Origin of the sequence: Ligilactobacillus sp. UO.C109 (genome assembly GCF_026847815.1) — a bacterium.
GTDB classification, from domain to species: domain Bacteria; phylum Bacillota; class Bacilli; order Lactobacillales; family Lactobacillaceae; genus Ligilactobacillus; species Ligilactobacillus salivarius.
The window spans coordinates 288357-346027 of sequence record NZ_JAPSFH010000006.1; the positions used below are offsets into that span (position 1 = coordinate 288357).

Genomic DNA, 57671 nt, shown 5'->3' on the forward strand with positions numbered 1-57671 from the left:
CTTCATAAATTGAACGATCCAAAATGTTGTTATCATCTTGCATAGCTTTCTTTATCATCGCAAAACGACGATTTAAAAAAAATGTTTGTAGCAAGTAAGCATATGGATTAGTTGCTTCCTTATCCCCTTCAGCACGCTTTTTAGCAGCAATTTCATTTCCCTTATAAAAAATTGGTAATACAGGGTTATCCTTTACTGGTTCGTAATATGCTTTAGTCCCTAATTCTTTCGCTAAAATTTCTGTTAAACTTGACTTGCCAGAGCCAATAATACCCGATAATGTAATCAAAATGATTGAAGCATCCTTTCTTTTCTAAATATCCGTAATTGTAAGCAAAAAAATATGCTACACGCAGCAGCATTTCAATAAAGTTCTGGTATAAACCAGACTATCCTATATAATAATACACATCTTGATCTAAAAAATAAAGAATTATTTTTCGGTATCTTGTATTTAAAATAATATTAAGGTACCATATGTTGTATCATCATTAATTAATATACATATTTGAGGAGAATTGTAATGGCAAAAATTTATCTTGCGGCTCCATTTTTCAGTGACGGCCAACACGAACGTATCAATCAAGTAAAAGAAGCTCTTGAAACTAATAAGACTGTATCTAGTATTTTTGTACCTGAAGAACATTCATATGAACATGCTGAATTTGGATCACTAGAATGGCAAAAAGCTACTTTTACTCTTGATATCAATAATATTTACACGGCTGATGCTGTAGTTGCAATTATTGATTATAAGAAAGAAGAAAGTGATAATGAGGCTGATTCTGGTACAGCTTTTGAAATTGGACTTGCGTTTGGTACCAATACTCCTGTCATTATAGTTCAGTTTGATGCTGAAAAAGAGTTAAATCTTATGATTTCTCAAGCTCTTACAGCCTATTTTGATGCAAGCAAAGGTGAACTATCTAATTTAGCAAACTATGATTTCAATGAATTAATGCCTAAATTAGCCAATCGCCCAGTTATCTAAACTCTTTTCACTACCAGTATTATCATGTTACTGGTAGTTTTTTATATATTTTTTTAAGAAGGTGTTACTTATGAATGCTGAACTTAATCGTAAAACAGCAATTAAAGAAGTTCTTCCTACTGCATTCGGCTATATTGGTATTGGAATTGCTTTTGGGATTGTTAGTAAAGCTGCTGGTTTGTCGGCTTTGCAAGCTGGTCTTATGAGCTTGATTGCCTACGGAGGATCTGCACAATTTATTATCGTAAGTATGCTGTTAGTACATAGTCCTATTATTTCCATCATTACAGCTGCTTTTCTCGTTAATTCACGTATGATTTTAATGAGTTTAGTAACTGCTAAATACTTCAAAAACGATAGTATGTTACATAATATCCTAATTGGATCCTTGTTAACAGATGAAAGCTTTGCTTTGGCAATGAATAAACTTAACTATACAAATAATAAACTCAATTTTGCTTGGTTTGACACAGCCAATTGGTTCGCATACTTCGTCTGGTTTTTCTCTTCAGTTTTAGGTGCTTTAGTGGGAATTTTTATCGAAAATCCCACTAATCTAGGAATCGATTTTGCTTTGGTAGCTATGTTTATAGGTTTGTTGTACCTACAAATGATTTCTGATAAGTCATTAAAATTGAGTCTACAGCTTTTAGTAGTAGTTGCTACCTTTATCCTTGTTTATTTAGGACTTATTTTTATACCTAGCAATCTTTTAATTATTATTGTCACATTATTAGGGTGTGCAGTAGGGATGGTGTTGAAACATGGCTTCTTTTAATTATGTCTTATTCACAATCATTGGTTGTGGATTTGCAATGTGGCTTTCAAAAGTACTGCCATTTATTTTACTTAAGAAATTCTCTTTACCAGCAATTGTTATTGAATATCTGAGCTTCGTTCCAATTGTTATTATGTCTGCCTTGTGGTTTAGTCATCTTTTCACTCAACACTTGGGACATTTTCCTAACATTAACTGGGAAAATCTTCTGGCATCTTTGCCAACCTTAATCAGTGCTATTATTTCTAAAAATCTTTTGGTCACAGTTATTGTGGGGATTATCTCATTAGCTCTCATTCGTATGGTAATTTAAAAGGCTATGCAGCTTAACATTGGTAAGCTACATAGCCTTTTAACATCTTCAATTATGAACGTAATCTTCTTCTTTGGCGTTCTTCTAATTCACGGTTATTATCGTAAATCTTGTCCCCAATTTCTTTAACAAGCTCAACATTCTTCTTATATTCTGCTTGTGTCATATCAATATTTTCAAAACAATCTTGTACGTGTGATTTAATTTCTGCTTCCATTTTAACTGAGTAGTCTGTTAAGGAAACAAATACCTTACGTCCATCTTCACCTGTACGTTCACGAGTTACCCAACCATTTTTTTCCATACGTTTCAATAATGGTGTCAAAGTACCTGTATCTAGGCCTAAACGTTCACCTAATTCTTTGATCATCATTGGGCGTTGTTCTTCCCATAATACCAATAATGTAATGTATTGTGGGTAAGTTAACTTAAATTCTTTCAATGATTCTGTATAAAAACGATTATAGAATTTTTGAGCTGTGTAAACAGCAAAACATAATTCATTTTCTAATTTATTTGGCTTATGTTCTAACATATTACCGTCACTTCTTTCTTTTTAATTATCATATTAATATTTAGCTTTCGCTGGTGCAATAATTACATAACGATAAGGCTCTGAACCTCGCGAAAAAGTTTTAACATGCTCATCTTTAGCTAAGGATGAATGAATAATCTTTCTTTCAAACGCTGGCATTGGCTCTAAACTAATTTGACTTCTAGAAATTATAGCTTCATGTGCTTTTTTCTGAGCTAAATTGTTCAAGGTTTCTTCTCTTCGCTCACGATAATCAGCTACATTTAACATAATACGAATTCTTCGATTATTATTTTTATGCTTATCGAAGTAATCTTGCGCTAGTAGTTGTAAGGAATTTAACGTTCTACCATGTTTTCCTATTAATAAACCTTCTAGTTCAGTATCAAAATTATAGTAAACTACCCTTTTCCCTTGGCTAACATCTATAACAGCCTCTATTCCCAGCTGCTTAGTTATATCAGCTAGATAGTAACCTAAATTTTGAATAACCACATCTAAATTATTTTGATTTTCTTCTTCTACTTTCTCACTATTTATTTCAATGTTTTTACTATCCTCGTTATCTAAAGTTTCTGATTCTCTATCTACTTGATCCTCAGATACAATCTCTAATTGAGGTTTAGTATCACTTTCAGTTTGCACACTTGAGTTTACAGTCAATTCTATAACTGCTGGCTTTTTTCCTAACCCCAGGAATCCTTTGCGACCATGAGAGATGACTTCAATCTCTACATTTTCTCTATCTACACTCAAATCTTGCAATCCTTTACTTATGGCAGAATCAATAGTTTCTCCCGTGTATTGCATCAAAGTCTTCCCCCTTTCACAATTTTTATCAAACTACTATTATATTTTTTTGCCATAAATTGCACAAATAATTATATCATGAAAACTTATTTTAAACTATATAATTTTGCACAAATAGTATACTATTCCTTTATTGGTCTAAATAAATGATATGGAGAAATAATTTGGATTTTCCCTAAAATATCAAGGAATTCATCGATACTTTCCATTGATTCTTTATTATGGTTTGATACCCAAATTCTAATCGTACTTATGATTTCACCTGCAAATATCTCCTCTGCATATCTGGTAGGTATCATTGTCCCATACGTTATTTTATGAAAAGAATTACGAATAGTTATTTCTTCTTTTAATAAATCTATAAAATCATGATAAAAATCTATTGTTGCATTTCTTGAAAATAAAGTACGCACCATATCACTATTTTCATTAATAAAAACGGCTAATTTATAAAATTCATCATGTGTTGATAAATACTTTTCTTCATCTGTCTGCAATCTGCGGACTTCAAACTGTTCAATGACTTTTCTATCGGCTTCCATCGCCTGTTTAATACCTTTTAAAATCCTACTTCTAACATCATACAAAAATTCATACTTATCTTTATAGTATATATAAAACGATCTACGACTAATACCGGCGGCAGCTACCAATTCCGCAACTGTCAACTGGTTAAATGATTCATTTTCCAAAGCCTTAACCAGTCCACTCTCCAACTTGAGTTCTGTCTTTTTCAAAATTCATCCAATCCTCTCTGTTTTATACACTCATTAAAACAGTTCTTTTTCAGTATACAGGAAAAAAACGAACTTTCATATCTTTTATTTCACAAATGATTTCAGTAAGCGTCACCCTTGAAATTGAATACCTTTTCATTTATAATGTACCTTGTACAATATTATGTGAAGATAGATTGACTAGCACAAGGGGAGCCTTTTTGGCTGAGAGTGAAGTTATTCAGACCCTTTGAACCTGTTCGTTAATGCGAGCGTAGGAATGTGTAGTAAATCAGATATAACTACAAATAAATCTGATATTCATACCGTCTTTGTGTTGGCTCTAATCGAGTTCACACAAGGAGGGGCTTTTTTATGTACAAAGAAAAACTATTAATTTTATTAGAAGGCGCTTTGATGGCTGCGATTGCCACTGTACTAAGTGCTGTTGTACCAACGGTTGAATGGTTCGATATTTCTTTGGGAATTATTCCAATCGTAATTTTTAGTATTCGCCGTGGTCTAAAAGCTGGTCTTTTGTCTGGATTACTTTGGGGATTACTTCCAATTTTAATTGGTCGTGCTTCTATTCTTACAGTTACTCAAGGAATTTTGGAATACCCTGTAGCTAACATGGTTGTTGGTTTAGCTGGAATTTATTCCAATCAAATTAAGCAAGCACTAAGCAACAATAATTGGCATGTAATTTTCAGTCGCAGTTTGTTAGCTGTTTTCATCTCCGTATTTGCTAAATATTTCTGCCACTTTATTGCTGGTATTATTTTCTGGGGATCCTATGCACCAAAAGGTATGAGTCCTGTACTCTACTCCTTATTTGTTAATGGTGGTAGTTTCCTATTCAATCTAGTCTTAGCCGGCATCGTTGTTGTTGCTTTAGAAAGAAAAGCAGATCGAATATTTGCATTATCTTAATTCGATATTTTTATAGTTTGGAAATTCTATTGTAATTTTCAGGCTATTTTTTTAACCAACATTGCCTTATGCTTTAAAAAAATTACAGATTACATTAAAATAAGATTAAATATTCTAAGGAGATGGATTCATGGTTAATAACGAATTAATAAAAGATGACTTATATATGGCTGTCAACGGCGACTGGTTAAAGACTGCTAAAATTCCAGCTGATAAGGCTGCTACAGGTGGCTTTTATGATTTAGCCGATGATATTGAAAAAACTTTAATGGAAGATTTCGCCAATTTTATGACAGGTGAAGCAACATCTGACGATAGATACTTAAATGAATTCATTAAATATTATCGTCTCGTTTCCAATTTTGAAAAGCGTAACGCTGATGGATTTAAACCTGCAAAACAATACTTTGATAAGATTACTTCACTAAAAGACATCAATGATTGGCAAGAAAAACTCTATGATTTAACTATGATGGGACTACCTAATCCTTTCCCATTATATGTTGAACCTGATATGAAAGATACTCAACACTATGCCCTATATGCATCTGTACCTAGCTTAATTTTGCCAGATAAAACCTACTATGAAGAAAATCACCCTCAAGCTGAAGCATTACTCAGTGTTTATCGTCAAATGGTACTTGCCTTGTTTGAGCGTGCTGGCTATGACAATGACTTTGCACAAGCAACTTTAGAAAAGGCGCTTACTTTTGATAAGTCACTTGCTCCTGTTCAAAAAGATAGTACCGAACGTGCTGATTATGCTAAATCCTATAATAAGTACAGTTTTGAAGATTATACAGCATTCAGTAAGAGTGTAGATTTAGGAGCTTTTGCTAAGAAATTGATCGGTCAAACTCCTGATCAAGTCATTGTGGATGAACCTAAATATTATGAAGCATTAGAAACTTTGATTAATCCTGATACTTTCGAAAACTTCAAGAGTTGGCTTTTAGTAAAAACTCTCATCAGTGTAAGTACCTTATTGGATGATGATACTCGTGTTCTAGCTGGCACATATTCTCGTGCTTTGTCTGGTTCTAAAGAAGCTATGAAAGCCCAAAAAGCTGCCTTTTACCTTGCTACTGGTCAATTTAGTCAAGTAGTTGGATTATATTATGCACATAAATATTTTGGTGCTAAAGCTAAGGCTGATGTTCATCATATGGTAGAAAAGATGATTGATGTTTATAAAAATCGCCTTGCTTCCAATGATTGGTTGAGTGATGATACTCGCCAAAAAGCTATTGTTAAGCTTAATACTTTGGGAATAAATGTAGGTTATCCTGATAAGTTAGATCCACTTTACACTAAGTTTGTTGTCGATGAAGATACAGATTTAGTTACTAATGACTTAAACTTTACTCAAATTAGCCTTAAGGAGCACTATGGTCGTTGGGGTAAAGATGTTGATAGAAGTCGTTGGGAAATGCCAGCTCACATGGTAAATGCTTATTATAATCCTTCATTTAATATCATTGTTTTCCCAGCAGCTATTCTTCAAGCTCCATTTTATAGCTTAGATCAATCTTCAAGTGAAAACTTTGGTGGAATTGGTGCGGTAATTGCTCATGAGATTTCACACGCATTTGACAATAATGGTGCTCAGTTTGATGAGTTTGGTAATTTACACAATTGGTGGACTGATGAAGATTTGAAACATTTCCAAGGACTTGCTCAAGATATGATTGCTGAATTTGATGGTCTAGAAACTGAAGCAGGTAAAGTTAACGGAAAGCTTGTAGTTTCAGAAAACATCGCTGATGCTGGTGGTCTAAGTTGTGCATTAGAAGCTGCTAAGAGTGAACCAGATGTTGATCTAAAAGCCTTCTTCATTAACTGGGCTCGCATTTGGAGAATGAAGTCTTCAATTGAACGTCAAAAATTATTATTATCAATTGATGTTCATGCTCCTCACGTATTACGTGCTAATGTTCAACCTAAGAATCTAGCTGATTTTTATACAACATTTGAGATCACATCAGATGATAAGATGTATCTCGCTCCTGAAAAACGTGTAAATATTTGGTAGAATTTAAGAAATCAGAAGTTAAGCTTCTGGTTTTTTATTAATATAAATTGACAACGTTGCTATTTAGATCTTAAAATTGTCGTAACGATGTTGCTACTAGATCATATTTAGAATTGGAGTGATTTTTATGAAGCAAGTTGGATACTACAATGGTACTATCGCTGATTTAAATGAACTTAAGGTGCCTGCTACTGATCGTGCACTTTATTTTGGTGATGGTTGCTACGATGCAACTACATTTAAGAACAATGTTGCATTTGCCTTAGAAGATCATCTTGATCGTTTTTATAATAGTTGTCGCCTACTAGAGATCGATTTCCCTTTAAATCGCGATGAACTTAAAGAAAAGCTTTACGCTGTTATTGATGCTAACGAAGTTGATACTGGTCTCCTTTATTGGCAAACTTCACGTGGTTCTGGTTTACGTAACCATATTTTCCCAGAAGATAGCCAACCTAATTTATTAATTTTTACTGCTCCTTATGGTTTAGTTCCATTTGATACTGAATATAAACTTATATCTCGCGAAGACACTCGCTTCTTACATTGCAATATTAAGACTTTGAATTTACTTCCAAACGTTATTGCAAGTCAAAAGGCTAATGAGAGTCATTGCCAAGAAGTAGTCTTCCATCGCGGTGACAGAGTTACAGAATGCGCACACTCTAACATCTTAATTCTAAAAGATGGCGTTCTCTGTTCCCCACCTAGAGATAATTTAATCTTGCCAGGAATTACTTTGAAACATCTCTTGCAATTAGCAAAAGAAAATAATATTCCTACTTCTGAAGCACCATTCACTATGGATGATCTTAGAAATGCTGATGAAGTTATTGTTAGCTCTTCAGCTTGCCTAGGTATTCGTGCAGTCGAGCTTGATGGTCAGCCTGTTGGTGGAAAAGATGGAAAGACTTTAAAGATTTTGCAAGATGCTTATGCTAAGAAATATAATGCTGAAACTGTAAGTCGTTAAACGAAAAAAATCGAGAACTTTGCTTCTCGATTTTTTTATTTTACATAGTAAGAATATACTATTGACCCTACCACGGCCATTAATAGTAATACAATTATTATTACAACTGACATGTTACTTAGAAATACAGCTAAAATAAGTCCCATACCACCTACTGCCAATAACAAGTTACTTGCAAAAGCATTGGTCTTTTTCCAAATTTTATCGCTACTCATAATTCTAGTGGTTCTAATGCCAATATAGCGATTAATTTTGTTATTTCTTGTCATTAAAGCTATGATGATGATCATACATGACAAAGCAACTGCATTAATCATGTTAATATTTGCTGTAGGTTTCAAAGCTACACCTATTATTTCTAACTGTACTAAAAATAGTACTATTCCTATGCCATCTATTATCTTTTTCAGATTAATATCTTTAATTCCAAAACTGCTTATCAACCACAAGATTAGTTCCACAACCGGCATAAAACTGATACCCACCAATTTAGGTACCGTACCGTCAACAGTTCCATTTAATGTAAAATGTACGGGAAGACGTGTCGGCAAAATTCCATATACAGTAATTGATATTAACACTATCAAAATCATAATTATGAACAACATATTATTTTTTATAACTTTCATAATTTTCCTCCTTCTTGACTAATAATCATTATCCATATTCAACATATCATATTCCCCTCTAAATTTTTCTTTTTTTATTGCTTAAAAGTTAATTTGAACTTTTCGCAGACTTTTTACAACTTGAAATTAAATTAAAATTAAAATATAATTAAACACAATACATAATATTATATTGGGGGATCGATAATGGAAAACAAACAGCTTCTCGTAGCAGAAGATCTGTCTGCTGTAGGGGATCTTTCTCTAACAGTTGCCACCCCTATACTTCAATGTCAGAACATTCCCGTAGCGGTGCTACCTACAAGTGTTTTATCAACTCAATCTGAAGGATTTGGTACTCCCGCTATTTTACCAACAGAGAACTGGATTAAATCTACTTTCAATCACTGGTCAAAAGAACAACTTGATTTTTCTGGAATATTAATTGGTTATTTTAATAATCAAGTTGTTGGACAAGAATTACTTCATTTTATTGAAAGTCATTCACTTGATTTAGTAGTTATCGATCCTGCATTTGCTGATGATGGTGCTTTTTATCCCCGTTTAGATGATAATCATCTTGCTACAATAAAGGAATTATTGCAACATGCGACTGTTACCACACCTAATCTAACCGAAGCTAAATTCTTAACAGGATTAACCGAACTTGACAACTCCTATGAGAGTTTATCTAAGTTACTGTTAGCAATGAAAAAACTAATTCATCCTAACGGAAATGTGGTAATCACTGATATTGTTTTCGAAGATAAGCACGGCTGTGTTTATGAGCAAGATGGAGAAGTAACGTTTTGTTCATATCCTCAATTGCCTGGTCACTTTTATGGAAGTGGCGATGTTTTTTCAGCCTTACTAACAAGCTTTCTATGGCATGGAAAAGATTTCCATCAGGCTGTCAAAAAGACTACTAAATTAACCTTTAATGCTTTAATGGAAACAGCTACATCGCATCGCGAACGTCGCTATGGAATCAATCTATCTCGTTTATTACAACTATTAATTCTTGAAAACGAAGGTGAAAATTATGAAAACTAATAATTTAGTTAATACACACCAACTTACCTTACTTGCTGTTATTGTGGCTGCTAACGTCGCTATTGCTCGTGTTTTTTTGATACCTATTCCTATGACACATGGAAATGTCAATCTCTGTGATACTGGTATTTTTCTAGCAGCTTGGCTTTTTGGTTCTAAAAAAGGCGGTGTTGTTGGTGGCCTTAGTGGATTTTTGTTAGATTTAATTTCTGGTTATCCTCAATATATGGTATTTTCTTTGATTGTTCATGGATTAGAAGGCTTTATCGTTGGTAAATTAACCGAAGATAAGAAAATTTCTGCTAAATCACTTATTGTTTCTTTAATTGCCGGTGTATTATTTATGGTTTTAGGATATTTAGTTTCTGATTCTCTTCTTTATAAGTTCTCCACTGGTATCATAGCTGTTCCTATGAATGTCATCCAAGGATTAGTTGGTGCCCTTGTAGCAATCCCTCTATTCTGGAGATTAAGAAAATTAGTAAAGTAGGTTTTGGATATAGGACCAATTTTCTAATTTGTGCAAGTAAACGTTTGATTTGCATAAATTAGAAAATTGGTCCTATATTTATATCGTCATTTTTACTTTTTGCAAGATATTTTCAATGAAATGTTGAAAAAAATATTATTTTCAAAAGCAAACATGCTATAATACAGATGGGCTTTAACTAGCTTTAAAGTTGATAATATTAGTTCCATTTTCCAATCCAAGATTCTATATCCCTTGAGTTAGATTCTTGGAACACATTCTCCTTGGAATATGTCATGACTCTGATTTAACTGGGAATTTTCAGAGTTAGTAACTAATGTTCACTCACTCTTAGTTAGCTAAGTCGGGCTCTTAACAACTAGACGCAATAAGGTTGAAAAGTCGCTAAACTTTTCAACCTTATTTTTCACTCTATAAATTTAATTCATAAGCATATCTGATTGGTTCAATTTTTTCATCAACATAAATTATGCCACGTTTTTCAAAACCAAACTTTTCTGATAATCCTTTCATTCGTTCATTTCCCGGATGAGTATCTATTCTAAAATCTTTATATCCTTTTTGAACGCCGATTGTAATTAATCCACTAAATAAGTAATTACTTAGATGCATTCCTCTGAATTTACTTGAAATTGCGGCGCGATGAATAGCTGCATAATCGTCATCACGTTTCCAACTACCTTCTTCTATGGCATCATAATTTTCTTGTCGTTCAGTAGTTAATACTCCTATGCCTGCTACTTCATCATCTACTATTAGTACGTAAGCTTCTTCATTATTTATATCTTCTTTAAATCGTTTTTCATCCGGATAACTTCCTTGCCATTGAGGAATTTTATCATTTTTAAACAATTCTCTTGCATCTTCAACAATCGACATAATTTTATTTAAATCATCAATCGTAGCTTTCCTAGTATAGATAACAGCCATATATTTTCCTGCCTCTCATTAGAATTTTGCTTTATATTATACATGTTTTCAGTGGAAATACTCTAGAAATAACTTATTTTTTAAAAAAATTCTTGCGTAACGTTATAAATTCTGGTAATATATTTCTTGTTGATACGCTATGGGTGGTTAGCTCAGCTGGCAGAGCAACGGACTCTTAATCCGTGGGTCCAGGGTTCGATCCCCTGACCACCCATCAGAGATCTATTAAGCAGGTAGGACGATTCGTTCTATCTGTTTTTTTGTATATAAAATTGGCATTATATCATTTTATAAGAATCTGATATAATGCCATTATTCATTACTATATTAAAATTTATTATATAAATTAAATAAACTTCCTACTTCTTTACCAATCTTTACGGTTAAAAAATATATCGAAAAACCTATCATTAAGGTTTGATAGTACTGTGCATCTGCTTTAGTTTCTGAAATTAACTTATTAAAAAACATATATAAATACCATATAAAACAATTCAATAAAAAAGTAGATGGAAAAATTACCAGTATATAAGAGATAACTGACGGTACCTTCTTTTTTTTAACAAGAAAATATTTTAAAATGCACAATACTTAATAACAAATACCTAAAAATATTCCAAATATAAACATTAAATGACTAAAATTTAGATACAACAACTCGTCAAAAAAATCTATAATTGGTAAATATCCCCAAATTGATATAGTTACCAATCCAAATATTAACCCGACTTGTATGATAAGCTTTACTTTCTAGATAACTTGTTTTTGCTATTATTCATCTTCTAATCCCTTTTCATATGGTTGTTGTTGAGTTACACAACGAATCATTCCACCATTTTTATACAATGGCGTAACATTTATAGGTACTACTTTTCTATCAGGATAAAGTGTCTGAATCTTCTTAATAGCAATATCATCATTTTTATCTCCATAAACAGGTAACAATACTACTTTATTTCCCAAATAAAAATTCAAATATGATCCTTTATAGTCCAATCCTTTTACATTTTTAGAGGTTAATGGTATTTCTTCAATTGTATATTTTTCGCCTTCAGCATTTCTTGCATCTAATAACGTCTCATAGTCGCTTTTTTTCATACTTTTGTCGAATTTCACTTTTTTAAATAGTTATAATTTTATGTACAAATCAATATTATATCTATAAAATATTATATTTCGAACGCTTGACTATCCTTTAATTAATCTATTAAACTTATAGTAGGTTATGGACACTCTAGCATTAAAAGGAAAGGAGTAAGTGATTTCAGTTAATCACTTTTGATAAATATGGAAAAACTATATAAAGCACTAACTGAACAAAAATATAGAGTTAAACTTATTAAAAAGGGTAACCATTGGGTCGCAAGAGGCATAACTACCTTATTTTTTGGTTTAAGTGTGGTAGCACTTTCTAACGTTAAAGTACAAGCTTCAAGCTGGCATGCTAATTCTCCTGCTGAAATCGCCAAAAGAATTTCAAGTAACGATAGAACTTTTACTTTTGAACGAGGAGATACTTTCTGGGGAATTTCACAAGTATTAAATATTAATTATCAAACTTTAATGGAATGGAATGGATATAAACCTGGTGATGAATATACCATTCCAGTAGGTACCGTTATTTCTATTAGAGGCAATCGTTTAACATTTACCACCCCTAACGGTAATGTTATATTAGATAAAATTATTCAACCTCAAGATAGAATAGCTCAAACACCTCTACCTACTCCTGCAATTATTACAAATAAACAAAAAGCAGATAACAGTTCTGACAACTCTAATAATTCTGGTAGTGATAGTAATCGAGAATTTCCTACCGATAAGGGCAATGTTGATACTGGAAACAGTGATAATAATGCCAATAACTCGGGTAGTGACAATAATCAAGAACTTCCTACAGATAATGGTAATGTAGACACTGGCAACAATGGCAATAACAATGCCAATAACTCAGGTAGTGATAACAGTAGTATCCCTACTGACAATGGTAATGTTGACAATGGAAACAGCGATAATAACAATGCCAATAACTCGGGTAGTGACAATAATCAAGAACTTCCTACAGATAATGGTAATGTAGACACTGGCAACAATGGCAATAACAATGCCAATAACTCAGGTAGTGATAACAGTAGTATCCCTACTGACAATGGTAATGTTGACAATGGAAACAGCGATAATAACAATGCCAATAACTCGGGTAGTGATAACAGTAATATCCCTACTGATAATGGTAATGTAGACACTGGCAACAATGGCAATAACAATACTAACAATTCTGGCAGTGATAACAGTAATATCCCTACTGACAACGGCAATGTTGACAATGGAAACAGCGATAATAACAACGCCAATAACTCAGGTAGTGATAATAATCAAGAACTTCCTACAGATAATGGTAATGTTGATGCTGGCAACAATGGCAATAACAACAACAACTCGGGCAGTGATAACAGCAATATCCCTACTGACAACGGCAATGTTGATACTGGAAACAGTGGCAATAACAACACCAATAACTCGGGTAGTGACAACAGTAATATCCCTACTGACAACGGCAATGTTGATACTGGAAATAGTGGTAATAACAATAACAACAACTCGGGCAGTGACAACAGTCAAGAACTCCCTACTGACAATGGCAATGTTGATACTGGAAACAATGGCAATAACAACACCAATAACTTAGGTAGTGACAACAGTAATATCCCTACTGACAACGGCAATGTTGACAATGGAAACAGTGGTAATAACAATACCAACAACTCGGGTAGTGATAGCAGTAATATCCCTACTGACAATGGTAATGTTGATACTGGAAACAATGGCAATAACAACACCAATAACTCAGGTAGTGACAACAGTAATATCCCTACTGATAATGGTAATGTAGATACTGGAAACAGTGATAATAATGCCAACAACTCAGGTAGTGACAATAACCAAGAACTTCCTACAGATAATGGTAATGTTGATGCTGGCAACAATGGTAATAACAATACTAACAATTCTGGCAGTGATAACAATAATATCCCTACTGATAATGGTAATGTTGATACGGGCAACAATGGCAATAACAACACCAACAACTCGGGCAGTGATAACAGCAATATTCCTACTGACAACGGCAATGTTGACAATGGAAACAGTGGTAATAACAATGCCAATAACTCGGGTAGTGACAACAGTCAAGAACTCCCTACTGACAATGGTAATGTAGATACAGGCAACAATGGCAATAACAACACCAATAACTCGGGTAGTGACAATAATCAAGAACTTCCTACAGATAATGGTAATGTTGATGCTGGAAACAATGGTAATAACAACACCAACAACTCGGGTAGTGACAACAGTAAGCTGGAAACAATGGTAATAACAATACTAACAATTCTGACAGTGATAACAGTAATATCCCTACAGATAATGGTAATGTAGATACTGGAAACAGTGATAATAATGCCAACAACTCAGGTAGTGACAATAACCAAGAACTTCCTACAGATAATGGTAATGTTGATGCTGGAAACAATGGTAATAACAACACCAACAACTCGGGTAGTGACAACAGTAATATCCCTACTGACAACGGCAATGTTGACAATGGAAACAGTGGTAATAACAATGCCAATAACTCGGGTAGTGACAACAGTCAAGAACTTCCTACAGATAATGGTAATGTTGATACGGGCAACAATGGCAATAACGACATCAACAACTCGGGTAGTGATAACAGCAATATTCCTACTGACAACGGCAATGTTGATACTGGAAAGACATCAACAACTCGGGTAGTGATAACAGCAATATTCCTACTGACAACGGCAATGTTGATACTGGAAATAGTGGTAATAATAATGCCAATAACTCGGGTAGTGACAACAGTCAAGAACTCCCTACTGACAATGGTAATGTAGATACAGGCAACAATGGCAATAACAACACCAACAACTCGGGCAGTGATAACAGTAATATTCCTACTGACAACGGCAATGTTGACAATGGAAACAGTGGTAATAACAATGCCAATAACTCGGGTAGTGACAACAATCAAGAACTTCCTACAGATAATGGTAATGTTGATACGGGCAACAATGGCAATAACGACACCAACAACTCGGGTAGTGATAACAGCAATATTCCTACTGACAACGGCAATGTTGATACTGGAAATAGTGGTAATAATAATGCCAATAACTCGGGTAGTGACAACAGTCAAGAACTTTCTACTGACAATGGCAATGTTGATACTGGAAATAATGGCAATAACAACACCAATAACTCAGGTAGTGACAACAGTAATATCCCTACTGACAATGGCAATGTTAACAATGGGAACAGTGGTAATAACAATGCCAATAACTCGGGTAGTGACAACAGTCAAGAACTTCCTATAGATAATGGTAATGTTGATGCTGGCAACAATGGTAATAACAATACTAACAATTCTGACAGTGATAACAGTAATATCCCTACTGATAATGGTAATGTAGATACTGGAAACAATGGCAATAACAACACCAACAACTCGGGTAGTGATAACAGTAATATCCCTACTGACAATGGTAATGTTGACAATGAAAACAGTGGTAATAACAATGCCAATAACTCGGGTAGTGACAACAGTCAAGAACTTCCTACTGACAATGGCAATGTTGATACTGGAAACAGTGGTAATAACAATACTAACAACTCGGGTAGTGATAGCAGTAATATCCCTACTGATAATGGTAATGTAGATACTGGAAATAGTGATAATAATGCCAACAACTCAGGTAGTGACAATAACCAAGAACTTCCTACAGATAATGGTACTGTTGATGCTGGCAACAATGGTAATAACAATACTAACAATTCTGGCAGTGATAACAGTAATATCCCTACTGATAATGGTAATGTAGATACTGGAAACAGTGATAATAATAATACTAACAACTCGGGTAGTGATAATAATGGAGGACCTAGTTCTATAGATGAAGTATCACCATCTAAACCTGAACAACCTAAAATTGATATCTCACCATTACAAAATCTATTAATGGCAAATTCCAACATAGTATCACTTCCTATTTATTATAATGCCTCTGAAAATAACCGTTTAGCTTTTGATGCACTTATGTCAGAAGCAAAATCTTTGCAATATAAATTATCATTGACTAATGAAGAAATGGTTGCAATGATTGATAAATTAACTGCTGCTAAAAATAATCTAAATGGAAAAGCCACAGATTTTTCTAAAGCAGATGAACTTCTCGAAGAATATAATAATAGAGATAATAACCAACGTTACCATAATGCAACTGCTTCTTCCCAATTGGCTTATGATAATGCAATAAATGAACTGAAAAAATTACAAAATACTACTCAAGTAACTCAGGCTACTGTTGACAATGCCATTGCCAACGTTGTTGAAGCAAAAAATCAATTAGATGGAAAAGTTCTATCAACTGAAGAACAAAATAAATTTGATGCTATTAAATCATTTAAAGAAGATATTGCATATTATCAAGAAGCTATCAAGTATTTGCCTGATGCATACAGAACAGCAGCTGAAGGTTTGTTACAAGCACAAGGATTAAATGTCTTGCCAAATATCAATGCTTTTAGTACTGAAAGTATAGTGTCTATGCAAAACAATTTGAAAACATGGTTAGATTTTTATATTAAATCTGCTGATAAACAGTTACAAGGTAAACGCGATTTAGAAGCAAAAATTCAAGAATTACAAAATTTAGTAGATACTAAGCTTTCCTTATACACTGAATTAAATAGAGCAACAGACTTTATTAATGCAAGTAAAGAAATGTTACAAGATCCTTCTAAAGCATATTTATATGAAGAACAAGCTACTAAATTAACAACTGTTATTAACGAAGCAATAGATGCACAGAATAAAGCAGATAAATTGATCGCTGACAAAGAAAAAGAGCGTGCGGCAGCATTAGAAGAACTATTAAAATTACAGGTCCCTGGAAAAGATAGCTATATTAAATTTACCGATGAAAATTATAAAATTACAGCTTCTTTAGATGATATTGTTGAAAGAACTAAACTTGTAGCTAAGATATTACCTTATTTAGGTGATGTTTATGCTGGTAATCCTATAGATCCTGAATATTTAAAATACAAAACAGTCGATGAATATCTTCAAGTTGGTACTCCAGCCTACGATAAGATGGTAACAACTATTAATCGTCTAAAAGAAGATATTCTTAAAGAATTCGCTCTAGGTCGTGGCACTAAAGACTCTATGGGTAGTAACATTGACAAACGCATTAAGACCGTCGTCACAGATGAAGATGTTACTAACTTGAAACCTTTAATAGACTTAGCTGATGCTTATAGTAAACGAGCTTTAGAAAATATTAATCGCATGCGATTTGCAATAGGTGTTCCTCCAATGAAAATGGCCCCTATCAGCGATAAAAGAAAAGCTATGATGATAGTTCATGCATTAGCTGGATACCAAGCTGGACAAAACCCTGACTTTAAGATTGGAGATTCTCACGTAGGTACTATCGCTGTATTATTAGTTCCTCATGCCATGACAGCTGGATATTCAGAAAATGTTTATCCTTCTGCCAATGCTCCTATCATAAGCAATCATTTTACACCTGAATATATGGCGGATGTATACAACAAATTAGAGCTCATGGAAGGTATAAAATACTTTAGTGATTATTTCAATGATACTGAAGCTAAAAGTGGTCATTATACCAATATTATTCTTCCTCAACATCAATACTTCTACTCAGCTATGATTGTAGGAAATGTTGTTCCTGAAAATAATTCATTTTCATCATATAGAGTTTCTTTAACTGAACTCTTCTATGAATTAGCAGATAACCAATATAAATGGTGGCTAAAACACTTCGATGAATGGCCAAAAGTTAATCCTGAAACAGACTTAGATAGGACAGATTTCAATAATCTTTAAATATTAAAAAGAATTATGTTTTATACACAAAAACATAATTCTTTTTTTATTTCAAAAAAATCTTGCATAATTTTCTAAACTTTGATATTATATAACTTGTTGATGAGTTATGGGTGGTTAGCTCAGCTGGCAGAGCAACGGACTCTTAATCCGTGGGTCCAGGGTTCGATCCCCTGACCACCCATCAGAGATTATATAAAAAGAAGCTAGGATTTACATCCTAGCTTCTTTTTTAATTTCTTTCACGTTGAAATGGACCCTTAGGTGCGATTAACTCTAAATTTATTCCATCAGGATCTTTGAAATAAACTACTCCTATTCCAAAACCTGCCTTCAATCCATCAGATTTTTCGAAATAAATTGGTTCTCCTTCTGGTTCGACCCCAATTTCTTTCATCCTAGCAACTGCTGCTTCAATATCATCTACTTCAAAGCAAAGATGCATTGCACTAATTTGTTCATTAGAATAATTAGCTTTTGTAGATTTTGGTTCTACATATTCTAAAATATCTATATTAATATTATCTAGATGTAGATTAGCGTATCTTATTAAAGTATCATCCAAACCTTGAGTTTGAGCCATACGTTTCCCACCAATTTCATCTTTATTAGAAATCTTTTTACCTGTCAATGTTTCATAAAACTCAATTGACTTTTCCAAATTACTTACTGTAATTCCAACATGATTTACTACTGAAAATCCATTATTCATTTTAAATCCCTCCACTTACTAATTACTTTTAAAAATCAAATTTATCGGGATTAGGACCAACTCGCAAGTTTTCATCAAGCATATTGATTTTATCCATATCTCTATCATCTAATTCAAAATCAAAAATGTCAGCGTTACTTATCATACGATTATTATGGATAGATTTAACATTTAATAAGATATCTTGCTGAATGTTCCAACGTAAGATCACTTGTGCAGCTGATTTATTGTATTTTTTAGCTATATCTAAAATAACCTTATTCTTTAATAATTGTTCTTGCATTAATGGTGACCAAGCTTGAATTTTCATATCCATATTAGCTGCATATCTACGTAATTCTTTTTGTGCTAATTATGGAAACCAATTATTTTATGTAATCTTCGCCACCAATCATTACGTACAAGTGAACTAAAAAGATTAATTCCTAATATCAGCCAAAAGATGTTGACTCAACAATTACGCGAATTAGAAGCAGCCGATATTATCAACCACAAAGTATATAATCAAGTTCCACCTAAAGTTGAATATTCTTTAAGTGATTATGGTCAATCATTAAGTACCGCGCTTAGTGATCTTTGTACTTGGGGCGAAATGCATGTAGATATGCTGAAAAAATGCGGTGAAGATGTAGAACTTGTAAACTATGACTAAACGAAAAACAATGTCAAAACCAAAAAATCACTAAAGAACTCGTCATTTAAAACTTGCTCTCTAGTGATTTTTTTATTATTTTCAATTCTATTTATTAAATAATCAGTCTTCCTTACTATTTAATTCTCAATTGTAATTTTTCGTTATAGTAATCTTTATATGTTCGATATCCTGCAATAATTGATCCTAAACTCGTAGCCGATAAAAGCATGAACGTAACCATAATCTGATACTTAATTGCTCTTACTGGATCTACTCCAGCAAAAATCAAACCTGACATCATTCCTGGTAAACTTACCAAACCAACTGTTTTTGCAGAATCTATCGTTGGTTGCATCGCTGTCTTAATACTTGCATGCAATAAAGGTAATGAAGCTTGCTTCATAGATGCTCCTAAGGCCAACTTTTCTAAAACTTGTTGTCTTTGGTTTTTAAAAAGTGTATTTAAATTTCTGTAACAAAGACCAATCGCAACCATAGAGTTACTTGCAATCATCCCACTGATAGGAACAATTTGAGATGGAATAAATCTAATTGAACCGGAAGCTACTAATACTCCCATAGTTACATATGTACTGACAAAAATAGCTAATAATGAATTAAAATAACTCTTGTGGTCATTAGGATTTCGCTTATGAGCATTGTAAGCAGCATTTAACACAATAAAGAAACTCATTGCTGCTGTTAAGATAACATTATTTACATTGAAGATATATTTAAGAATATATCCTACGATTACAAGTTGGACTATTGCCCGGGAAATACTGTAAAAAATATCCTTTGTTAAACCTAATTTTTCACGGTTACTAATATAAACGGCTACTAATACTAATGCAAAAGCCAATGCTAAAGATAAATTATTAACGCTTAGTTGTGACATCTTTAATCATCCCTTCCTCTACCCAAATTATTTTATTAGCTTGCTTAATTTCTCCTTCATGATGTGTAATTTGTAAGATTGTTACTCCTTGTTTCCAAATTTTATCAATAAATTCATGCACAATTTCAATTGAACGAGCATCCAAACCTACAGTTACTTCATCCAATAACAAAACTTTTGGTAAGAACATCGTATTTCTCAACAAAGCTACTCGTTGACGCTCACCACCAGATAAACTATTAATATCCTTATGTAAATAAGTTTCTGGTAAATTTACAGATTTCAAAGCTTCAATTGCAGATTTTTCATCAAATTCTTTTTGACGAATCTCATAAGGAAAACTCAAATTATCAAATACTGTCTCTCCAAATAAACTAGGTTGTTGAAAGCAATATGACACTTGTTGTCTATATTCAGTTATCGCATACTCATCTTGATTTTTCCCATCAAAGAAGATTTCTCCAGTTGTCGCAGTTAGTAAAGTAGCTATTATCTTTAATAAAGTACTTTTCCCTCCACCCGAAGGACCGGTGATTGTTATAAATTCATTTTCGTTGATGTCTAGATTTATATTTTTCAATATCTCATTAGTATCAACTTTATATCCTACATTCTGTAAGCTAAGTATTGTCATCGCCCACACCTCTCTTTTTTAATTTAGAAAAATTATAACATACAAGCGGTTACACAACAATTATTATGCTTTGAACAATATATTTTCAAACAAAAAAAGGTTCAAAGCCACTTACCGGCCTTGAACCTTTATTTTCAATTCAATACTAGTTTATTTTTCAAATACTTGCTTTTTAATTCTCAAAATGTCACGTTGTACCCAGAAGGAGACAAACAATGCTACCATATCAACAATAATAAAAGTTATAATTGTTGTTAGATAACTATGTAATATTTGGTGAGTGTAAGATAGTAAAACTGGACCAACCATGCCTGCCATTGCCCATGCAGTTAAGATGTAACCGTGGATAGCACCTAATTCTTTTGTACCAAATACATCACCTAGATATGCAGGGATTACTGAGAAACCAGCACCATAGCATGACATTAACAAGCATAATGCTACAACAAATACCATTGGTACGTGGAAAATTAGTAATGTTGCTAACATGATAATATCTACAATGAAGATCAAACTAAATGTTAAAGGTCTACCGATATAGTCAGATAATGTTGCCCAGATAAGACGACCAAAACCGTTAAATAATCCGATAATACCTACCATAACAGCTGCTGCACCTGCATTCATAGCAGTCATTTCTTGGGCCATAGGTGAAGCTGCAGATACTAAACCAATTCCACAAGTAATGTTGATGAACAACATGAACCATAAAGAGTAGAATGCTTTAGTTTTTAAAGCTTGGTTAGCTGTAAGTTGAGCACCTAAACTAACTTTATTACCTTTAGCAACTGCTACTTCTGGAACATCGCCTTCTTTAGGACGCTTAATAAATTGTGCTGCAATAAGCATAACAATCATGTAGAATGCACCTAAAATGTAAAATGTTGTTTCTAACCCTACTACACTCATTAATCTTTGTGCAATTGGACTTGTAAGTAAAGCAGCAAATCCAAATCCCATGATAGCCAAACCTGTTGCTAAGCCTCGCTTATCTGGGAACCATTTGATAATTGTAGAAACAGGAGTTACATAACCAGAACCTAATCCTAATCCTCCGATTACCCCATATGACAAGTAAAGCATCCATAATTGATTCAAATGAATTGAAACACCTGTCAAAATGATACCTGTTCCAAATAAGAGAGCTGAAATAGTTCCTGTCACTGTAGGACCGAATCTTTCAACTAAGCGGCCCATGAAAGCTGCAGACATTCCCAAGAAGAAAATAGCCAGACTAAAAGCAAATGAAATAGCTGATTCTGACCAAGAAGTTTGACTTGCAATAGGCTTTGCATAAACACTCCAAGCATAAACTGAACCAATCATTAAATGAAAGATAACACCCGCTAAGGCAACAACATATCGATTACTTCTCACTTTTGTACCTCCTGTTTTTAAAAACGAACAATAAAATAAACAACTACTTTAATAGTTCATATATTACGCTTTAAAATATATATGGTATTTCGTGATTAATCAACATAAAATTAGCATTTCTAATATAAAAATAATGATAATGCTTAACATGCTAATGTTCGTTTATAATAATTATACGAACGTTAAGTTTTACGAAACATTTTTACAAGCATATATTTACCACTATTAAGCTCACTCGTTCTATAATTAAGATAGTACATAACGAAAGGATCGATTAATTATGAAAATTACTCGTCATAACAAACCCTTATCAACTAACGGAACTCCTGTAGATGTTAATGGAGTTTTCCCAGAATTTACGGTTCAAAATGCCAAAGGCGAAAATGTAAGTAGTTCTGATTTATTAAAGAAAGTAACATTTATCAGTGTTGTTCCTGACATCAACACTAGAGTATGTAGTATTTCTACTAAAAAATTTAATCAAGATGTAGATAAATATTCCAACATTGCTTTCTATACAGTTTCTACAAACACAATTGATGAACAAGCAAATTGGTGTGCAGCTGAAGGAGTTAAGAATATGCAACTTCTTTCTGACAAAGCTTTCGATTTTGGTAAGAATACTGGTCTTTATGTTGCTGATAATGATACTGATGCTCGTAGCGTTTGGGTGTTAGATAATGACGGTAAGGTTTTATATCGTGAATTAGTTATTGAACAAACAAATGAACCAGACTATGAAAGTGTACTACAATTTTTAGATAGTCTAGCTTAATTTAACCACAAAAAATAGCAGCTCTTGATTATTTTAAATCAAAGGCTGCTATTTCTCTTTTAGAATGCTTGAATAATTTTTAAAATTCCAATTGTAATCAAATATATAGAAATAATCCATACAATTGTTAAGGCTGATAGTATCGGATTAAATAATAACATTACTCCCATAATCAAGGATAAAATACTTAAAACAACAATTATCCAATAATATCCTTTATTCAATCTCTTAAAGAAGTTAGCTGTTGCAAGCTGAGTTAGCGCATCAAAGATAAACCAAATTGCAAAAATTATTGCTATAAAACTAGCACCAACTGCAATTTTAAAAATAAATATACAACCTAAAATAATATCTAAAATTCCCATCGCTAGTAGCCAACCCGATTTTTCTCCTAGCCAAAACGATATTCCACGTCTAAACCATAATTCATAAATTCCTTTTATAATAGCTATTATTCCTATCATAATCGAAATAAAAGCTAATGTTGTATCTGGACGGTATAAAGAATACCCTCCTAAAAATATTAATAAAATACCTATAACCAAACTAAAAACATCAAAATTTCGTTTATTTTCTGAATACATTACATTCACCTCTTTTATTCCTTTTTAATTGCAAATGATAACGGTGCTTTAGTACGCGTATACATCATTATTTTTGTAAACTCACTTGGTGATTCTGGATCATCTTTTTCTAACCAATAAATGGATAAATTTAACATACTACCAATTGCATATTCCTGTATATATTCACGAGGTATTTCATCATCCATTTTTATACCCAGATAATCCATTCTTTTCAGTAATTCTCGAATTAGAATTTGTTTAACCTTATGATAAAACATAGGATCTCCATTTCCTAATACCATTGCTAAAATGAAGTCACGTTCTCCATAAATATACGCTGAAAACTTTTGAAAAAATTGCTCATTCAAATCCTCGTAACTTGTTGCCGAAGAAATAGTTCCATTTTCATGAAATAACTTTATAATATCAGCATATATATTTTCCTCTAACTGATTTAACAAATCTTGTTTACCCTTGTAATGAATATAGAAAGTTCCTCGGTTAATTCCAGCTCTTTCAGTAATATCAGATACTGTTAGATTTCCAAAACCTTTTTCGTTAATAGTTTCGATCAATGCCCTTTTTATCTTTGCGCGAGTCTTTCTCACTCTTAAATCATTTTGGTGCATCGAACTCCCCCTTTTCTCAAACACTCACAAAATAACTATCTACACACTTTGATAGTAATATGCTTATATTAACAAAGCAATACTTTTAATCATTTATTTATCAGACATTTATCTAATTATGTATTTTTTATAAATAAAAACTCAAAAGATTATTTTAATCTTTTGAGCTAACCCAAGACTACTTATTCAATTCACCATCAGCAATCTTGTCTAACATATCTCGTGAAGGAATGAAGAATAATTGACCTGATAAAATATCTGAGAATGTCAACAAGAAGTCTGATTTATCTACCATATTTTGTAACATCATTTTGGTTACTTTCCAATGACGTGCATATCCAATAAAGTAAGTACCAGTATTATTTTGTGCTGGATCAGAATATGGAACGTTCATACGTACAATCTTTTGTTCCTCACCATCAATTTCAGCCTTAGATGCTACATTATGAGCATTCTTAAACTTATCTTCATCTTCAAGTTCTAGGTCAGTAAATTTCTCACGACCAACAGCTTTTTCTTGTTCCTCAGTCTTCATATGATTCCAGAAGTCCATATTATGTTTCCACTTTTGAGCAAATGCATATGAACCATTTTCAAAGAATGGATCTTCATCACCAATGATTGCGTAATCAGCAGCATCTTCTACTTGTGGAGCTTCTGTTCCATCGATAAACCCGATAATAGCACGGCCTTCAAAATAACGGAAACCTTTAGTTTCATCAACAACTGTTGTAATGTCTTCAAGGAATCTACGGAATTGACTCATTGCTTCGTATACATATGCTTCGCTATCGGCACGAATATGGAAGAATAAGTCGCCTTTACTTGCAGGCATTGAGTATTTTGGACCACTGATTGTTTTATACGTTTCTAGTTCCTTGGGCTTGGGAGCATTAGGGAATAGATAATCCCAAGCTTCATTACTGATACCGAAAGATGCTTTTAAGTAACCATCGCCATTCCTAATTCTCAAGGAACGGATAATTGCTTGATAACGATCTGCAAATTCTTGGATCACTTCTTGTTCATGAGCTTGATTTTCACGCTTTAATTCAAGAACTGTAAATTGTACACTCTTTCCAATATCTTTCCACACATCTTGCGCTTTGCTAGGATTCATTGCCATAATAATTTCCCCTTCCAAAGTTAGTTTAGAATTATTACAGATTAATTCTAACACTTTTTAATAAGGTTTACTACTACATAAATTTTTATTTTTCTTTTAACTTTGTTATTTGTTGATTTATCCTTTTAATGTCATTCTTTATCGTTAACCATGTAATTACCCAGATAGTAGTATAAACGACTACAAACGAGATGGTAACTAAGATAAATCCATTAGTCGTGAACCACTTCAAATATATTCCTACTGCCAACACAATTGCATATACTAAGCAAAAATGAATCACAGTTTTAATCCACAAAGATATATTTTCCAATTCAAAAATTATGCTTGCGTATGCTGAAAATAATCCAATTACCATCCATAACAATACTGAAATAAGTGTTGCTGTTAGATTATTATTAAACTCTGCCACAAAAGCTGGTGTGGAAGGATAGTAACTACTGCTACCAGCTAAATAAGAGAAGATTAATGAGAGAACCATTCCTACTGTTACACCATAAGTAATACCATTGATTCCAAGTCTAGCAATTTTTTTTATTGTCATAGTCCCAACCTCTCTTTCAAAATTCTAATTTTTCTTCTTGAAATCCCTACTCTCATTTGATTTTCTAAGATTACGTCAATCATGCCACTTCCTAGAATTTCCAAATGATCAATCTTTCGATAATTAAAAATTGCACTTCTAGAAGCTTCTATAAACATATTTGGTAACTCATCTTTTACCTGATACAATCTACCACGATATTCATAGCTATCTTCATTTGTATAAACCATAACTATATTATTTTCACTTTGAATTAGAATAATTTCTTCATATTTTACGGGAATAATATCTTTATTTTTATAGCACCATAATCCACTATTATCGTTAGTTAACTCTTTAGCAATTCTTGTAATTTTATCAGTCATTTCTTGTAGATAAAATTCTACTCTATCTTCTACTAAATTTTCATCAATATTAATGTTAACTTTCATCTTTGATTCCCCCTTTCCACCTTTAATATAGCATAGTTAAAGTACATTTTACGTCTCTTTATATGAATGGTTCACTATTTTTATTAAACGGTTAAAATTCATTCTTAAACGACAAAAAAGCCACCTATCCATGATAGATGACCTTTATAATATTATTTATTACACTTAATAAAATCCGCCACTGCTTTGATTTCCTTCGGTCCTGTTGTACAACAACCACCAATAATTCTAGCTCCTGCCTCATACCAATTAGGAATCAATTCTTCAAAGGTTGCACTAGTTTTAGGTTGGGACCAAGTCTTACTCTTAGGATCATAGACCGCACTTGAATTAGGATATACTATTAAGTGCTTATCTGTGATTTCTTTCATATTTTTTAAAGCCGGTTCTACTAACTCTAGCTTTACACAATTGATTCCTACTGCTATTACTTGCGAATAATCCTCAAGTGCGTGGATAGCTCTAGGCAATGGTGTTCCATCGCTGATTGTATCATCATCGCTCAAAGTATAAGAAACATACACTTTTTGTTGCGGATATTTTTTCTTTAACAATTCTAGAATTGCTAGCACTTCATCTAACTTAGGTTGAGTTTCAATAGCTAAGATATCGACCTCTGCATTTACCAATTCTTCAATCCTTGGTAAATGGAATTGTTGATATTCTTCAACAGATAACTCATAATCTCCTCTATACTCGCTTCCGTTAGCTAGGTAAGCACCATATGGACCAATTGTTCCAGCAATATAATTATGCTTTCCTGTTCTATTTTCATAATCATCGCGTGCCTTTTGTGCGATTTTTACTGCTTTTTTAATTAAATTTCTAGCTTCTTTTTCACTGTATCCAACTTTTTCAAATGCTTGAACATTAGCTTGATAAGTATCCGTAATTATCAAATCCGCTCCAGCTTCGAAATACATTTTATGAACTTCATATACCAATTCTTCATTATCAATCAAAGCTTTAGCTGTCCACAAATCATTATTTGTATCTGCTCCTAATTTTTCAAGTGGAGTTGACATTGCCCCATCTAAAACAACTGGATTGTTAGTTAAAAACTCTATAAAGTCCACGTTTACTCACCTACTTTTTCATGTTAATATACTAATTATAATCTAATCTAAAGTTAATTTGTAGTTATAATAATCATTTTAATTACTGTAATTTAAAGAAATGAGGATTAAATATGTCTAAGAAAACACATCTTGCTCGTAAAATGGAAACTCGTCACATCCGGATGATTTCTCTAGGTGGTGTTATTGGAACTGGATTATTTTTAAGTTCGGGTTACACCATCCATCAAGCCGGGTCAATTGGTACTATCATTGCCTACTTAATTGGAGCTTTAATTGTTTACTCGGTGATGTTATGTCTTGGCGAACTGTCAGTAGCAATGCCTTATACTGGTGCTTTCCATGTTTATGCCAAAAAGTATATCGGCGAAGGTACTGGCTTTACTGTCGCGATTTTATATTGGTTAACCTGGACGATTGCTCTGGGCTCAGAATTTACAGCTGCTGGACTCATCATGCAAGAATGGTTTCCTCATACTCCCGTTTGGATTTGGAGTGCTATTTTTATTATATTAATATTTCTTTCCAATGCCTATTCAGTTAAAGTTTTCGCTGAAAGTGAATTTTGGTTCTCTGCAATTAAGGTTTTTGCAATTGTAGCCTTTATCTTACTTGGTATCCTAGCAATGGTTGGAATTATTCCCTTAAATAATTTCACTCATGCTCCCGGCATTAGTAACCTATATAAAAATGGTATTTTTCCTAATGGATTTAGTGGTGTTTTCACGACTATGTTAACTGTTAATTTTGCCTTTTCCGGTACTGAATTAATTGCCATTACAGCTGGTGAGGCAAAAGAACCTGATAAAACTATCCCTAAAGCTATTCACACAACTCTTTGGAGGTTGGTTATCTTTTTCATTGGAAGCATTGTTGTTATGGCCGCTCTTATCCCTTACCAAAAAGCTGGAGTTACGCAAAGCCCATTTGTTTATGTTTTAAAAATGATGGGTATTCCTTATGCAGCTGATATTATGAATTTTGTCGTTCTAACTGCCATTATTTCTGCGGCCAATTCCGGATTATATGCATCAACTCGCATGCTCTGGTCATTAGGAAATGAAGGAACAATTCCTAAAAATATCTCAAAAACTAATAAAAATGGTATTCCTGTCATTGCACTATGTTTAAGTATGATTGGTGGATTGTTAGCTCTGCTTTCAAGTATTTTTGCAGCGGATACTATCTACCTAGTCTTGGTTTCTGTTTCTGGATTAGCCGTTGTAATTGTTTGGGCAGCTATTGCTTTAGCCGAACTTAATTTCCGAAAATACTTTTTAAAATCCGGACATTCTTTATCTGAGTTAAAATATAAGACACCTTGGTATCCTGTTATTCCACTGTTTGCTTTAATTACTAGTATTTTATCTTGTATATTAATTTGGTTCGATCCTAATCAACGTGTCGCTTTATACTGCACAATTCCTTTTGTTTTAACCTGTTATTTAGTACACTATGTGTATAGAAAGTGTGCAAATTAACGTTAGCATTATTAGATTAGGAGGTACACTATTTTGAAATTCTCAAAGTTAATTCAAAAATACGCAGATAAGTTTGCCCAACTTTTCAGTGTACTTAGCTTCGTGGTTATAATTTTGTTGGGAATAGTTTTACTAATTCAAATTGCAAAAGAAATTATTCGTCTTTTCCAAATTACACTTGAGCCTACAACTAGTGACATTTACCTTATGATAGATAAGATTATAGTTTTCTTTTTACTGTTTGAATTTTTCATGATTGTAATTAGTTCTCTTAAAAATAATGGTCATGTATCTATTACTTTATTGATGGGACTTGAACTAACAGCTTTATTACGAAACTTACTGATTATCCATGATGACTATAAGAACTTAATCTTAAATATCGTCGGTATTTTATTATTGATCGTCGGTATGGCGATTTATCGTTACTTTGTACACGCTCATATTAAAGAAGAAGATCAACAACAGAAATAATTTATCATAATAAACAAAAATCGCACCATTTCAAAGTTTAATAACTAGGAAATGGTGCGATATTAATTTTATTTTCTAATTACTTATTTTTCGTATTCAGCAGCTTTTTTCTTATACATTTCCACTTCATCATCCGTACATCTTACAAAATGACCTGGTGTAATTTCATGTAAAGAACGAACCTTATCGCCATCGTCACCTTCAATAGAAGGATCATAGTCAATTCTATGACGTTGACGTTCAATTTCAGGATCTGGAATTGGAACTGCAGAAATCAAACTCTTAGTATAGTCATGCAAAGGCTTATCATAAACATCATCAGCTGGCCCTACTTCTAATAGTCTTCCATAATGCATAACTCCAATTCTATCGGAGATAAACTTAACCATTGATAAGTCATGGGCGATAAAGAGATAAGTTAATCCCTTTTCTTCTTGAAGATCTTTCAATAAGTTAACTACCTGAGCTTGAATAGAAACGTCCAAAGCTGAAATAGGTTCGTCAGCAATGATAAACTTAGGTTGTACGGCTAATGCACGAGCAATCCCTATACGTTGACGTTGACCACCAGAGAATTCATGTGGATAACGACTAGCATGATCACGATTCAAACCAACTGTTTCAAGTAGATTTTCAACCATTTCTGAACGTTCTTTCTTACTCTTGGCCAAACCATGAATATCAATACCTTCAGCAATAATATCTTCAACTGTCATTCTTGGATTTAGAGAAGCATATGGATCTTGGAAGATCATTTGCATTTTACGATTGAATTCACGCTTATCAGCACGTGATTTTAACTTGCTGACATCTTTTCCATCGAAAATAATTTCCCCATCAGTTGGATCGTATAAACGAATAATACTGCGTCCTGTTGTTGTTTTACCTGAACCTGATTCTCCTACAAGTCCAAATGTTTCACCTTCGTAAATGTCAAAAGTAACATCATCAACAGCCTTAACAGTGGACTTACCGGAAGTAAAGTATTGTTTTAAATGCTTAACTTGTAACAATTTTTTTCTTTCTGGCATTAATTCTCATCCTTTCTGTTAATCTTTCTTTTTAGCCATTAATTCTGCATACTTTTGCTGACGTCTAACAATTTCTTCAGGTGGTGTTACTTTAGGAGCATCTGGATGTAACAACCATGTAGCAGCATAATGTGTATCTGACACCTTGAAGAATGGTGGCTTTTGTTCAGCATCAATCTTCATCGCATATGGATTTCTTGGAGCAAAAGGATCGCCTTTTGGTGGATCAAGTAAATCTGGTGGTGTTCCTGGAATAGATTCTAACTTATCACTTGCTAAAGTTGGCATGGAATTCAAAAGTCCCCAAGTATATGGATGTTGTGGGTTATAAAATACTTCATCAACTGTACCATATTCTAAAAGTTCTCCAGCATACATAACAGCTACTCTATCAGCCATACCAGCTACAACACCTAAATCGTGAGTGATGAAGATAATAGATGTTTTTACTTTAGCTTGCATTTCTTTCATTAAATCCAAGATTTGTGCTTGAACAGTAACGTCTAATGCAGTTGTTGGTTCATCAGCAATCAAAATTTCAGGATCACATACCAATGCAATCGCAATTACGATACGTTGACGCATACCACCTGAAAATTGGTGTGGATAGTCATTGATACGTTTTTCAGCATTTGTAATTCCAACAGCCTTTAACATATCAAGAGCTTTTGCCCAAGCATCCTTCTTATTCATGCCTTTATGCTTCATTAGAGGTTCAGCAATTTGTTGTCCAATTTTCATTGTTGGGTCTAAAGAAGTCATTGGATCTTGGAAAATCATGGAAATCTCTTTTCCTCGAACGGATTGCATTTCTTTTTCTGATTTTTTCAAAATGTCTTGTCCGTTGAAGTTAATTTCACCACCAACAACCTTAGCATTATTTGCTAAAAGACCAATTATTGCTTTAGTTGTAACAGACTTACCTGAACCTGATTCCCCTACAATTGCTAGGGTTTCACCTTTATCTAAGTGGAAACTCACATCGCGGATGGCTTTAACTTCGCCGGCATAGGTGTGGAAATCCACTTTTAAATTTTTAACATCTAAAATTCTTTCTGCCATTGTTTAAAACCTACCTTCTTGTCTTTGGATCGAATGCATCACGTAAACCGTCACCTAAAAGGTTAAATGCAATCATCAATACACACAATACAATTGCTGGATACCACATTTGATATGGTAAGAATTGGAAGTTCTTTTGTCCTTCATTCAACAATACCCCTAAAGAAGTTTCTGGAGCTGTAATACCGATACCGATAAAGCTCAAGAATGCTTCGAAGAAGATAGCTGATGGAATTGTGTACATTGTTTGAATAATGATAATACTTGATAAGTTTGGTACCAAGTGTTTCCATGCAATTTTTGTAGGTGACTCACCTAGTGTTCTTGCGGCTAATACATATTCTTGTGTTTTCAAGGACAGCGTTTCAGCACGAATCATACGAGCCATGGTTGTCCATGAAGAAATTGCGATAGCTAAGATAATAGAAGTCATACCTGGCTTCAATACTACCAGCATCAAAACAACGATAACAAGGTTAGGGATAGAGGAAATAATTTCGATAATACGTTGCATAACATTATCTACTCTACCCCCTTTCCATCCTGAGATGATGCCATAGGCGACCCCAACTGTTAAATCAAAGAATGTTGCGACTAGAGCTACAATCAATGAAACTTTTGTACCGTAAATAATACGTTGAGCTAATGAACGTCCTAAATAATCAGTTCCTAAATAGAAATACTTATCTTTTGGAACATCATTTTTAGCATAAGCATCTACCCAGACACCGCCTTGCTTAATCTTACCGTTAAGACCATTAATTGCATCTAGACCTGGAACCTTAGCTGGTAAGTTTGCATATTGTGGCTGAGACTTAACTAATGTACTTTTATTAATGAATGGTGTTGAACCAAATGCTACAATCACCATCAATAAGATAACAATCAAAGAGACAACTGCACCTTTGTTCTTCTTCAATCTTAACCATACGTCTTGAGTAAAGGTAAGTGAGGGAGCAGCGATTTTTTCATTATCTTGAGCTTCGCCTTTTGCTAAAGGTTCGAAACTATCTGGACTTAATTTTAATTTTTCTTCCATTACTTATTCCCTCCATTTCCTTCAAGTCTAATACGTGGATCAATCAATCCATAGATGATGTCAGTAATTAAAATAACTACTACCAATCCGATTGAGAAGACCATTGTTACCCCCATAATAGTTGGGTAATCATTAGTCATGATTGACTTAACAAATTGTTCCCCAATTCCTGGAATGTTAAAGACATTTTCGATAACCATAGAACCTGTCATCAAAGCAACTGTATAAGGTCCTAATAATGTAACTAATGGAATCAAACTGTTTCTTAATGCATGGTGATAAACCACTTCAAATTTACTTAAGCCTTTTGCTTTAGCCAATTCAATATAATCAGAGTTCAACACTTCAACCATACTTGTACGGATAAAACGAGCTGTTTCAGCTAATGGTCCTACCCCTAAAGCAATTGTTGGTAAAATTGTATTGGAGAATTGACCCCAACCTGCAATTGGGAACCAGCCCAATTTCAAAGCAATATAGTATTGTAACAAGATAGCTAACACGAAGTTTGGTACAGATTTACCAATAATCGCAATTACTGTTGCTCCTGTATCAGCCCATGTATTATGCTTGATAGCTGCAGCTGCACCTAGAATTACACCGAAGAAAACTCCGAAGATCATTGCTTGTAAACCTAGTTGCATTGAAGCACCTAAACGACTTGAAATTAAGTATGCTACTGGTTGGTTACTATATTGGAAAGAAGTTCCAAAATCACCATGGAACATACCAAAGATGTAAATCAAATATTGTTCCCAAATAGGTTTATCCAAACCATATTGTTTGTTCATTATTTCAATTTGTGAAGCTGTCATTTTAGCTTGGTTCGTATATGGTGTTCCGGGCATCAATTTCATTAAGAAGAATGTGATTGTCGCAACCAGGAACAATGTTAATAGCATATACAAAACACGTTTTAATAAGTATTTACGCATATCAATTAGTCCCTTCATTCTATTATTTAAATTAAAAAAATCTCATAAATAACTGTGGGGTAAAATAAAATCGGTGACTAAATCTAAATCTAGCCCCCGATTTATTAAATAATTTTAGAACTAAACTTCTATAAATTATTTTGCGATGTAGGTATCCTTGAAGTTCAAGTTAGCACCTGCTGTATTGTAGATGATACCTTTAACTTTATCATTTACCATCCATGCTTGGTTTCTGTAGTAAAGTGGTGTTACACCTTGATCTTGAAGTAAGATCTTTTCAGCTTTTTCTAGATCACTCCAACGATCACTTGCAGAACTAGCATTCTTAGAAGCAGCGATCAACTTGTCATATTCAGCATTGCTCCACTTACCATTATTTTGTTCGTTGTTTGATGTAAACAAGTCTAAGAATGAGATAGGATCAGCGAAGTCTGCACCCCAAGCTGATAATACTACATCGAAATCACCGCTTGTTGAACGGGATATACGTGTCTTAAATGGAACTGTTTGTGTATTAACTGTTACCTTATCACCAAATGCTTCTTTCAATTGACTTTGAAGAGCTTCAACAGACTTCTTAGCGCCGTCTGTATCATCTGTCAAGATAGCAAATTCTAATTTGTCTTTACCTAATTCTTGTAAACCTTTGTTGAACAATTCTTTAGCTTTAGCTTTGTTGTATGTCATATCTGTCTTGTCAGATACAATGCTTTGGAAGTCTTTTCCATTAACTTTTGTCAATCCAACTGGTGTTACAGATGTAGCAGCTGTATTTTCACCACCAAGAACTTTTAAGTAGTCCTTACGATTGATAGCTAGAGAAATTGCTTTACGGATATTAGCGTTCTTAAATTCTTCTTTTGTTTGGTTGTATTGTAAGTAGAATGTTGTACTTTCGTGGAAGACTGTGTAGTTCTTTTGTCCCTTTAATTGCTTTGTTTGTTCAGCACTTAATAATGCACCATCTAACTTACCAGATTGGAATAAGTTGTAACCTGTATTAGAATCCTTAACTACTTGGTAAGTAATCTTGTCTAATTTAACAGCTTTCTTATCCCAGTAATCATCGTTCTTAACTAATTTCCAGCTTAAGTTAGAACCTGTCCAACCTTCTTGCTTGAAAGGTCCGTCATAAACGAAGTACTTAGAAGCTGTACCATACTTGCTACCATATTTTTCAACAACTTTTTGGTTTTGTGGGAAGAATAATGGGAATCCCATCAATAACTTGAAGTATGGAATCTTCTTATCTAATGTAACAACTAACTTGTAGTCACCGTCTGCTTTAACACCTAATTCAGAAACTGACTTCTTACCTTCCATAATAGCGTCAGCGTTCTTAATACCACTGAATAGGTAAGCATATTGTGAACCTGTCTTAGGATTTACTGTACGTTGCCAGGAATATACAAAGTCTTTTGCGGTTACTTTATCACCGTTAGACCATTTTGCATCCTTACGTAAAGTAAATGTATATGTAAGGCCGTCTTTACTTACGGTTGTCTTTGTAGCAAGACCTGGTGTGATCTTACTGTCTTTTCCTAAACGATATAAACCTTCAGTAACATTGTTTAATTGGTTAAAACCAACAACATCTGTTACTTTAGAAGGGTCTAATGTGGAAATTTCAGCACTGTCTTCCCAGTGAAGAGTTTTGCCAGAATCGCTGCTCTTTGATCCACAAGCAGCTAATGTGAATGCTGACACTGCTAAAGTAGCGCCAACTGCTAATAGCTTTTTAAACTTCATTTCATTTACCCCTTTCCTCAGTTAAAAAAGTTATCTTATATCATGGTTAGATTATATAATACTTACCGAAAAATTACAACATTTTAATTTTTCTTTTATAAATATATTTTTTTGCTATTAAATTGAAATTTTAATTATGCTCATCAAACACTATTTAAAACTTAAAACACCTTATAAATACTGATATAAAGGCTATAACTATTGCTGTAATAATTCTAAAACAATGATAATTCAGATTAACAAAATTCAAATTTTCTCTTATTATTATGATTAATTTTTTTATTCTACTTTAAAAAAAGCTATAATTAATTTCTTGTTCATTCTAGTAAAAACTAAAATTAGACTCTTTAACAACTATATTTATTATCAAATTACGAATTTTAATAATAAATCATCCCTATAAAAGCAACCCATATTTTTATTAAATTACAATATTTCTCATAATAATATTAAATTGGTACAAAAAAATAGTCGCAATTGATGCGACTATTTTCTTCTATATTAATTCTTTCCTTTTTGTCCATCTTTTCCATGTCTAATAAAGAAAATCAATGACAATAATAATAGAAATACTGCTCCGACTGATACTGAAACTCGTGTATCAGGGTTAACAAACATGAAGAGAACTATTATTACCAATGCAATGATTGCTAGATAATTAGATAATGGATAGAATGGCATCTTAAATGGATGTTCTTCTAGCATATGTGCATTTTGACGACGGAAACGTAATTCTGATAATAGAATTACAAACCAGGGTACTAATCCAGGTAATACACTAGAACTATAGACAATTACAAACAAGTTAGCTGAAGATTTACTAAAGATAGAAAGAACAATGTTCAAAATAAATCCAATCAAAATCCCACTTGATATTGTCAAAATAGCGATATTAGGTACCACATGTTTAGATAACTTACTAAAAATACTTGGTGCTTCTTTATCTACTGATAACTTAAATAACATTCTACTAGAACTATAAATTCCTGAGTTAGCCCCAGACATTGCAGCTGTAAGAACAACAAAGTTAATAATTCCAGCTGCACCAGCAATACCTACTTTAGTAAATGTTTCAACAAATGGTGAACCTACAGAAGCTAATTGATTCCATGGATAAATTGTCACAATCACAAAAATTGCTCCAATATAGAAAATCAAAATTCTCCATACAATTGATTTTACAGATGCTACAATTGCATGCTTAGGATTTTCTGCTTCACCAGCTGTAATTCCCAATAATTCAATTCCTTGATAGGAACCAACAATAATAGATAGAGAAAACATAAATCCTTTAAATCCACCTGTAAAGAATCCACCATGTTTCCAAAGGTTTGATAATCCAACCGCATGCCAGTTATTTCCTAATCCAAGGAAGATAACCATTAATCCAATAATTATCATTAAGATAATCGTAACAACTTTTATCATCGCAAAATAAAATTCCAATGTCCCATACGCTTTAGCAGATGCAAGATTTGCCAAAGTCAATGTTATGATAACCACTAATCCTGAAATCCAATCTGGTAAATGTGGCCACCAAAAATTCAAATATTGAGTAACAGCGATAACTTCACTAATCCCTACAACAATATATTGGAAAATATTACTCCATTTTGTTAAATACCCAGCCAGTGGATGAATGTAATCAGTCGCATAGTCAGCAAATGATCCCGTTCCTGGTGTTATATAGATCATTTCTCCTAAAGCTCGCATAACCGCATATAGTAATATACCTACTACTGCATAAGCCAATAATACTGAAGGACCAGTCCATTTAATTGTAGATGTAGATCCCATGAATAATCCAACACCAATTGTTCCACCTAAAGCTATCATCTCCATCTGTCCTGATGATAGCGACCTATTCAGGCCCCCATTTATATTATCCTTATTTTTGCTCATATAAATTCCTCTTTTCCTTGCCAACTAAATTCTACTCAGTTGGATCGTCTAAATACATAAAAAAGCCAACCATCCAACTTTTCTCACAATACATTTTTAGTTTGTGATTAGCTGATCTAGTTGACTTTGTATTTTTGCATTCATTTTAATAATAGCATACCAAATTAACTCAACCAGCTTACACAGTGGTTGAGGTGGTGGTTGTATTCAATTTGTTGTTATCATTAATATGTAAGTTAATCATCATTACAACCTCCAATTACATTTGAGTATACTATTAGAATACCATTAAAATAAAATGGGTGCAAGTTTTAATTTTTAAAATAAAAACCAACTATATACCATAATCTCGGTATATAATTGGCTTTCATTTTTTATGCACGTGCTTTATATTCACCTGTTGTAGTATTTATTACTAATGTGTCCCCTACATTAATAAAGTCTGGAACTGTAACGACTAATCCTGTTTCCATTGTTGCTGGCTTACCACCACTAGCTGCTGTAGCACCCTTAATTGTTGGTTCAGTTTCAGTTACTTTCATTTCAACAGTTGTTGGTAATTCAATCCCAATTAATTCATTCTTACAGAAGTCTAGTTGAACTTCCATATTTGGCATTAAATACTTTTCTTCATTTGCTAATTGTTCTTTAGTTAATTCATATTGTTCATAAGTATCCATATCCATAAATACTTCAAGGTCGCCTTCACCATATAGGTATTGGGCATTTTTCTTATCAACTATGGCTAACTCTACTTTTTCAGAAGGACGCATGGTTGTTTGAACGATTGCTCCTGTTCGCACATCATTTAATTTCATTTGCATAACAGTATTTCCCTTACCAGGCTTGTGGTGATTTGCTTCCAACACCTTAATAAGTTTACCGTTCATTTCAAAAATCATACCTTTTTTCAAGTTAATTGCTTCTACCATAATCTAATTTCTCCTATTCTTGTGATAATTTTATTGTTTAATTGTCACAAAATGATGGAGGCGACTGTGGTAAAGCGAATCCTCTTAGTGTCATAAAATTTCCTCGCTTTACTATTGTAATACTTCTAATTATACCGTAGTTTAGATTAACTTACATTAAATAGTCAGCTAAAACTTTTAATACTCCCGAATCATTATTATTAGGGGCGATTTTATCGGCTACCTTTTTCACTTCATCGCTACCATTTTCCATTGCATAGCTAAGTCCTGCAGCTTTTAACATCTCTAAATCATTTCCACCATCGCCAAAAGCTACTAAATCATCTAAGGTTAAATTCCAACTTGCTAGCATTTTTTCTAATCCGATAGCTTTATTGACATGTGGCAAGATTAAATCAAAATTTCCAAAACCACTTGAAGTAGCAAAAACTCTTCCTGCAAATTTTTTGTTAATTTCATCAACCGTTGATAAAGTTTTTTCTTTAGGAACATCAACTGTAAATTTGAAAAATACATCATCAGGAAGTTGCTCGAAGCTATCAACAATTTTATGCTTAGGTAAATAATATTTCATCATCTTAACAAATTTTGAATCTGAATTCTTTTCTAGATATGCATTTTCTTTCCCACATAAAGCTGGTGTTAATTCTGGTCTTTGTGCCATAAAGTCCACTAACTCTTCAACTAAACTTCGGTCCAATTGCTCATAACTTAGATCTTTCCCATCATCTACCAAATACATTCCATTTTCGGCAACAAAGGACATATCTTTCCAATATTCAGTAAAATCTAATCTCGTTCTTTCAAATTGATTACCACTAGCTACAATAAAATGAATATCCCTTTCTTTCATCTTATTTAATAACTCAGAAAATAATTTTTTATTATAGCTTTTATCATCTCTTAAAAAGGTTCCATCCATATCAATTGCTACAGCTTTAAAAGGTATCATCTAATAATCCCACCATCTCTAATCTATTTTATTATATTCTTCAATTTCAATATCATTTTCTGTTACTTTTAACTTAGTAATTGACCCATTCTGAGGATAGTTTTCCCCAACATTAATATTATCTCCATATTTGTCAGCCAAACTGGCAATTGTACTACCATGACACACCAATAAAACAGTTTCTCCATCTTTATGATTTTTTCTTAGATAGTCAAAGCCTGAATCTATTCTCTTCCAGTATGTCTTACTATCTTCACTTTCATGAAATGGATCAGTCTCATGCATAAAATCCTTAATCTCATCTAAAGGATACTTATTTACAAGCTCTTTAAATGAACCTGCCCCATGCGCTGCACCAATTAGCATCCATGTTTGTGGTGAATCACTACCTTCAAAATAACCATACTTTTGTTCACGAAACTCCATCATTGCTTGCGGTTCTTTTAAATCACCTGATACCTTATTTTCACTCAAAATATACTCACAAGTACGAATTGCTCGCATTGTATCTGAACTATACGCTTTATCAAACTTAATATTTTCTAGGATTTTACCCGCTCGCTTACCATCTTGAATTCCCTTTTCAGTCAATGGTGAGTCTACCCATCCTTGCATCTTCTTATAACGATTCAATAATGTTTGCCCATGGCGTACAATGTAAACTGTTATTGCCATTTTATCACTTCCTAAATTTAAACTCATTGATTCTATTATATCACTTTTTAAAGCGGTTACTTTAGTTGATAAAATTTTACAAAATAAAAGACTAGAGAAATTCCCTAGTCATTAATTTTTATGCAATTTTTACCCTATTCAACATCAAAGAACTTATCATTACGGATATAGAGCTAAATGCCATTGCTAATCCTGCTAATTCCGGACTTAGAGTTAAACCAATGCCAGAAAAGATCCCTGCTGCCACTGGAATTCCCAAGCCATTATAGATAAATGCCCAGAATAGATTTAACTTAATGCGATTAAAAGTCTTTTCACTCATCATTAAAGCTTTGACTACGTCTTCTAGGTCATTTTTCACTAAGACAATGCCACCAGATTCAATTGCAATATCTGTTCCTGCTCCCATAGCAATCCCAACATTAGCTGTTGTTAAAGCTGGTGCATCATTAATTCCATCACCGACAAAAGCAACATTTCTTCCCTGATCTTGCAGCATTTCAATATGATGTGCCTTATCTTGTGGTAAAACATCCGCTATCACTTCATCAATTCCTACTTCGTTGGCAATAACTTCTGCTACTTGTTGATTATCACCCGTTAACATAACTGTTTTTAGCCCACGTTTTTTCAAATCACTAATTGCCTTAGCTGAAGTTGCCTTTGGAATGTCTTGAATTGCAATTAAACCTATGACTTCATCATTTTTACCTACAACTACAACTGTCTTTGCATCAGATTGTAAGTTCTTCATTTGTGCTTGAAGTTTTTGAGATATATTCCAATCCTCAATAAGCTTAGTGTTTCCCACGACTACTCGTTGCTCATCAATTATACCTGTAATTCCTTTTCCTTCAACTGCTGTAAAATTATTTACTTCAAATAATTTTATCTGTTGTTCTACTGCTTTATCCATAATTGCAGTGGCTAATGGATGCTCAGAATTTTTTTCTAAGCTAGCAGCAATTTGTAATATTTCATCTTTATTACCGATAATATCTGTAACTTTAGGCTTACCTTCAGTAATTGTACCTGTTTTATCAAAGACTACTGTATCAATTTTATCAGTTGCTTCTAGTACTTCACCGTCTTTAATAAGAATTCCCATCTTTGCACTACGTCCGGTTCCTACCATTAGAGCTGTTGGAGTTGCAATTCCCAAGGCACATGGACATGCAATAATAACAACTGATACCGCAAATAACAATGAAGTAACATTACTATTTCCTAAAAATACATACCATACCAGGTAAGTAAGAATAGCAATAATTAATACTACCGGTACAAAGATATTTGCAATCTTATCCGCTGTTTTTTGAATTGGAGCATGACTATTTTGAGCTTTTTTAACCATTTCAACAATCTGAGCTAACATTGTATCTTTACCTACTTTATCAGCTTTGAAAAGGAAAGTTCCAGTATTATTCAACGTTGAACCAATAACTTTATCGCCCACTTTTTTCGTTACTGGCATACTTTCACCTGTTATCATTGATTCATCTACTGTCGAACTTCCTTCGATTATTTCTCCATCTACAGCTATCTTTTGACCAGGTTTCACACGAATAATGTCGCCTACTTTTATATCATCTAATGGCACCATTTGAGACTTACCATCTACTATTACTTCAGCTTCTTTAACTTGTAAGTTTAATAATTTTTCAACTGAACTATTAGCATTGTTTCTCATCTTTTCTTCAAAAACTTGACCTAACAAGATGAATGTTATAACAAAAGCTGCACTCTCAAAAAATACATCTTGACCTGTAAACATCGCATAAATACTATACACATAAGCTGTAGCTGTTCCAATTGCTACCAATGTATCCATATTAGCATGATGATTTTTAAAAGCCGCCCATGCACTATGAAGGAATGGTCTTGCTGAAATTACCATTACAATTGTTGTTAAAATAAACATTGTATAGGTATGTCCTGGCAACATCCAACCAAATGGCTTTAGTATCATTTCAAAAAACATTGGTAATGAAAATATTAACGAAATCCAAAATCTTACTCTAATCGTCATTACTCAATCACTACCTTACCCTTAAACATATTCATGCCACAAGCAAAATCAATTTCACCTGCTTTACTCGTATCTAAATCAAATTCTTGTGGTTCATTTAGTGGTAAATCTTGCTGTTTAACATTCAAAGCTGGGATATTTAATTGATCTAGACATCCTTTATCGCTAATTCGATTAAACACTAATTTAACTGGTTCTCCAACTTTAACCTTAACTTCACTTGGTTTGTATCCACCATCTACTGTTATTTCTACTCTATTCATAATTGATTCCTACTTTCTATTTAATAATTACTTTTCCATGAAACATATTCATGCCACAAGCAAAACCATATTCACCTGCTTTATCGGTATTAATTTCTATTTTAGTGTTTTCATTTTCTGGCAACATTTTACTAATACCAAAGTCAGAGAATACAACTTGTTCCAAACAACTAGAAGGATCTTTACGGTAAAAATTAATTACCGCTGGAACTCCCTTTTTAAGTACCACTGTTTCTGGCGAATAACCACCGTCAACTTTAACTGTAACTTCTTGAACATTATCTGCAACATCAGCTGTAACAGCCTCTTTTTCATGTTTTCCAAAAAACCACCATGAAATAAAACCGATTAAAGCAATCCCTATTACTAAAACAATAATTTTTGTAATCATAGGCTCACTCCTTTTTAATTTACATTTGTAATCACAACTATATATTAATCTTAAGAATTATAGTTGTCAATAAAATAAAATATACTGACCTAAGTTTTTTTACTTATGCCAGTATATTTTTTTAATTTATGATACTCGATATTAATCGGGCAATATTCTCAGTTGTTCTTTCTACGTTTTGTGGACCTTTTTCTAAAGACTCTTCTATACTTTCGGATTTATCTACAATTCCAAAAATTGCAGATATTCCTATATCGTACAGTTCCTCGATTCTTTCCCCTAAGTATCCTGCTTCAGCAAAAACCGGTTTTTGATATTTTTTAGCAACTTGTGCTACTCCAAATGGGGTTTTTCCATATTTAGTTTGAAAATCCATCCCGCCTTCACCGGTAAATACATAGTCTGCTTGAGATATTTTTTCTGCTAGTTCAACTGTATTAGCTACTACTTCCACACCAGATTGTAGCTTAGCATCTAAAAATGCTATTAAACCAGCTCCTAAGCCTCCTGCAGCACCACTGCCTGCAATGTCTTCTACATCTTTATCTAGATCCTTTCTTAATATCTCGGCATAATGTGATAATCCTTTATCCAATAATTCAACTTCATCCTGAGTTGCACCTTTTTGTGGTCCAAATACTGCTGCAGCACCATTTTTACCAGTTAATGTATTTTCTACATCGCTAGCAATAATGAAGTTTACATTTTTGATTCGTTTATCCATGTTTTCCGTTGAAATTTTATCAATCTTAGTAAGACCTCTACCAGTTGGCTCAATATTATTTCCATATTTATCAGTAAATTTCACCCCTAAGGCTTGGGCCATACCTATACCGCCATCAACGGTTGCGCTTCCACCAATTCCTATAATAACAGTTGATACTCCCTTATCTAGTGCTGCTTTTATTAATTCTCCAGTACCATAAGTAGTAGTTGTCAGAGGATTTCTATATCTAGGTTCTACTAACATTAATCCACTTGCTTGAGCCATCTCGATTACAGCTGTCTTCTCATCACCTAAAATTCCATAATACGCCTTTACTTTCTGTTCAGGTAAAGGTCCTTGAACTTCAATATACTCTTTATGACCATTTGTAGCATCAACTAAAGATTCCACTGTACCTTCTCCACCATCTGCCATTGGTACATGTATAATTTCTGCATCGCTAAAAACCTTTTTTACACCTTTTTCCATAGCAACGCATACTTCTTTAGCCGTCATGCTTTCTTTAAAAGAATCTGGTGCTAACACAAATTTCTTCATAATCATTACCTCACTAATTTAAATAATACCATTTTTGAAGCTATCTTAAAAAACGTAAATCTTTATTCTCCATACTTAATTATTTTAGTTAAACAATAAGATCTTCCAAATAATTAATATTCTTAGTCTGCTTATTCTTTCGTCTCGATTTTCTTTCTCAATATCTATTTTCCTTGAAAATATGATTGTTGAATGGTTTAATTTGATTAACGAATAAGATGTAGGAAGGACTTTTATTATGACTAAAGAAGAAAAAATGGAACAAATCAAGCTCAGTTTTGAAAATCTATCTCAACTATTCGAAGTATTAGGCGATCAAAATCGACAACATCTCATCTATACTCTCTTTTCTCTTCCTTGCAAGTCCAAAGGTGGTGTCCGCGTTGGAGAGATTACAGAAAAGACACACCTTTCTCGACCTGCTGTTTCACACCATTTAAAACTACTGAAACAAGTTGGGATTGTCGGCATGAGAAAAGAAGGTACTAAGAATTTCTATTATTTGGAAACTAATACTCAACAATGGCATGATCTTTCCAAATTATCACAAGATATCATCTCTTTGATTCAAGAAATCAACTTGGAGGGCAACAATTAATGAAAAAGATATTAATTATTCTAACTAACACCAGATACTATGGTAATAGTAAAGATAAGACAGGTTTGTGGTTAGCTGAAGCTGCTGAATTTGTCTATAAAGTGCAAGAACATGGCTATCAAGTTGATTATGCCAGTGTTAATGGTGGAGAAGTTCCTCTAGATCCTCGTAGTTTAAAAAGTACTTATCGTTCTAAAGAGATTGATGAAATTTATTATTCTAATGATTTTCAAAATCGCGCTTTAAAACACAGTTTAAAAGTTTCTGATCTTGATCCTCAAGACTATTTTGCAATTTACTATACTGGAGGTCATGGAGTATTATGGGATTTTCCTAATCAACCAGCCCTTAGCTCTATAACTAATAGCATCTTTAAGCAAGGTGGCTTCATTATGTCAATCTGCCACGGATTAGCTGGACTCGTTACAATTAAAGATGATCAAGGTAATTATTTGATCAATAACAAGAAGATCACTGGCTTTACTAACTTTGAAGAAATTCTCAGTGGCAAATTACTTAAAGTACCATTTTTAACTGAAAACCAAGCTAAGAAAGCCGGAGCTAAATTTGTTCAAAAAAGACCTTTTGCTAGTTTTGCAGTTCAAGATGGACAATTTATTACGGGTCAAAACCCTATGTCTGGCTTCTCTGTTGCAGACCTTTTAATAAAGAATTCCCCTAAATATTAAATCTTATCTCTTTTAAGCAAATGACCATAGCCTTTCATTTGCTTATTTTTATGGTCAGAAAATTCACTATGTTATAATTAGACCGTAGAAAATATATTTAAGGGAGGCGCTTATTTTGCAACAAATTCGTTCAGATTTGCAATTTATCGATCACTATATCAATGTTTTCAAACGTAGTTGGGGAAGCTACTTGTTTTTCTTTTTAGGGATTAATTTGTTTATTGAGGCAATTGTTATCCCCATTTTTACGTTTTTAACTAGTTGGATTTTAAAGTTGAGTCATATTCCATATGTTTCATATACTAATATTTTAGAAATTATCACTCATCACCCTGTTGGATCATTGGCTCTCATTTTAGAGCTAGTTCTAATAGTTGGTGTAATTTTCTTCCAATTTACATTTTTACTAACAGGTATTACTAATATTTCTAGGGATAATTTTTCACTTAAAGAAGTTTGGTTTACTTCTTGGGAACGTTTAATTCAACTCCGACCAACAAGTATTCTATTCTTCATTGGATATTTTGTCCTTATCATGCCCTTTGCTAATTTAATTTTTAAAACACCTTTATTAAATAAGGCAAAAATTCCAGCATTTATTATTGATTTTTTGTTAACTAAATGGCAATTTGCTCTATTATTAGCAATTGCTTACCTAATTATTTTTTACCTAGGACTTAGATTACTATATACTCTTCCTTTAATGATTATTCAAAATTATCATACTCGCGAAGCTGTGTCTAAAAGTTTTAGTCTAACTCGACACCAAAATCTTGCGAACCTTCGCAGAATGCTTGTTATTTCTATTTATTTTGGCATCATTTCTGCAGTTGGATATTTACTAATTATATTTCTTCAAGCTGGTTTTGATAAATTTCCCAAACCCTTTGACTTAATTATGGCTATTATCATGCTAGCAATTATACAAATTTTTAGTACTTTTATTGCTACACTTGTTAGTTTTCTTTTACTTCAAATGACTTTACCAACTGAAGTATTTAAAGGACATCCTACTTTTTACCATACTAATCGCATTAATCAACGTAAGAAAAAAATTAGAGTTACTACTATTGTCCTAATTAGCTTTATCACTCTACTATCTTTAACTAATAACTATTTTTATTTACATAACAACGATACTCCACCACTTCGCATTTCACATCGAGGTGTTGATGATGGGAATGGTGTTCAAAATACAATACCTGCTATGGCTGCAACCATTAAAGAACATCCTGATTTTATTGAAATGGACATTCACGAAACCAAAGATCATCAATTCGTTGTTATGCATGACGAAAACTTAAAAAATCTTACAGGTGTTAATAAAGCTCCTTACCAATTAACTTTAGCTCAAATTACAAAATTAATAGCTCACGAAAATGGTCACTCAGCTCATGTAGTTAGTTTTGATGATTATCTAGCCTATGCCAATAAGCATCACCAGAAGTTATTAATCGAGATCAAAACTACTCCACATGATTCAAAAAATATGATTGATATCTTTTTAAAAAAATACCAAAAAGATATTTTAAAATATCATCATGAAGTTCATTCTTTAGACTATAATGTTGTCAGACAAATTAAGTCTAAAGCTCCAGAAGTATTTGTAAGTTATATCTTACCTTACAACTTCACTTATCCTCAGACCCCTGCCAATGCATATAGTATGGAGCAATCTACATTAACTGATTCTTTTATTATCGAAGCTCTTTTTAACCAACAAAAAGTGTATGCTTGGACCGTCAATACTGATAGTGAGATGAATAGAGTTTTATGGTTAAATACTGATGGAATTATTACAGACAATCTTTCATCCCTAGATGGTAAAATAACTGATTTTTACGATGATCCTTCTTATACTAATATGATTTTTAACTACATTACAGTTATCCCTTATAATAATTCAATGACTAGTGAAGCTAGTGTGTAAGCGTAACAATTGACAGCTAACTTTTCGTAAGTTATAATTCAAGTAACTTATTTGTCGGAGGTAATACTAAATGTCTAATAAATATCAAGTAAAAACAGATATTTGTTGTTGTGGATTGTGCCCTATGCCATCCACCATTTAGTATGCATGTATTCTTTTGGTAGATATCAAGGCACAGGACAATCTTATCTTTGTTCTGTGCCTTTTATTGTTTTAAATACATAACCGATAAAGTAAGTTAAAATTTTAGTGTAGAAAGAAGTGGTAAGAATGTCGCGGCAACCATTGAAAATTGGAATTTTAAATCTTATGCATGACAAAGAAGATACTCAAAAAAGATTTTCTAGAGTCTTAAGAGATACAGGTGAAAATTTAGAAATAACTTATTTCTATCCTGTTAACCATTATAAGAATCGTGAAGTTCCAGAATTAGTGGCTAAAATATCTCAACCATTAGATTTAAAATTAATTCGTCAGATGGATGCTTTCATCATTACAGGTGCGCCCTTAGAAAAATTACCATTTTCAGATATTACTTATCTTGATGAATTACAGGGACTAATGGATGCTTTAGAAAAGCAAAATATCTCTCAACTCTATGTTTGCTGGGGTGGTATGGTTGCTCTTAATTACTTCTACGGTATTCATAAAGAAATGTTAGATGCTAAACTTTTTGGTATTTATCCACAAAAAGTTACTAACCAAAGTAATTTACTTAAGGGTTTAACTAGTGGTTTCTTGGCACCGCATGCACGTTACGCTGAAATGAATAAAGATGACATTCTTTCATCTAAAGACTTAATTATTAATGCTTATTCATCAACCGGACATTTATTCTTAGTGTCTGCAAAAAATAAGCCTCAACACTTCTTATTCTCACACCTAGAATACGGTCCTAATGCCTTTATAAAGGAATATCACCGCGAATTAAATGCTCGAGGAGGTGATGCTGTTGGCTTGGCAAAACCAACAGGATACTTTAAGGATGATAATAATATGAGCCAACCCCAATTTACTTGGGAAAATACACAAAAAAAATTCTTTAAAAATTGGATTACTACAATAACTAATCATTAAAGGAGGACTCCCTATGTCAAAAATTTATAATTCTATCTTAGATACTATTGGAAATACACCTATCGTGAAATTAAATCATGTTGTACCTGAAGATGCTGCTGATGTTTATGTAAAACTTGAATTCTTTAATCCTGCAGGTTCAGTTAAAGATCGAATTGCTTTAGCAATGATTGAAAAAGCTGAAAAAGATGGCATTTTAAAACCAGGTGATACTATTGTTGAACCAACTTCTGGTAATACTGGTGTTGGTTTATCTGCAGTAGCTTCTGCTAAAGGCTATCATTTAATTATTACTATGCCTGAAACTATGAGTGATGAACGTAAAAAATTAATGCGTGCTTATGGCACTGAACTTATTCTCACACCAGGATCTGAAGGTATGGCAGGCTCCATTGCTAAAGCTGAAGAATTAGTTCAAACTAAGGGTTACTTCATGCCTATGCAATTTAAGAACTTAGCTAACCCTGAAATTCATGAACTTACAACTGGTAAAGAAATTGTTGCTGCTTTTGGTAGCGATAATTTACCAGACGCTTTTGTTGCTGGTGTAGGTACTGGTGGTACTCTAACTGGAATCGGTCGTGCTCTAAAGAAGGCTTCTTCTGATGTAAAAGTATATGCTCTTGAACCTTCTGAATCTCCACTACTCAAAGAAGGTAAAAAAGGTGCACACAAAATTCAAGGTATCTCTGCTGGCTTTATCCCTGATACTTTAGATCGTGAAATTTATGATGATGTTGTAGAAGTTTCAAGCGATGAAGCATTTGAAACTGCACGTGAAGTTGCTAAAAAGGAAGGTTTCCTACCTGGTATCTCTGCCGGTGCTAACATTCATGGTGCCATTGAATTGGCTAAAAAATTAGGTAAGGGTAAGAAAGTTATTACTGTCGCTCCTGACAATGGTGAACGTTATCTTTCTACAGCTTTATATCAATAAAATATAATACACAAAATAATAATCGCTAAAGATTACGTAATTAAAACGTTAATCTTTAGCGATTATTTTAGTTTAGAGATCTAAATCTCAATCTTTATTTATTACTTACCGAAGTATGCTCTTGTGTAGTCTGTTTCACCTACTGAATGCCACATAACACCCTTTAAGTTGCTATTTACTAAGTGACTTTCTGTCATTGTATACAATGGTACTACTGGCATGTCATCATTTAATTGTTTTTGCATGTTTCTCATATTTTCCCAATACTTATTAGTATCAGTACCATTTTGCTTAGCTAATTCCAATTGCTTGTTGTAGTATTCACTAGCATATTTACCATAATTTTGTGGATTAGTCTTAGATAATACATCGAAATCACTGATTGGATCTGCAAAATCAGCTAACCACAAAGTATAATTCATATCAAAATTACCGTTGCTTACTTTATCACTAGCACTCTTGGCAGGGACAGATACTACATCCACTTCTGCACCTTTTAATTTTGTTTCAACTTGTGATTGAACAAATTGACCTACATTCTTAGAAATTGTTTGATCATCTGTAACAAGTGTCAATGTTACTTTCTTCTTATTAAGTTCCTTCAAACCTTCATTCCATAATTCTTGACCTTTTTTCAAATCATAAGTTGTAGAAGGCTTCATTTCTGTTGCAAAGTCTTTGTTTGTAGTAGGATCTTTAGCTAATCTAGGAGCAACATAAGTATCTCCTGCTGTTGATCCATCACTTAGTACTTTATTAGCTAATTGTTTTCTATTTAAAACTAGATACAAAGCTTGTCTTAATTTTTGATTTTGGAAAGCTTTATTATTTTGTAGATTTAGTCTTAAATAATATGTTCCTGCTCTATATACATGCTTCAGATCTTTATCTTTTTGCAAACCTTGAGCTGTAGTTCCTGTAACTAATGCATCATCTAACTTATTATCTTGGAACAATTGGTGAGCAGTATTTGAATCTTTAACTACTTGCATAGAGATTTTCTTCAGATGAACATCTTTCTTATCATAGTAGTACTTATTACGTGTTAAATCCCAACTTTCATTAGTACCGGTCCAACCTGTTACCTTAAATGGTCCGTTATATACTAATCTTGTACTTGAAGTACCATATCTTTTTCCTTCTTTATTAACGTATTTTGTACTTTGTGGGAAGAAAGCTGGCATTACCATCATTTGACTAAAGTAAGGCATTGGATACTCTAACTTAACTTGAAGTGTAGTGTCATTTAATGCTTTTACACCTAAGTCAGAAGCTGGCAATTCACCACTTGAAACTTTAGTAGCATTTTTGATTCCAGTAAATATGTAGTTATATCCTGATTTAGCTGATGGACTTGCTGATCTTCTCCATGAAGTTACAAAATCTTGAGCTGTAACTTTAGAACCATCAGACCACTTAGCATCTTTTCTGATATGGAAGGTATAAGTCTTTCCATTGTTAGTTGGTTTTACAACTTTTGTAGCCATCGCTGCTACTGGCTTACCATTTTTGTCCATTCTATATAGACCTTCCATTGACTGAACCAGCACATTCCATTGAGGCAAAGTTGCTACATTAGAGTTATCCAACGATTGAATTTCAGCTGTTTGCATTAACTTTAATGTGTCCTTTGAACTATTCTTTCCTGAACACGATGCTAGTAAGAATGTGCCTGCTAAAACAACTGGAACTAATCGCAATACTTTCTTGAATTTCATATTCTCATCTTCTCCCTTAATCGTCACTATTCTTTTCCAAATGTTCCGTCTTCTACTTCTGATACAAACTTGTATAAGCTCTTGAAGAATGCTTCTGGATTATCTTCATTGTGGCAATGTCCACCGTCCGGAGTTAATACCAATCTAGAGTTTGGTAAAGTATCTTGCATTCTTCTAGCTACATCTAATGGCATTGTGTCAAATTCACCAAATGTCAATAAAGTAGGTACTTTTACATTTGCTAACTTATCTCGTACACTCCAACCATTCAAAGTTCCTACCATCACAAATTCATTATTTCCCTGGAAATAATTGTATACATCTGTTGCCATTGTATTGACCATATGTGAAACTTTTGGATGTCTAGTAACATATTTAGCATAGAGCTTTTTCAACAATTCTTGATACATTGGATCATCAAAATTTTCAGCTTCTTCAACATCTTTCATATATTGAACTTCTAAACTATTAAACATTTCTTCTCTTAACTTGTTGATATGAGCTGTATATTCTTCAATATTGTCAATCATACTAAAAACAACTAAGCCTTTTAAATGTTCTCCGTATTTTAAAGCATATTCTTGTGCTAGAAGTCCGCCCCATGAATGACCAACTAAATAAAAATTATCTAATCCCAATTTTTTTCTAACTTCTTCTAGTTCTTCCAAATAATAATCAAGCGTTAAATAATGTTTATTTTCTTCCAAAGAAAAGTCTGGCTGATCTGAATAAAACGAACCTAATTGATCGTAGGTATAAACTTCTACACCTTTATCATTTAAATTTTGAGCAAAGTTTTCAAATTCTTCATGATTTCCTCCAGGGCCACCATGTACGCATAACATCTTAACGGGACTTTCCCCTTCCTTTCGAGTAAATAGATGGTATCCATTATCTAGTTCTAAAAGTTTTGTTCCTTGTCTCATTAGTAATTCACCTCATAATTTTATTGAGAAAAATTATTAAGCAATTAAAAACGCCCTATAGAAGTAATTAAACTTCTATAGGGCGTTTCCGCGGTACCACCTATTTTTATTGATCAACAAAAATTAATCAACATCTCTTTTCACGTGCGGCTTAGACTTCTCTAAGCGATACGCTAGTACGTTAAAGGGTACAACCTAAAAACACTCTTCGCATTTTCAGCTCTAAGGTGATATTCGTAAACTTCCATACTGTTTTCTTACACCAACCGAAAACTCTCTTTAAGCGTAAAAATTTACTACTGTCCTCGTCATTGCTATTAATCTCTCTATTCGTTGTCATCATATTAACACTTTTTTATAATCTGTCAACTACGTTTATTCATTTTTTTATTATCTTAATCTAATAAAAAAGTCCAAAAAAATCGTATTACTTCACTATTTTTTGGACTTCAATTTTTTCAATTAAATTTTATTCATCGCATCTTTTACAGCTTCTTTTAAAGCCCTGCTTGTTGCTGATGCTCCTGAAATGCTATCAACATCGTAAGTATTCTTACTAATCATTTCTTTTGGCATACTCTCAATTGCTTGGGCTCCAATTCCAGTTTCACTTTGTTTTAGAATCTCAATATCTTTTAATTTTTTATCATCATCTACTGTAATTCTAACTACAACTTCGTTACCTACACCAGCATTACTTCTTCCTAAATATTGGTTTGCACCTACCATATAAGTTTCTTTAACATCTAAGTCACTACCTAAATTGACCTTTTTTTCAGTTTGAGATGCTGAAGATACAGCGTCCATTTCTTCTGTTGTATGTTCAAAAACTTCTTCTTTAACACGAGCTGCATTTAAGCCTGCAATTTTACCAAAAATTAAGCATTCAGCAATGTTTTCTCCAGCTTGATAACGTCCAGCAGAAATACCACCGAGTTCTCCGGCTCCATAAAGATGTGGAATAGGTGTACCATCATTGGACAAAATTTCAGCACGTGCATTACGGCGTGGCCCACCTTGTGTATTTAAAACTGTTTGTGATACTGATAAGGCATAGTATGGACCCTCAGCATCAAATGCTTGCATCGTTTCTGAATTACGGTGGAATGCATAATCCTTTCTTTCAGTTGCAAAGAAGTTAAACTCTGCCACTTGTTCTTGCAATTTTTCTGGTACAGCACCTATCTTTTTAGCTAATTCTTCTAGTGTGTTAGCTTCAATCACCATATCTAGTGCTTGTGGGTAGATACTTGTCTCTTTATCTGCAAATTTTTCGTATTGTTTTTTATCAAAAATAATATGTGGATGATGATTATTTTGTGGAACTTTCCAATAACCATGACTATAAACATGGCCATGTCTATTAGTCATATCTTCAGGATAATAGCGTGTACCATCATCTCCTGCAAGGAAGACACTGCCGTCATAAATAGCTTTCCAATCTCCCAAAATTAATTTACCACGTTTACCTGTTGGAACTGTAAATGCTAGTCCATGGAGCATTCCTAAAGATTCATAGTTATTCATGTGCCATAAACTAGCACCGACTTCAGTTGCCATCTTAATTCCGTCGCCCTTATTATATAAGGTTCCTAGTGGCACTAACTTGGATGCACCTAAGTAATCTTCTAACATTTCTGGGTTATTTTCGAAACCACCAGTAGCCATAACTACACCATTATTGGCTTTGATATTTCTCAATACATGATCACGTTCAATTTGAACCCCTATTACAGTTTTTGTTGCAGGATCTTGAATTAAATGACGAGCTGGTGAACTAAACCATACATCGATCTTATCTGAACGATCAACTACATTTTGTCTTAGCATCTTCCACAAAGCACCATCAAAGAATCCCAAACTAACTGATAAAATATCATGATGTTCACTACCTTCAAATTCTGGATATTCCACTGTATTATCAATAATAGCTTTCCTCAATGCTGCGAATTTAGGATTATTCCAATAATCGCGCTTATATTGATAAGGTTCCACACCTAAATGTTCTTTCAGATATTTAGCCATATTTGCCATACCTTCAACATAAGTATCTGCTATTTCTTGGTCCAGTGTCATCGGGTCTGTTAGAGCTGCGAAATATTTCTTTTCAGCTTCAAAGTCATCACTTGCACTGATCATTTGAGCAGAATAACGAGTGTTACCACCTTCATTGCCTTCAGGAGCAGCATCAACTAATAAAACTTTTGCTCCTTCATCTGCGGCAAATCTAGCTGCTGTGGCTCCAGCTCCACCAAACCCTAAAACAACTACATCATACTCAGCATTCCAATTATTTACTTTAACCATCTAAAATTCCTCCTTATAGGATTTATCAAGTTATATATTTCACATATATAATTATAAAATACTATAGGTATAAAAGTAATCGTTTTCTAATTTCTATTAATCATGTTATTATAACTTTAGGTTATGATTAAAAATTTAGTTAATCATAAAAATTTTAATGACTATCACTGTTATATTGGAGAATACGTTATGAGTTTTGAAATTAATCATATTAAATATATCCAAGCCATTGTTGAAAATGACTTCAATGTTACTGCAGCGGCTCATAAAATACATATCAGTCAACCCGCTCTCAGTAAATCAATAAATTTAATTGAAAGCGAATATCATGTGCATATTTTTACAAGAGATAAGCATCGCTTAGTTGGACTAAGTCAACAAGGTAAAATTCTCTATGCCATAATGTTAGATATTCTAGAGAAATACGAAGAATTAGAAAATGAATTGCGTCAACTTGGAACTGAACCTTCGCTTATTAAATTTGGAGCTATTGCTAGTACCCCACAAATTTTATTTCCTGGCCTCTTCATTGATTTTGAAAGTACACATCCTAATATCCACATTGAAATTATTGAGGATGGTGGTGTAAATATCCTACATGATTTCTTACAAAAAAAATTTGATTTTGCTTTACTAGTTAATCCTTTTGAATTACCACCTGATTTAGCTGATGTGCGTTTAGTTGCTGAAGATGAGATTGTGGCCTTTCTTCCCCTAGGACATCCTCTTACTTCAAAGGCAATACTAACTTGGGAAGATCTAGCTGAATATCCGCTTGTCTCTTTATCAGACAAATACCAGACCTACTTTAAAGTAATGGAACAATTTAGAATACGTGGACTAGAGCCTCATTTTGCATACACATCATCTTCATGGCAATATCTAACAGATGCTATTCAACGCAATTTTGTAATTACTTTAATGCCATCGCTAGTCCCAACATTTTCCTCTACTGATAACATTATTATTAAACGAATTAAAAATCCTGCATCATTTAATTTGTTTTTAGCCAGATTAAATAAAAAGCACTATTCTAAAGAAAATAAACTTTTCTACGACTTTCTTAATCAACATTTACCAAAATTAAAGTAACTTTTTCTTGCCTTGGAGTTAACTCAAAGGTTTAGAATTTAACTGTAGAATAGATTTAAAAAATGAGGTGTCTTCAATGAAAAGTGCAGTTTTTGAAAATAAGGGTAAAGTCAGTTTAGAAGAAATTAGCAAACCTACAATTCAAGATAGTGGTGATGCTATTATCCGCGTTATTCGTGCATGTGTTTGTGGCTCTGATCTATGGGCTTATTCTGGATTAGACAGTAAAGAAACACATTCCGTTAATAGTGGTCATGAAGCATTAGGCATTATTGAAGAAGTAGGCTCTGATGTAACAACTGTAAAACCTGGAGATTTTGTGATTGTTCCATTTACACATGGATGCGGTCATTGTGCAGCTTGTTTAGCAGGTTTTGATGGTGTATGTCAAGATCATGAAGATAATTTTAGCGTTGGTTTCCAATCTCAATATATTCGTTTTGCATATGCTCAATGGGCTTTAGTTAAAGTTCCTGGTAAACCCGAAGATTATAGTGAAGGAATGTTGAAATCATTACTTACTCTATCTGACGTTATGGCTACTGGTTATCATGCTGCTCGAACAGCTCATGTTAAGCCTGGAGATAAAGTAGTTGTTGTCGGTGATGGAGCTGTTGGTCAATGTGCTGTTATTGCAGCTAAAATGTTAGGTGCATCTCAAATTATTATGATGAGTCGTCATAAGGATCGTCAAGATTTAGCTTTGGAATTCGGTGCTACTGATATTGTTGCTGAACGTGGAGCAGAAGGTATTTCTAAAGTTATTGCTCTAACTGGTGGAACTGGTGCTGATGCTGTTCTCGAATGTGTAGGCGCTCAAGCATCTACTGAACAAGCTATAGGTGTTGTCCGTCCTGGTGGTTTTATTGGTAGAGTTGGTCTACCTCACGGAAAAGATATGAACCCTGCTACTACATTCTATCGTAACGTTACTCTAGCTGGTGGTCCTGCTTCTGTTACAACTTATGATAAAAAGGTTTTACTTAAAGCTGTACTTGATGGACAAATCAATCCTGGAAAAGTTTTTACTCATAGTTATAGTCTTGGTGAAATTAATCAAGCTTATAAAGATATGGCAGATCGTAAGACTATTAAATCACTGTTAGTCATCGATTAATCATAAAAAAATACTGGTAATTGCATGATTACCAGTATTTTTTATAACTTATATTTTTAATCTTTCAATTTATCCAAAGCTTGAGCGAAGTCATCAATTAAATCATCTGCATTTTCAATTCCAACTGAAATTCTTAACAATTCTGGTGTTACTCCAGCTGCTTTCAATTCTTCGTCACTTAATTGTGCATGTGTTGTTGAAGCTGGATGAATAATTAAAGATTTAGCATCCGCAACATTTGCTAATAGAGAAAATAGTCGTAAATTTTCAATTAATTTCTTACCATCTTCTTTACCACCTTTTAACCCTAAGGTAAAGATTGAGCCTACACCCTTAGGGAAATATTTCTGTGCCAAATTATAGTATGGGCTGTCCTCTAACTCTGGATAATTGATCCATGCTACTTCTGGGCGAGACTTCAAGAATGAGATTAGTTTTCTTGTATTTTCAACATGACGTTCTACTCGTAAGGATAATGTTTCTAAACCTTGTAATAGTAAAAATGAGTTGAAAGGACTAATTGTAGCACCAGTATCTCGACCAATTTCAGCTCGTACCTTAGTAGTGAAAGCTGCGCCTTTGATATCTGCAAATTTCAACCCTTCATATTGTTGATTAGGTTCTGTGCAGTCTGGATAACGTCCACTAGCTTCATAATCAAAATCTCCCTTTTCAACAATTACTCCACCCATGGTTGTTCCATGACCACCAATAAATTTTGTAGCAGAATGTACGACAATATCTGCTCCATGTTCAAGTGGGCGTACTAAGTATGGTGTTCCAAAAGTATTATCAACAATAAAGAGAATACCGTATTTATGAGCGATTTTCCCAATCTCTTCAAAATCAACTAAATTAATTCCGGGATTTCCAATACTCTCTACATAAATTGCCTTAGTCTTATCATTAATTGCTGCTTCAAAGTTTGCAGGATTATCAGGATTTACGAAATTTGTTTTAATCCCTAATCGTTTTAAAGTAATACTAAATAAGTTATAAGTACCACCATAAAGTGTGCTAGCAGCAACAATTTCATCACCTTGTCCTGCAATATTCAATATCGCATATGTAATAGCTGCTGATCCAGTTGCTAATGTTATACCTGCACTTCCTTTTTCCAACGCTGCCACTCTTTTATCAACCACATCAGTGGTAGGATTTGTTAACCTAGTATAAATATTTCCTGCATCTCTCAATGCAAATCTATCCGCTGCTTCCTGTGCATTCTTAAAAACATACGATGTTGTTTGGTAAATAGGCACTGCTCTTGATCCTGTCTCATCAATTGTTTGTCCAGCATGTACTTGTAAAGTTTCGAATCTATCTGTTGCTTTTGTTTGATCTTGAATTGTCATAATTATTCCTCTTTTCTAAGTTGTATGAATTAGGTTTAACCAGTTCGTATATAGTTTGACACTACTTTGAACCCACTGATTAACTATCTGATTATTTCGATAGTAATTATTAGGTTTACTAATTGGTTTTCCCTTTTCTGAATCCCGTCGATATTCTCTATCTAACGTTCTTGTATCATATTCTGGATGACCAGTAATAAACAAATTCTTTTGATCTGTAGTCGCTAATAAAAACGCTTCTACTT

General features: G+C 33.3%; 59 protein-coding genes, 2 tRNA genes, 2 pseudogenes, 1 riboswitch and 1 other annotated feature (2 of these 65 cut by a window edge). Of the genes and pseudogenes, 25 read left to right on the forward strand and 38 right to left on the reverse strand.

Annotation, left to right across the window (positions count from 1 at the left end):
• Positions 1–289, reverse strand: the 5' portion of a protein-coding gene (locus OZJ21_RS02840; RefSeq protein ID WP_003701006.1) for a deoxynucleoside kinase. It extends 449 nt beyond the left edge of the window; the window shows 289 of its 738 coding nt (coding positions 1–289); it begins with the start codon at positions 287–289; its stop codon lies beyond the left edge, outside the window.
• A gap of 234 nt (positions 290–523) precedes the next feature.
• Here OZJ21_RS02840 and OZJ21_RS02845 point away from each other — a divergent pair, with 234 nt between their 5' ends.
• The 3 genes from OZJ21_RS02845 to OZJ21_RS02855 all read left to right on the forward strand — a co-directional run bounded on the left by OZJ21_RS02845 (position 524) and on the right by OZJ21_RS02855 (position 2082).
• Positions 524–991, forward strand: coding sequence for a nucleoside 2-deoxyribosyltransferase (locus OZJ21_RS02845; protein WP_003705559.1), 468 nt, complete (start codon positions 524–526; stop codon positions 989–991).
• Between the two features lie 70 nt (positions 992–1061).
• On the forward strand, positions 1062–1769 hold the full coding sequence (locus OZJ21_RS02850; RefSeq protein ID WP_268857415.1) for an AzlC family ABC transporter permease: 708 nt from the start codon (positions 1062–1064) through the stop codon (positions 1767–1769).
• Positions 1756–2082, forward strand: coding sequence for an AzlD domain-containing protein (locus OZJ21_RS02855; protein ID WP_268857416.1), 327 nt, complete (start codon positions 1756–1758; stop codon positions 2080–2082). Before OZJ21_RS02850 ends, OZJ21_RS02855 begins: the two co-directional genes overlap by 14 nt.
• 52 nt (positions 2083–2134) lie before the next feature.
• Here the strand turns inward: OZJ21_RS02855 and OZJ21_RS02860 are convergent, their stop codons facing one another.
• From OZJ21_RS02860 to OZJ21_RS02870, 3 genes are all read right to left on the reverse strand, one after another.
• Positions 2135–2617 carry a MarR family winged helix-turn-helix transcriptional regulator gene (locus OZJ21_RS02860; RefSeq protein WP_003705562.1) on the reverse strand — a complete coding sequence of 161 codons (483 nt, stop codon included), beginning with the start codon at positions 2615–2617 and terminating at the stop codon, positions 2135–2137.
• A 33-nt stretch (positions 2618–2650) separates the two neighbouring features.
• Positions 2651–3427, reverse strand: a complete 777-nt coding sequence (gene jag / locus OZJ21_RS02865; RefSeq protein ID WP_014568812.1) for an RNA-binding cell elongation regulator Jag/EloR — start codon at positions 3425–3427, stop codon at positions 2651–2653.
• A 122-nt stretch (positions 3428–3549) separates the two neighbouring features.
• A complete protein-coding gene (locus tag OZJ21_RS02870; protein ID WP_268857417.1) occupies positions 3550–4164 on the reverse strand; it encodes a TetR/AcrR family transcriptional regulator in 615 nt (204 codons plus the stop codon).
• A 178-nt stretch (positions 4165–4342) separates the two neighbouring features.
• Positions 4343–4441, forward strand: a riboswitch (TPP riboswitch).
• A gap of 77 nt (positions 4442–4518) precedes the next feature.
• Between OZJ21_RS02870 and thiT the strand changes: the two genes are divergently transcribed.
• The 3 genes from thiT to OZJ21_RS02885 all read left to right on the forward strand — a co-directional run bounded on the left by thiT (position 4519) and on the right by OZJ21_RS02885 (position 8081).
• Positions 4519–5076: an energy-coupled thiamine transporter ThiT gene (gene thiT / locus OZJ21_RS02875; RefSeq protein WP_081530926.1), complete on the forward strand. Its 558-nt coding sequence runs from the start codon at positions 4519–4521 to the stop codon at positions 5074–5076.
• A gap of 130 nt (positions 5077–5206) precedes the next feature.
• Positions 5207–7108, forward strand: coding sequence for a M13 family metallopeptidase (locus OZJ21_RS02880; protein ID WP_268857418.1), 1902 nt, complete (start codon positions 5207–5209; stop codon positions 7106–7108).
• Positions 7109–7235: 127 nt separating this feature from the next.
• Positions 7236–8081: an aminotransferase class IV gene (locus OZJ21_RS02885; protein WP_081538347.1), complete on the forward strand. Its 846-nt coding sequence runs from the start codon at positions 7236–7238 to the stop codon at positions 8079–8081.
• A gap of 35 nt (positions 8082–8116) precedes the next feature.
• Here OZJ21_RS02885 and OZJ21_RS02890 read toward each other — a convergent pair whose 3' ends face one another.
• Positions 8117–8710 carry an SdpI family protein gene (locus OZJ21_RS02890; protein WP_268857419.1) on the reverse strand — a complete coding sequence of 198 codons (594 nt, stop codon included), beginning with the start codon at positions 8708–8710 and terminating at the stop codon, positions 8117–8119.
• 186 nt (positions 8711–8896) lie between these two features.
• Between OZJ21_RS02890 and OZJ21_RS02895 the strand changes: the two genes are divergently transcribed.
• Positions 8897–9742 carry a PfkB family carbohydrate kinase gene (locus OZJ21_RS02895; RefSeq protein WP_099459619.1) on the forward strand — a complete coding sequence of 282 codons (846 nt, stop codon included), beginning with the start codon at positions 8897–8899 and terminating at the stop codon, positions 9740–9742.
• On the forward strand, positions 9732–10232 hold the full coding sequence (locus tag OZJ21_RS02900; protein WP_003705571.1) for an ECF transporter S component: 501 nt from the start codon (positions 9732–9734) through the stop codon (positions 10230–10232). Before OZJ21_RS02895 ends, OZJ21_RS02900 begins: the two co-directional genes overlap by 11 nt.
• Before the next feature lie 411 nt (positions 10233–10643).
• Here the strand turns inward: OZJ21_RS02900 and OZJ21_RS02905 are convergent, their stop codons facing one another.
• Complete coding sequence (locus OZJ21_RS02905) at positions 10644–11162, reverse strand: GNAT family N-acetyltransferase (RefSeq protein ID WP_003703867.1); 519 nt, start codon at positions 11160–11162, stop codon at positions 10644–10646.
• A gap of 141 nt (positions 11163–11303) precedes the next feature.
• Here OZJ21_RS02905 and OZJ21_RS02910 point away from each other — a divergent pair.
• Positions 11304–11376 (forward strand) — tRNA-Lys (locus OZJ21_RS02910).
• A 557-nt stretch (positions 11377–11933) separates the two neighbouring features.
• Here OZJ21_RS02910 and OZJ21_RS02915 read toward each other — a convergent pair.
• Positions 11934–12260 (reverse strand): agmatine deiminase family protein, encoded by a 327-nt coding sequence (locus tag OZJ21_RS02915; protein WP_268857420.1) that lies wholly within the window; start codon positions 12258–12260, stop codon positions 11934–11936.
• A 189-nt stretch (positions 12261–12449) separates the two neighbouring features.
• Here OZJ21_RS02915 and OZJ21_RS02920 point away from each other — a divergent pair, with 189 nt between their 5' ends.
• The 3 genes from OZJ21_RS02920 (at position 12450) to OZJ21_RS02930 (ending at position 15559) form a co-directional block, all read left to right on the forward strand.
• Entirely contained in the window at positions 12450–14600 is a 2151-nt protein-coding gene (locus tag OZJ21_RS02920) for a LysM peptidoglycan-binding domain-containing protein (protein WP_268857421.1), read from the forward strand.
• A gap of 21 nt (positions 14601–14621) precedes the next feature.
• Positions 14622–14957 carry a hypothetical protein gene (locus OZJ21_RS02925; protein ID WP_268857422.1) on the forward strand — a complete coding sequence of 112 codons (336 nt, stop codon included), beginning with the start codon at positions 14622–14624 and terminating at the stop codon, positions 14955–14957.
• 227 nt (positions 14958–15184) lie between these two features.
• Positions 15185–15559 (forward strand): hypothetical protein, encoded by a 375-nt coding sequence (locus OZJ21_RS02930; protein WP_268857423.1) that lies wholly within the window; start codon positions 15185–15187, stop codon positions 15557–15559.
• Here OZJ21_RS02930 and OZJ21_RS02935 read toward each other — a convergent pair.
• Both OZJ21_RS02935 and OZJ21_RS02940 read right to left on the reverse strand, forming a co-directional pair.
• Positions 15543–15785, reverse strand: a complete 243-nt coding sequence (locus OZJ21_RS02935; protein WP_268857424.1) for a hypothetical protein — start codon at positions 15783–15785, stop codon at positions 15543–15545. The genes OZJ21_RS02930 and OZJ21_RS02935 overlap by 17 nt on opposite strands.
• A gap of 3 nt (positions 15786–15788) precedes the next feature.
• Positions 15789–16217, reverse strand: a complete 429-nt coding sequence (locus OZJ21_RS02940; protein ID WP_268857425.1) for a hypothetical protein — start codon at positions 16215–16217, stop codon at positions 15789–15791.
• On the opposite strand from OZJ21_RS02940, the gene OZJ21_RS02945 reads away from it, so the two are divergent.
• Together OZJ21_RS02945 and OZJ21_RS02950 are read left to right on the forward strand one after the other, a co-directional pair.
• Complete coding sequence (locus OZJ21_RS02945; protein WP_201897146.1) at positions 16201–18099, forward strand: FIVAR domain-containing protein; 1899 nt, start codon at positions 16201–16203, stop codon at positions 18097–18099. The genes OZJ21_RS02940 and OZJ21_RS02945 overlap by 17 nt on opposite strands.
• Before the next feature lie 111 nt (positions 18100–18210).
• Positions 18211–18283, forward strand: a tRNA-Lys gene (locus tag OZJ21_RS02950).
• Between the two features lie 48 nt (positions 18284–18331).
• Here OZJ21_RS02950 and OZJ21_RS02955 read toward each other — a convergent pair.
• Together OZJ21_RS02955 and OZJ21_RS02960 are read right to left on the reverse strand one after the other, a co-directional pair.
• Positions 18332–18811, reverse strand: a complete 480-nt coding sequence (locus tag OZJ21_RS02955) for a VOC family protein (protein ID WP_201897132.1) — start codon at positions 18809–18811, stop codon at positions 18332–18334.
• 28 nt (positions 18812–18839) lie between these two features.
• Positions 18840–19163 (reverse strand): annotated as a pseudogene (locus OZJ21_RS02960) (aldo/keto reductase); the annotation flags it as partial.
• A 3-nt stretch (positions 19164–19166) separates the two neighbouring features.
• On the opposite strand from OZJ21_RS02960, the pseudogene OZJ21_RS02965 reads away from it, so the two are divergent.
• A pseudogene (locus OZJ21_RS02965) lies at positions 19167–19463 on the forward strand (winged helix-turn-helix transcriptional regulator); the annotation flags it as partial.
• A 115-nt stretch (positions 19464–19578) separates the two neighbouring features.
• On the opposite strand, the gene OZJ21_RS02970 reads toward OZJ21_RS02965, so the two are convergent.
• From OZJ21_RS02970 to OZJ21_RS02980, 3 genes are all read right to left on the reverse strand, one after another.
• The gene (locus tag OZJ21_RS02970; RefSeq protein ID WP_003700977.1) at positions 19579–20343 is read right to left on the reverse strand and encodes an ABC transporter permease; all 765 of its coding nucleotides are present in this window, start codon (positions 20341–20343) and stop codon (positions 19579–19581) included.
• Positions 20324–20977 (reverse strand): ABC transporter ATP-binding protein, encoded by a 654-nt coding sequence (locus tag OZJ21_RS02975; RefSeq protein WP_098034711.1) that lies wholly within the window; start codon positions 20975–20977, stop codon positions 20324–20326. The genes OZJ21_RS02970 and OZJ21_RS02975 overlap by 20 nt, the downstream gene beginning before the upstream one ends.
• 150 nt (positions 20978–21127) lie before the next feature.
• On the reverse strand, positions 21128–22354 hold the full coding sequence (locus OZJ21_RS02980) for an L-lactate MFS transporter (RefSeq protein WP_160994043.1): 1227 nt from the start codon (positions 22352–22354) through the stop codon (positions 21128–21130).
• 280 nt (positions 22355–22634) lie between these two features.
• Here OZJ21_RS02980 and OZJ21_RS02985 point away from each other — a divergent pair, with 280 nt between their 5' ends.
• The gene (locus OZJ21_RS02985; RefSeq protein ID WP_099459623.1) at positions 22635–23129 is read left to right on the forward strand and encodes a thiol peroxidase; all 495 of its coding nucleotides are present in this window, start codon (positions 22635–22637) and stop codon (positions 23127–23129) included.
• 59 nt (positions 23130–23188) lie between these two features.
• On the opposite strand, the gene OZJ21_RS02990 is transcribed toward OZJ21_RS02985, so the two are convergent.
• The 6 genes from OZJ21_RS02990 to mmuM form a co-directional block, all read right to left on the reverse strand.
• Positions 23189–23713 (reverse strand): HdeD family acid-resistance protein, encoded by a 525-nt coding sequence (locus OZJ21_RS02990; RefSeq protein WP_003709363.1) that lies wholly within the window; start codon positions 23711–23713, stop codon positions 23189–23191.
• A gap of 14 nt (positions 23714–23727) precedes the next feature.
• A complete protein-coding gene (locus OZJ21_RS02995) occupies positions 23728–24324 on the reverse strand; it encodes a TetR/AcrR family transcriptional regulator (protein WP_160994042.1) in 597 nt (198 codons plus the stop codon).
• 178 nt (positions 24325–24502) lie between these two features.
• Positions 24503–25450: a Dyp-type peroxidase gene (locus tag OZJ21_RS03000; protein ID WP_003705582.1), complete on the reverse strand. Its 948-nt coding sequence runs from the start codon at positions 25448–25450 to the stop codon at positions 24503–24505.
• Between the two features lie 85 nt (positions 25451–25535).
• Positions 25536–25994, reverse strand: a complete 459-nt coding sequence (locus OZJ21_RS03005; protein ID WP_268857426.1) for a DUF3021 domain-containing protein — start codon at positions 25992–25994, stop codon at positions 25536–25538.
• Positions 25991–26425: a LytTR family DNA-binding domain-containing protein gene (locus tag OZJ21_RS03010; RefSeq protein ID WP_268857427.1), complete on the reverse strand. Its 435-nt coding sequence runs from the start codon at positions 26423–26425 to the stop codon at positions 25991–25993. The genes OZJ21_RS03005 and OZJ21_RS03010 overlap by 4 nt, the downstream gene beginning before the upstream one ends.
• A gap of 152 nt (positions 26426–26577) precedes the next feature.
• Positions 26578–27501 (reverse strand): homocysteine S-methyltransferase, encoded by a 924-nt coding sequence (mmuM, locus tag OZJ21_RS03015; RefSeq protein ID WP_268857428.1) that lies wholly within the window; start codon positions 27499–27501, stop codon positions 26578–26580.
• A gap of 113 nt (positions 27502–27614) precedes the next feature.
• Between mmuM and OZJ21_RS03020 the strand changes: the two genes are divergently transcribed.
• On the forward strand, positions 27615–28982 hold the full coding sequence (locus OZJ21_RS03020) for an amino acid permease (RefSeq protein WP_268857429.1): 1368 nt from the start codon (positions 27615–27617) through the stop codon (positions 28980–28982).
• A 33-nt stretch (positions 28983–29015) separates the two neighbouring features.
• Positions 29016–29456 carry a phosphate-starvation-inducible protein PsiE gene (gene psiE / locus OZJ21_RS03025; RefSeq protein ID WP_268857430.1) on the forward strand — a complete coding sequence of 147 codons (441 nt, stop codon included), beginning with the start codon at positions 29016–29018 and terminating at the stop codon, positions 29454–29456.
• 83 nt (positions 29457–29539) lie between these two features.
• Here the strand turns inward: psiE and OZJ21_RS03030 are convergent, their stop codons facing one another.
• From OZJ21_RS03030 to OZJ21_RS03090, 13 genes are all read right to left on the reverse strand, one after another.
• Positions 29540–30487, reverse strand: a complete 948-nt coding sequence (locus OZJ21_RS03030; protein WP_003700961.1) for an ABC transporter ATP-binding protein — start codon at positions 30485–30487, stop codon at positions 29540–29542.
• Between the two features lie 18 nt (positions 30488–30505).
• On the reverse strand, positions 30506–31549 hold the full coding sequence (locus tag OZJ21_RS03035) for an ABC transporter ATP-binding protein (RefSeq protein ID WP_003702677.1): 1044 nt from the start codon (positions 31547–31549) through the stop codon (positions 30506–30508).
• A gap of 10 nt (positions 31550–31559) precedes the next feature.
• Positions 31560–32588: an ABC transporter permease gene (locus tag OZJ21_RS03040; protein ID WP_003700958.1), complete on the reverse strand. Its 1029-nt coding sequence runs from the start codon at positions 32586–32588 to the stop codon at positions 31560–31562.
• On the reverse strand, positions 32588–33523 hold the full coding sequence (opp3b, locus tag OZJ21_RS03045) for an oligopeptide ABC transporter permease (protein ID WP_003709355.1): 936 nt from the start codon (positions 33521–33523) through the stop codon (positions 32588–32590). Before opp3b ends, OZJ21_RS03040 begins: the two co-directional genes overlap by 1 nt.
• A 135-nt stretch (positions 33524–33658) precedes the next feature.
• Entirely contained in the window at positions 33659–35272 is a 1614-nt protein-coding gene (locus OZJ21_RS03050; RefSeq protein WP_201898283.1) for a peptide ABC transporter substrate-binding protein, read from the reverse strand.
• Between the two features lie 501 nt (positions 35273–35773).
• Complete coding sequence (locus tag OZJ21_RS03055) at positions 35774–37174, reverse strand: amino acid permease (RefSeq protein ID WP_268857431.1); 1401 nt, start codon at positions 37172–37174, stop codon at positions 35774–35776.
• 374 nt (positions 37175–37548) lie between these two features.
• The gene (efp, locus tag OZJ21_RS03060; RefSeq protein WP_003700953.1) at positions 37549–38106 is read right to left on the reverse strand and encodes an elongation factor P; all 558 of its coding nucleotides are present in this window, start codon (positions 38104–38106) and stop codon (positions 37549–37551) included.
• Between the two features lie 151 nt (positions 38107–38257).
• Positions 38258–39058 (reverse strand): Cof-type HAD-IIB family hydrolase, encoded by an 801-nt coding sequence (locus OZJ21_RS03065; protein WP_003709350.1) that lies wholly within the window; start codon positions 39056–39058, stop codon positions 38258–38260.
• Between the two features lie 18 nt (positions 39059–39076).
• Positions 39077–39733: a histidine phosphatase family protein gene (locus OZJ21_RS03070; protein WP_034984177.1), complete on the reverse strand. Its 657-nt coding sequence runs from the start codon at positions 39731–39733 to the stop codon at positions 39077–39079.
• Between the two features lie 118 nt (positions 39734–39851).
• A complete protein-coding gene (locus tag OZJ21_RS03075) occupies positions 39852–41762 on the reverse strand; it encodes a copper-translocating P-type ATPase (RefSeq protein ID WP_095761300.1) in 1911 nt (636 codons plus the stop codon).
• Positions 41762–42025 (reverse strand): cupredoxin domain-containing protein, encoded by a 264-nt coding sequence (locus OZJ21_RS03080; protein WP_095761301.1) that lies wholly within the window; start codon positions 42023–42025, stop codon positions 41762–41764. The genes OZJ21_RS03075 and OZJ21_RS03080 overlap by 1 nt, the downstream gene beginning before the upstream one ends.
• A gap of 16 nt (positions 42026–42041) precedes the next feature.
• Positions 42042–42416, reverse strand: coding sequence for a cupredoxin domain-containing protein (locus tag OZJ21_RS03085; RefSeq protein WP_003707451.1), 375 nt, complete (start codon positions 42414–42416; stop codon positions 42042–42044).
• 121 nt (positions 42417–42537) lie between these two features.
• The gene (locus OZJ21_RS03090) at positions 42538–43680 is read right to left on the reverse strand and encodes a glycerate kinase (RefSeq protein WP_095761302.1); all 1143 of its coding nucleotides are present in this window, start codon (positions 43678–43680) and stop codon (positions 42538–42540) included.
• Between the two features lie 238 nt (positions 43681–43918).
• On the opposite strand from OZJ21_RS03090, the gene OZJ21_RS03095 reads away from it, so the two are divergent.
• The 5 genes from OZJ21_RS03095 (at position 43919) to cysK (ending at position 48911) form a co-directional block, all read left to right on the forward strand.
• Positions 43919–44278, forward strand: a complete 360-nt coding sequence (locus tag OZJ21_RS03095; RefSeq protein WP_041822969.1) for an ArsR/SmtB family transcription factor — start codon at positions 43919–43921, stop codon at positions 44276–44278.
• Positions 44278–44967 (forward strand): type 1 glutamine amidotransferase domain-containing protein, encoded by a 690-nt coding sequence (locus tag OZJ21_RS03100; RefSeq protein ID WP_098034406.1) that lies wholly within the window; start codon positions 44278–44280, stop codon positions 44965–44967. Before OZJ21_RS03095 ends, OZJ21_RS03100 begins: the two co-directional genes overlap by 1 nt.
• A gap of 115 nt (positions 44968–45082) precedes the next feature.
• On the forward strand, positions 45083–46897 hold the full coding sequence (locus tag OZJ21_RS03105) for a glycerophosphodiester phosphodiesterase (protein ID WP_268857432.1): 1815 nt from the start codon (positions 45083–45085) through the stop codon (positions 46895–46897).
• 270 nt (positions 46898–47167) lie between these two features.
• Positions 47168–47974, forward strand: a complete 807-nt coding sequence (locus OZJ21_RS03110) for a homoserine O-acetyltransferase/O-succinyltransferase family protein (protein WP_087448463.1) — start codon at positions 47168–47170, stop codon at positions 47972–47974.
• Between the two features lie 13 nt (positions 47975–47987).
• Entirely contained in the window at positions 47988–48911 is a 924-nt protein-coding gene (cysK, locus tag OZJ21_RS03115) for a cysteine synthase A (protein WP_003705607.1), read from the forward strand.
• Positions 48912–49012: 101 nt separating this feature from the next.
• On the opposite strand, the gene OZJ21_RS03120 is transcribed toward cysK, so the two are convergent.
• From OZJ21_RS03120 to OZJ21_RS03130, 3 genes are all read right to left on the reverse strand, one after another.
• Positions 49013–50629 (reverse strand): peptide ABC transporter substrate-binding protein, encoded by a 1617-nt coding sequence (locus OZJ21_RS03120; RefSeq protein ID WP_113895958.1) that lies wholly within the window; start codon positions 50627–50629, stop codon positions 49013–49015.
• Between the two features lie 26 nt (positions 50630–50655).
• Positions 50656–51555 (reverse strand): proline iminopeptidase-family hydrolase, encoded by a 900-nt coding sequence (locus OZJ21_RS03125; RefSeq protein WP_113895959.1) that lies wholly within the window; start codon positions 51553–51555, stop codon positions 50656–50658.
• A 75-nt stretch (positions 51556–51630) separates the two neighbouring features.
• Positions 51631–51876: a binding site (T-box leader), on the reverse strand.
• Between the two features lie 141 nt (positions 51877–52017).
• A complete protein-coding gene (locus OZJ21_RS03130) occupies positions 52018–53862 on the reverse strand; it encodes an FAD-dependent oxidoreductase (RefSeq protein ID WP_160994034.1) in 1845 nt (614 codons plus the stop codon).
• A gap of 189 nt (positions 53863–54051) precedes the next feature.
• Between OZJ21_RS03130 and OZJ21_RS03135 the strand changes: the two genes are divergently transcribed.
• Together OZJ21_RS03135 and OZJ21_RS03140 are read left to right on the forward strand one after the other, a co-directional pair.
• Positions 54052–54954: a LysR family transcriptional regulator gene (locus tag OZJ21_RS03135; protein ID WP_113895961.1), complete on the forward strand. Its 903-nt coding sequence runs from the start codon at positions 54052–54054 to the stop codon at positions 54952–54954.
• A 76-nt stretch (positions 54955–55030) separates the two neighbouring features.
• Positions 55031–56071: a zinc-binding dehydrogenase gene (locus tag OZJ21_RS03140; protein ID WP_003708877.1), complete on the forward strand. Its 1041-nt coding sequence runs from the start codon at positions 55031–55033 to the stop codon at positions 56069–56071.
• 56 nt (positions 56072–56127) lie between these two features.
• On the opposite strand, the gene OZJ21_RS03145 is transcribed toward OZJ21_RS03140, so the two are convergent.
• Together OZJ21_RS03145 and OZJ21_RS03150 are read right to left on the reverse strand one after the other, a co-directional pair.
• On the reverse strand, positions 56128–57426 hold the full coding sequence (locus OZJ21_RS03145; protein WP_003708878.1) for an O-acetylhomoserine aminocarboxypropyltransferase/cysteine synthase family protein: 1299 nt from the start codon (positions 57424–57426) through the stop codon (positions 56128–56130).
• 15 nt (positions 57427–57441) lie between these two features.
• Positions 57442–57671, reverse strand: the end of a protein-coding gene (locus OZJ21_RS03150; RefSeq protein WP_087249931.1) for a homoserine O-acetyltransferase/O-succinyltransferase family protein. 622 nt of this gene lie beyond the right edge of the window; the window shows 230 of its 852 coding nt (coding positions 623–852); its start codon lies off the right edge, out of view; its stop codon occupies positions 57442–57444.

What these genes read in the sequence shown, in the direction of transcription:
- OZJ21_RS03110 (WP_087448463.1), top strand. Translation starts at nt 47,168, where the DNA reads ATGTCGCGGCAACCATTGAAAATTGGAATTTTAAATCTTATGCATGAC.
- OZJ21_RS03010 (WP_268857427.1), bottom strand. Translation starts at nt 26,425, where the DNA reads ATGAAAGTTAACATTAATATTGATGAAAATTTAGTAGAAGATAGAGTA.
- OZJ21_RS02995 (WP_160994042.1), bottom strand. Translation starts at nt 24,324, where the DNA reads ATGCACCAAAATGATTTAAGAGTGAGAAAGACTCGCGCAAAGATAAAA.
- OZJ21_RS02900 (WP_003705571.1), top strand. Translation starts at nt 9,732, where the DNA reads ATGAAAACTAATAATTTAGTTAATACACACCAACTTACCTTACTTGCT.
- OZJ21_RS03030 (WP_003700961.1), bottom strand. Translation starts at nt 30,487, where the DNA reads ATGCCAGAAAGAAAAAAATTGTTACAAGTTAAGCATTTAAAACAATAC.
- OZJ21_RS03120 (WP_113895958.1), bottom strand. Translation starts at nt 50,629, where the DNA reads ATGAAATTCAAGAAAGTATTGCGATTAGTTCCAGTTGTTTTAGCAGGC.
- OZJ21_RS02905 (WP_003703867.1), bottom strand. Translation starts at nt 11,162, where the DNA reads ATGGCTGTTATCTATACTAGGAAAGCTACGATTGATGATTTAAATAAA.
- OZJ21_RS03055 (WP_268857431.1), bottom strand. Translation starts at nt 37,174, where the DNA reads ATGAGCAAAAATAAGGATAATATAAATGGGGGCCTGAATAGGTCGCTA.
- OZJ21_RS03130 (WP_160994034.1), bottom strand. Translation starts at nt 53,862, where the DNA reads ATGGTTAAAGTAAATAATTGGAATGCTGAGTATGATGTAGTTGTTTTA.
- efp (WP_003700953.1), bottom strand. Translation starts at nt 38,106, where the DNA reads ATGGTAGAAGCAATTAACTTGAAAAAAGGTATGATTTTTGAAATGAAC.
- jag (WP_014568812.1), bottom strand. Translation starts at nt 3,427, where the DNA reads ATGCAATACACGGGAGAAACTATTGATTCTGCCATAAGTAAAGGATTG.
- OZJ21_RS03140 (WP_003708877.1), top strand. Translation starts at nt 55,031, where the DNA reads ATGAAAAGTGCAGTTTTTGAAAATAAGGGTAAAGTCAGTTTAGAAGAA.
- OZJ21_RS03080 (WP_095761301.1), bottom strand. Translation starts at nt 42,025, where the DNA reads ATGAATAGAGTAGAAATAACAGTAGATGGTGGATACAAACCAAGTGAA.
- OZJ21_RS02915 (WP_268857420.1), bottom strand. Translation starts at nt 12,260, where the DNA reads ATGAAAAAAAGCGACTATGAGACGTTATTAGATGCAAGAAATGCTGAA.
- OZJ21_RS03090 (WP_095761302.1), bottom strand. Translation starts at nt 43,680, where the DNA reads ATGAAGAAATTTGTGTTAGCACCAGATTCTTTTAAAGAAAGCATGACG.
- OZJ21_RS02845 (WP_003705559.1), top strand. Translation starts at nt 524, where the DNA reads ATGGCAAAAATTTATCTTGCGGCTCCATTTTTCAGTGACGGCCAACAC.
- OZJ21_RS02850 (WP_268857415.1), top strand. Translation starts at nt 1,062, where the DNA reads ATGAATGCTGAACTTAATCGTAAAACAGCAATTAAAGAAGTTCTTCCT.
- OZJ21_RS02990 (WP_003709363.1), bottom strand. Translation starts at nt 23,713, where the DNA reads ATGTATTCAGAAAATAAACGAAATTTTGATGTTTTTAGTTTGGTTATA.
- OZJ21_RS03100 (WP_098034406.1), top strand. Translation starts at nt 44,278, where the DNA reads ATGAAAAAGATATTAATTATTCTAACTAACACCAGATACTATGGTAAT.
- OZJ21_RS03000 (WP_003705582.1), bottom strand. Translation starts at nt 25,450, where the DNA reads ATGGCAATGAATCCTAGCAAAGCGCAAGATGTGTGGAAAGATATTGGA.
- OZJ21_RS02930 (WP_268857423.1), top strand. Translation starts at nt 15,185, where the DNA reads ATGCCAATAACTCGGGTAGTGACAACAATCAAGAACTTCCTACAGATA.
- OZJ21_RS02945 (WP_201897146.1), top strand. Translation starts at nt 16,201, where the DNA reads ATGGCAAATTCCAACATAGTATCACTTCCTATTTATTATAATGCCTCT.
- OZJ21_RS03040 (WP_003700958.1), bottom strand. Translation starts at nt 32,588, where the DNA reads ATGGAAGAAAAATTAAAATTAAGTCCAGATAGTTTCGAACCTTTAGCA.
- OZJ21_RS03125 (WP_113895959.1), bottom strand. Translation starts at nt 51,555, where the DNA reads ATGAGACAAGGAACAAAACTTTTAGAACTAGATAATGGATACCATCTA.
- OZJ21_RS02895 (WP_099459619.1), top strand. Translation starts at nt 8,897, where the DNA reads ATGGAAAACAAACAGCTTCTCGTAGCAGAAGATCTGTCTGCTGTAGGG.
- opp3b (WP_003709355.1), bottom strand. Translation starts at nt 33,523, where the DNA reads ATGCGTAAATACTTATTAAAACGTGTTTTGTATATGCTATTAACATTG.
- OZJ21_RS02975 (WP_098034711.1), bottom strand. Translation starts at nt 20,977, where the DNA reads ATGACAATACTTAGCTTACAGAATGTAGGATATAAAGTTGATACTAAT.
- OZJ21_RS02890 (WP_268857419.1), bottom strand. Translation starts at nt 8,710, where the DNA reads ATGAAAGTTATAAAAAATAATATGTTGTTCATAATTATGATTTTGATA.
- OZJ21_RS03005 (WP_268857426.1), bottom strand. Translation starts at nt 25,994, where the DNA reads ATGACAATAAAAAAAATTGCTAGACTTGGAATCAATGGTATTACTTAT.
- OZJ21_RS03075 (WP_095761300.1), bottom strand. Translation starts at nt 41,762, where the DNA reads ATGACGATTAGAGTAAGATTTTGGATTTCGTTAATATTTTCATTACCA.
- OZJ21_RS02970 (WP_003700977.1), bottom strand. Translation starts at nt 20,343, where the DNA reads ATGTCACAACTAAGCGTTAATAATTTATCTTTAGCATTGGCTTTTGCA.
- thiT (WP_081530926.1), top strand. Translation starts at nt 4,519, where the DNA reads ATGTACAAAGAAAAACTATTAATTTTATTAGAAGGCGCTTTGATGGCT.
- OZJ21_RS02925 (WP_268857422.1), top strand. Translation starts at nt 14,622, where the DNA reads ATGCCAACAACTCAGGTAGTGACAATAACCAAGAACTTCCTACAGATA.
- OZJ21_RS03035 (WP_003702677.1), bottom strand. Translation starts at nt 31,549, where the DNA reads ATGGCAGAAAGAATTTTAGATGTTAAAAATTTAAAAGTGGATTTCCAC.
- OZJ21_RS03070 (WP_034984177.1), bottom strand. Translation starts at nt 39,733, where the DNA reads ATGGCAATAACAGTTTACATTGTACGCCATGGGCAAACATTATTGAAT.
- OZJ21_RS02880 (WP_268857418.1), top strand. Translation starts at nt 5,207, where the DNA reads ATGGTTAATAACGAATTAATAAAAGATGACTTATATATGGCTGTCAAC.
- OZJ21_RS02920 (WP_268857421.1), top strand. Translation starts at nt 12,450, where the DNA reads ATGGAAAAACTATATAAAGCACTAACTGAACAAAAATATAGAGTTAAA.
- OZJ21_RS03145 (WP_003708878.1), bottom strand. Translation starts at nt 57,426, where the DNA reads ATGACAATTCAAGATCAAACAAAAGCAACAGATAGATTCGAAACTTTA.
- cysK (WP_003705607.1), top strand. Translation starts at nt 47,988, where the DNA reads ATGTCAAAAATTTATAATTCTATCTTAGATACTATTGGAAATACACCT.
- OZJ21_RS03085 (WP_003707451.1), bottom strand. Translation starts at nt 42,416, where the DNA reads ATGATTACAAAAATTATTGTTTTAGTAATAGGGATTGCTTTAATCGGT.
- OZJ21_RS02955 (WP_201897132.1), bottom strand. Translation starts at nt 18,811, where the DNA reads ATGAATAATGGATTTTCAGTAGTAAATCATGTTGGAATTACAGTAAGT.
- OZJ21_RS03095 (WP_041822969.1), top strand. Translation starts at nt 43,919, where the DNA reads ATGACTAAAGAAGAAAAAATGGAACAAATCAAGCTCAGTTTTGAAAAT.
- OZJ21_RS03020 (WP_268857429.1), top strand. Translation starts at nt 27,615, where the DNA reads ATGTCTAAGAAAACACATCTTGCTCGTAAAATGGAAACTCGTCACATC.
- OZJ21_RS03065 (WP_003709350.1), bottom strand. Translation starts at nt 39,058, where the DNA reads ATGATACCTTTTAAAGCTGTAGCAATTGATATGGATGGAACCTTTTTA.
- OZJ21_RS02940 (WP_268857425.1), bottom strand. Translation starts at nt 16,217, where the DNA reads ATGTTGGAATTTGCCATTAATAGATTTTGTAATGGTGAGATATCAATT.
- OZJ21_RS02985 (WP_099459623.1), top strand. Translation starts at nt 22,635, where the DNA reads ATGAAAATTACTCGTCATAACAAACCCTTATCAACTAACGGAACTCCT.
- OZJ21_RS03135 (WP_113895961.1), top strand. Translation starts at nt 54,052, where the DNA reads ATGAGTTTTGAAATTAATCATATTAAATATATCCAAGCCATTGTTGAA.
- OZJ21_RS02885 (WP_081538347.1), top strand. Translation starts at nt 7,236, where the DNA reads ATGAAGCAAGTTGGATACTACAATGGTACTATCGCTGATTTAAATGAA.
- OZJ21_RS03050 (WP_201898283.1), bottom strand. Translation starts at nt 35,272, where the DNA reads ATGAAGTTTAAAAAGCTATTAGCAGTTGGCGCTACTTTAGCAGTGTCA.
- OZJ21_RS02860 (WP_003705562.1), bottom strand. Translation starts at nt 2,617, where the DNA reads ATGTTAGAACATAAGCCAAATAAATTAGAAAATGAATTATGTTTTGCT.
- OZJ21_RS02855 (WP_268857416.1), top strand. Translation starts at nt 1,756, where the DNA reads ATGGCTTCTTTTAATTATGTCTTATTCACAATCATTGGTTGTGGATTT.